This window comes from Phormidium sp. FACHB-592, from assembly GCF_014695795.1.
Classification (GTDB): Bacteria; Cyanobacteriota; Cyanobacteriia; order Leptolyngbyales; family Leptolyngbyaceae; genus Stenomitos.
Map to the genome: position 1 here is coordinate 115,344 of NZ_JACJOZ010000046.1, position 56,037 is coordinate 171,380.

The 56,037-nt window shown below is 50.9% G+C and carries 60 protein-coding genes (1 of these 60 cut by a window edge); 29 read left to right on the forward strand and 31 right to left on the reverse strand.

What is annotated here, in order from left to right:
* A protein-coding gene (locus H6F86_RS12750; protein WP_190448975.1) for a 6-carboxytetrahydropterin synthase crosses the window boundary here: on the forward strand, nt 1-719 show its 3' portion. 154 nt of this gene lie to the left of the window's left edge; the window shows 719 of its 873 coding nt (coding positions 155-873); its start codon lies beyond the left edge, outside the window; its stop codon occupies nt 717-719.
* Between the two features lie 117 nt (nt 720-836).
* Here the strand turns inward: H6F86_RS12750 and H6F86_RS12755 are convergent, their stop codons facing one another.
* Nucleotides 837-2,039, reverse strand: coding sequence for an FtsW/RodA/SpoVE family cell cycle protein (locus tag H6F86_RS12755; protein ID WP_190448976.1), 1,203 nt, complete (start codon nt 2,037-2,039; stop codon nt 837-839).
* Between the two features lie 263 nt (nt 2,040-2,302).
* On the opposite strand from H6F86_RS12755, the gene H6F86_RS12760 reads away from it, so the two are divergent.
* The 4 genes from H6F86_RS12760 to H6F86_RS12775 all read left to right on the forward strand — a co-directional run bounded on the left by H6F86_RS12760 (nt 2,303) and on the right by H6F86_RS12775 (nt 5,985).
* Nucleotides 2,303-3,037, forward strand: coding sequence for a cytochrome c biogenesis protein CcdA (locus H6F86_RS12760; protein WP_190448977.1), 735 nt, complete (start codon nt 2,303-2,305; stop codon nt 3,035-3,037).
* A gap of 47 nt (nt 3,038-3,084) precedes the next feature.
* Complete coding sequence (locus tag H6F86_RS12765; RefSeq protein ID WP_190448978.1) at nt 3,085-4,482, forward strand: cytochrome c biogenesis protein; 1,398 nt, start codon at nt 3,085-3,087, stop codon at nt 4,480-4,482.
* A gap of 54 nt (nt 4,483-4,536) precedes the next feature.
* Nucleotides 4,537-5,010: a hypothetical protein gene (locus tag H6F86_RS12770; protein ID WP_190448979.1), complete on the forward strand. Its 474-nt coding sequence runs from the start codon at nt 4,537-4,539 to the stop codon at nt 5,008-5,010.
* A gap of 69 nt (nt 5,011-5,079) precedes the next feature.
* Nucleotides 5,080-5,985, forward strand: a complete 906-nt coding sequence (locus tag H6F86_RS12775) for an LD-carboxypeptidase (RefSeq protein ID WP_190448980.1) — start codon at nt 5,080-5,082, stop codon at nt 5,983-5,985.
* Nucleotides 5,986-6,047: 62 nt separating this feature from the next.
* Here H6F86_RS12775 and H6F86_RS12780 read toward each other — a convergent pair whose 3' ends face one another.
* Nucleotides 6,048-6,404, reverse strand: a complete 357-nt coding sequence (locus H6F86_RS12780; protein WP_190448981.1) for a phage holin family protein — start codon at nt 6,402-6,404, stop codon at nt 6,048-6,050.
* 161 nt (nt 6,405-6,565) lie between these two features.
* On the reverse strand, nt 6,566-7,330 hold the full coding sequence (locus tag H6F86_RS12785; protein WP_190448982.1) for a glucose 1-dehydrogenase: 765 nt from the start codon (nt 7,328-7,330) through the stop codon (nt 6,566-6,568).
* A gap of 527 nt (nt 7,331-7,857) precedes the next feature.
* Here H6F86_RS12785 and H6F86_RS12790 point away from each other — a divergent pair.
* From H6F86_RS12790 to H6F86_RS12800, 3 genes are all read left to right on the forward strand, one after another.
* Nucleotides 7,858-8,637 (forward strand): creatininase, encoded by a 780-nt coding sequence (locus H6F86_RS12790; RefSeq protein WP_190448983.1) that lies wholly within the window; start codon nt 7,858-7,860, stop codon nt 8,635-8,637.
* Between the two features lie 237 nt (nt 8,638-8,874).
* The gene (locus H6F86_RS12795) at nt 8,875-9,927 is read left to right on the forward strand and encodes an ABC transporter substrate-binding protein (RefSeq protein WP_190448984.1); all 1,053 of its coding nucleotides are present in this window, start codon (nt 8,875-8,877) and stop codon (nt 9,925-9,927) included.
* A gap of 16 nt (nt 9,928-9,943) precedes the next feature.
* The gene (locus H6F86_RS12800; RefSeq protein WP_190448985.1) at nt 9,944-10,639 is read left to right on the forward strand and encodes an isochorismatase family cysteine hydrolase; all 696 of its coding nucleotides are present in this window, start codon (nt 9,944-9,946) and stop codon (nt 10,637-10,639) included.
* 32 nt (nt 10,640-10,671) lie between these two features.
* On the opposite strand, the gene H6F86_RS12805 is transcribed toward H6F86_RS12800, so the two are convergent.
* The 5 genes from H6F86_RS12805 to H6F86_RS12825 all read right to left on the reverse strand — a co-directional run bounded on the left by H6F86_RS12805 (nt 10,672) and on the right by H6F86_RS12825 (nt 15,159).
* Nucleotides 10,672-12,246: a B12-binding domain-containing radical SAM protein gene (locus tag H6F86_RS12805; RefSeq protein WP_190448986.1), complete on the reverse strand. Its 1,575-nt coding sequence runs from the start codon at nt 12,244-12,246 to the stop codon at nt 10,672-10,674.
* 165 nt (nt 12,247-12,411) lie between these two features.
* Complete coding sequence (locus H6F86_RS12810; RefSeq protein WP_190448987.1) at nt 12,412-12,654, reverse strand: type II toxin-antitoxin system HicB family antitoxin; 243 nt, start codon at nt 12,652-12,654, stop codon at nt 12,412-12,414.
* Nucleotides 12,655-12,675: 21 nt separating this feature from the next.
* A complete protein-coding gene (locus tag H6F86_RS12815) occupies nt 12,676-13,110 on the reverse strand; it encodes a GNAT family N-acetyltransferase (RefSeq protein WP_190448988.1) in 435 nt (144 codons plus the stop codon).
* A gap of 10 nt (nt 13,111-13,120) precedes the next feature.
* A complete protein-coding gene (locus H6F86_RS12820) occupies nt 13,121-14,509 on the reverse strand; it encodes a DUF3370 domain-containing protein (protein WP_190448989.1) in 1,389 nt (462 codons plus the stop codon).
* A gap of 140 nt (nt 14,510-14,649) precedes the next feature.
* Nucleotides 14,650-15,159 carry a peptidase C15 gene (locus H6F86_RS12825; protein ID WP_242033500.1) on the reverse strand — a complete coding sequence of 170 codons (510 nt, stop codon included), beginning with the start codon at nt 15,157-15,159 and terminating at the stop codon, nt 14,650-14,652.
* A 217-nt stretch (nt 15,160-15,376) separates the two neighbouring features.
* Here H6F86_RS12825 and H6F86_RS12830 point away from each other — a divergent pair, with 217 nt between their 5' ends.
* On the forward strand, nt 15,377-15,916 hold the full coding sequence (locus H6F86_RS12830; protein WP_190448991.1) for a GAF domain-containing protein: 540 nt from the start codon (nt 15,377-15,379) through the stop codon (nt 15,914-15,916).
* Between the two features lie 426 nt (nt 15,917-16,342).
* Here the strand turns inward: H6F86_RS12830 and H6F86_RS12835 are convergent, their stop codons facing one another.
* The 3 genes from H6F86_RS12835 to H6F86_RS12845 form a co-directional block, all read right to left on the reverse strand.
* The gene (locus tag H6F86_RS12835) at nt 16,343-17,032 is read right to left on the reverse strand and encodes a hypothetical protein (RefSeq protein WP_190448992.1); all 690 of its coding nucleotides are present in this window, start codon (nt 17,030-17,032) and stop codon (nt 16,343-16,345) included.
* Nucleotides 17,033-17,721: 689 nt separating this feature from the next.
* Complete coding sequence (gene folP, locus H6F86_RS12840; protein ID WP_190448993.1) at nt 17,722-18,600, reverse strand: dihydropteroate synthase; 879 nt, start codon at nt 18,598-18,600, stop codon at nt 17,722-17,724.
* Between the two features lie 51 nt (nt 18,601-18,651).
* On the reverse strand, nt 18,652-19,440 hold the full coding sequence (locus H6F86_RS12845; protein ID WP_190448994.1) for a WD40 repeat domain-containing protein: 789 nt from the start codon (nt 19,438-19,440) through the stop codon (nt 18,652-18,654).
* Nucleotides 19,441-19,606: 166 nt separating this feature from the next.
* On the opposite strand from H6F86_RS12845, the gene rppA reads away from it, so the two are divergent.
* Both rppA and H6F86_RS12855 read left to right on the forward strand, forming a co-directional pair.
* Nucleotides 19,607-20,308 carry a two-component system response regulator RppA gene (gene rppA / locus H6F86_RS12850; protein ID WP_190448995.1) on the forward strand — a complete coding sequence of 234 codons (702 nt, stop codon included), beginning with the start codon at nt 19,607-19,609 and terminating at the stop codon, nt 20,306-20,308.
* Between the two features lie 132 nt (nt 20,309-20,440).
* Nucleotides 20,441-21,721 carry an ATP-binding protein gene (locus tag H6F86_RS12855; RefSeq protein WP_190448996.1) on the forward strand — a complete coding sequence of 427 codons (1,281 nt, stop codon included), beginning with the start codon at nt 20,441-20,443 and terminating at the stop codon, nt 21,719-21,721.
* Between the two features lie 121 nt (nt 21,722-21,842).
* Here the strand turns inward: H6F86_RS12855 and H6F86_RS12860 are convergent, their stop codons facing one another.
* The 3 genes from H6F86_RS12860 to H6F86_RS12870 form a co-directional block, all read right to left on the reverse strand.
* Complete coding sequence (locus tag H6F86_RS12860) at nt 21,843-22,106, reverse strand: hypothetical protein (protein WP_190448997.1); 264 nt, start codon at nt 22,104-22,106, stop codon at nt 21,843-21,845.
* On the reverse strand, nt 22,103-22,333 hold the full coding sequence (locus H6F86_RS12865; protein WP_190448998.1) for a hypothetical protein: 231 nt from the start codon (nt 22,331-22,333) through the stop codon (nt 22,103-22,105). Before H6F86_RS12865 ends, H6F86_RS12860 begins: the two co-directional genes overlap by 4 nt.
* Before the next feature lie 186 nt (nt 22,334-22,519).
* Nucleotides 22,520-23,137 (reverse strand): alpha/beta fold hydrolase, encoded by a 618-nt coding sequence (locus H6F86_RS12870; protein WP_190448999.1) that lies wholly within the window; start codon nt 23,135-23,137, stop codon nt 22,520-22,522.
* A gap of 258 nt (nt 23,138-23,395) precedes the next feature.
* Here H6F86_RS12870 and H6F86_RS12875 point away from each other — a divergent pair, with 258 nt between their 5' ends.
* Nucleotides 23,396-23,869 carry a hypothetical protein gene (locus H6F86_RS12875; protein WP_190449000.1) on the forward strand — a complete coding sequence of 158 codons (474 nt, stop codon included), beginning with the start codon at nt 23,396-23,398 and terminating at the stop codon, nt 23,867-23,869.
* Between the two features lie 251 nt (nt 23,870-24,120).
* Here the strand turns inward: H6F86_RS12875 and H6F86_RS12880 are convergent, their stop codons facing one another.
* From H6F86_RS12880 to H6F86_RS12890, 3 genes are all read right to left on the reverse strand, one after another.
* Nucleotides 24,121-24,312: a YqaE/Pmp3 family membrane protein gene (locus H6F86_RS12880; RefSeq protein ID WP_190449001.1), complete on the reverse strand. Its 192-nt coding sequence runs from the start codon at nt 24,310-24,312 to the stop codon at nt 24,121-24,123.
* A gap of 133 nt (nt 24,313-24,445) precedes the next feature.
* Nucleotides 24,446-24,871, reverse strand: a complete 426-nt coding sequence (locus H6F86_RS12885) for a hypothetical protein (RefSeq protein ID WP_190449002.1) — start codon at nt 24,869-24,871, stop codon at nt 24,446-24,448.
* A 71-nt stretch (nt 24,872-24,942) separates the two neighbouring features.
* Nucleotides 24,943-25,344: an alr0857 family protein gene (locus tag H6F86_RS12890; RefSeq protein WP_190449003.1), complete on the reverse strand. Its 402-nt coding sequence runs from the start codon at nt 25,342-25,344 to the stop codon at nt 24,943-24,945.
* A gap of 163 nt (nt 25,345-25,507) precedes the next feature.
* Between H6F86_RS12890 and H6F86_RS12895 the strand changes: the two genes are divergently transcribed.
* Together H6F86_RS12895 and H6F86_RS12900 are read left to right on the forward strand one after the other, a co-directional pair.
* Nucleotides 25,508-25,672, forward strand: coding sequence for a hypothetical protein (locus H6F86_RS12895; RefSeq protein ID WP_190449004.1), 165 nt, complete (start codon nt 25,508-25,510; stop codon nt 25,670-25,672).
* A 40-nt stretch (nt 25,673-25,712) separates the two neighbouring features.
* Entirely contained in the window at nt 25,713-25,859 is a 147-nt protein-coding gene (locus H6F86_RS12900) for a hypothetical protein (protein WP_190449005.1), read from the forward strand.
* A gap of 123 nt (nt 25,860-25,982) precedes the next feature.
* Here H6F86_RS12900 and H6F86_RS12905 read toward each other — a convergent pair whose 3' ends face one another.
* Entirely contained in the window at nt 25,983-27,230 is a 1,248-nt protein-coding gene (locus H6F86_RS12905; RefSeq protein ID WP_347240267.1) for a precorrin-8X methylmutase, read from the reverse strand.
* Here H6F86_RS12905 and H6F86_RS12910 point away from each other — a divergent pair.
* Complete coding sequence (locus H6F86_RS12910; protein ID WP_190449006.1) at nt 27,229-29,136, forward strand: heavy metal translocating P-type ATPase; 1,908 nt, start codon at nt 27,229-27,231, stop codon at nt 29,134-29,136. The two genes, H6F86_RS12905 and H6F86_RS12910, sit on opposite strands and share 2 nt — an antisense overlap.
* Before the next feature lie 127 nt (nt 29,137-29,263).
* Here H6F86_RS12910 and H6F86_RS12915 read toward each other — a convergent pair whose 3' ends face one another.
* Complete coding sequence (locus H6F86_RS12915; RefSeq protein WP_190449007.1) at nt 29,264-30,844, reverse strand: FAD-dependent oxidoreductase; 1,581 nt, start codon at nt 30,842-30,844, stop codon at nt 29,264-29,266.
* A 48-nt stretch (nt 30,845-30,892) separates the two neighbouring features.
* Here H6F86_RS12915 and H6F86_RS12920 point away from each other — a divergent pair, with 48 nt between their 5' ends.
* Nucleotides 30,893-31,108: a hypothetical protein gene (locus H6F86_RS12920; protein WP_190449008.1), complete on the forward strand. Its 216-nt coding sequence runs from the start codon at nt 30,893-30,895 to the stop codon at nt 31,106-31,108.
* Between the two features lie 67 nt (nt 31,109-31,175).
* On the opposite strand, the gene H6F86_RS12925 is transcribed toward H6F86_RS12920, so the two are convergent.
* The gene (locus tag H6F86_RS12925; protein WP_190449009.1) at nt 31,176-31,553 is read right to left on the reverse strand and encodes a PH domain-containing protein; all 378 of its coding nucleotides are present in this window, start codon (nt 31,551-31,553) and stop codon (nt 31,176-31,178) included.
* A 431-nt stretch (nt 31,554-31,984) separates the two neighbouring features.
* Nucleotides 31,985-32,824, reverse strand: coding sequence for an AIM24 family protein (locus tag H6F86_RS12930; protein ID WP_190449010.1), 840 nt, complete (start codon nt 32,822-32,824; stop codon nt 31,985-31,987).
* 394 nt (nt 32,825-33,218) lie between these two features.
* Here H6F86_RS12930 and H6F86_RS12935 point away from each other — a divergent pair, with 394 nt between their 5' ends.
* The 4 genes from H6F86_RS12935 (at nt 33,219) to H6F86_RS32810 (ending at nt 36,453) form a co-directional block, all read left to right on the forward strand.
* Nucleotides 33,219-34,229 carry a chromate resistance protein ChrB domain-containing protein gene (locus tag H6F86_RS12935; protein WP_199305253.1) on the forward strand — a complete coding sequence of 337 codons (1,011 nt, stop codon included), beginning with the start codon at nt 33,219-33,221 and terminating at the stop codon, nt 34,227-34,229.
* Nucleotides 34,226-35,416: a chromate transporter gene (locus tag H6F86_RS12940; RefSeq protein WP_190449012.1), complete on the forward strand. Its 1,191-nt coding sequence runs from the start codon at nt 34,226-34,228 to the stop codon at nt 35,414-35,416. The genes H6F86_RS12935 and H6F86_RS12940 overlap by 4 nt, the downstream gene beginning before the upstream one ends.
* Nucleotides 35,417-35,899: 483 nt before the next feature.
* Nucleotides 35,900-36,259 (forward strand): hypothetical protein, encoded by a 360-nt coding sequence (locus H6F86_RS12945; protein ID WP_190449013.1) that lies wholly within the window; start codon nt 35,900-35,902, stop codon nt 36,257-36,259.
* A gap of 68 nt (nt 36,260-36,327) precedes the next feature.
* Nucleotides 36,328-36,453, forward strand: coding sequence for a hypothetical protein (locus H6F86_RS32810; RefSeq protein ID WP_277881263.1), 126 nt, complete (start codon nt 36,328-36,330; stop codon nt 36,451-36,453).
* Nucleotides 36,454-36,497: 44 nt separating this feature from the next.
* Here H6F86_RS32810 and H6F86_RS12950 read toward each other — a convergent pair whose 3' ends face one another.
* Together H6F86_RS12950 and H6F86_RS12955 are read right to left on the reverse strand one after the other, a co-directional pair.
* On the reverse strand, nt 36,498-37,523 hold the full coding sequence (locus H6F86_RS12950; RefSeq protein WP_199305254.1) for an alpha/beta fold hydrolase: 1,026 nt from the start codon (nt 37,521-37,523) through the stop codon (nt 36,498-36,500).
* Between the two features lie 271 nt (nt 37,524-37,794).
* Nucleotides 37,795-39,033: an aspartate aminotransferase family protein gene (locus H6F86_RS12955; RefSeq protein ID WP_347240286.1), complete on the reverse strand. Its 1,239-nt coding sequence runs from the start codon at nt 39,031-39,033 to the stop codon at nt 37,795-37,797.
* 249 nt (nt 39,034-39,282) lie between these two features.
* Between H6F86_RS12955 and H6F86_RS12960 the strand changes: the two genes are divergently transcribed.
* Nucleotides 39,283-40,872: a sodium:proton antiporter gene (locus H6F86_RS12960; protein WP_190449014.1), complete on the forward strand. Its 1,590-nt coding sequence runs from the start codon at nt 39,283-39,285 to the stop codon at nt 40,870-40,872.
* Between the two features lie 99 nt (nt 40,873-40,971).
* On the opposite strand, the gene H6F86_RS12965 is transcribed toward H6F86_RS12960, so the two are convergent.
* The 3 genes from H6F86_RS12965 to H6F86_RS12975 form a co-directional block, all read right to left on the reverse strand.
* The gene (locus H6F86_RS12965; RefSeq protein WP_242033501.1) at nt 40,972-42,198 is read right to left on the reverse strand and encodes an MltA domain-containing protein; all 1,227 of its coding nucleotides are present in this window, start codon (nt 42,196-42,198) and stop codon (nt 40,972-40,974) included.
* A gap of 8 nt (nt 42,199-42,206) precedes the next feature.
* Nucleotides 42,207-42,419, reverse strand: a complete 213-nt coding sequence (locus H6F86_RS12970) for a hypothetical protein (protein ID WP_347240288.1) — start codon at nt 42,417-42,419, stop codon at nt 42,207-42,209.
* Between the two features lie 397 nt (nt 42,420-42,816).
* Nucleotides 42,817-43,584 carry a hypothetical protein gene (locus tag H6F86_RS12975; protein ID WP_190449015.1) on the reverse strand — a complete coding sequence of 256 codons (768 nt, stop codon included), beginning with the start codon at nt 43,582-43,584 and terminating at the stop codon, nt 42,817-42,819.
* A 287-nt stretch (nt 43,585-43,871) separates the two neighbouring features.
* On the opposite strand from H6F86_RS12975, the gene H6F86_RS12980 reads away from it, so the two are divergent.
* Entirely contained in the window at nt 43,872-44,825 is a 954-nt protein-coding gene (locus tag H6F86_RS12980) for a PHB depolymerase family esterase (RefSeq protein WP_190449016.1), read from the forward strand.
* A gap of 108 nt (nt 44,826-44,933) precedes the next feature.
* Here the strand turns inward: H6F86_RS12980 and H6F86_RS12985 are convergent, their stop codons facing one another.
* Nucleotides 44,934-45,803 (reverse strand): prephenate/arogenate dehydrogenase, encoded by an 870-nt coding sequence (locus H6F86_RS12985; protein ID WP_190449017.1) that lies wholly within the window; start codon nt 45,801-45,803, stop codon nt 44,934-44,936.
* Nucleotides 45,804-45,951: 148 nt separating this feature from the next.
* Here H6F86_RS12985 and H6F86_RS12990 point away from each other — a divergent pair, with 148 nt between their 5' ends.
* Nucleotides 45,952-47,496, forward strand: coding sequence for a pentapeptide repeat-containing protein (locus H6F86_RS12990; RefSeq protein WP_190449018.1), 1,545 nt, complete (start codon nt 45,952-45,954; stop codon nt 47,494-47,496).
* A gap of 24 nt (nt 47,497-47,520) precedes the next feature.
* Here H6F86_RS12990 and cbiB read toward each other — a convergent pair whose 3' ends face one another.
* Entirely contained in the window at nt 47,521-48,519 is a 999-nt protein-coding gene (gene cbiB / locus H6F86_RS12995) for an adenosylcobinamide-phosphate synthase CbiB (RefSeq protein WP_190449063.1), read from the reverse strand.
* A gap of 354 nt (nt 48,520-48,873) precedes the next feature.
* Here cbiB and apcA point away from each other — a divergent pair, with 354 nt between their 5' ends.
* The 4 genes from apcA to H6F86_RS13015 all read left to right on the forward strand — a co-directional run bounded on the left by apcA (nt 48,874) and on the right by H6F86_RS13015 (nt 51,077).
* Entirely contained in the window at nt 48,874-49,359 is a 486-nt protein-coding gene (gene apcA, locus H6F86_RS13000) for an allophycocyanin subunit alpha (protein ID WP_190449019.1), read from the forward strand.
* Nucleotides 49,360-49,416: 57 nt separating this feature from the next.
* Nucleotides 49,417-49,905 (forward strand): allophycocyanin subunit beta, encoded by a 489-nt coding sequence (gene apcB, locus H6F86_RS13005; protein WP_190449020.1) that lies wholly within the window; start codon nt 49,417-49,419, stop codon nt 49,903-49,905.
* Between the two features lie 354 nt (nt 49,906-50,259).
* Nucleotides 50,260-50,463, forward strand: a complete 204-nt coding sequence (locus H6F86_RS13010; RefSeq protein ID WP_190449021.1) for a phycobilisome linker polypeptide — start codon at nt 50,260-50,262, stop codon at nt 50,461-50,463.
* Nucleotides 50,464-50,924: 461 nt separating this feature from the next.
* Entirely contained in the window at nt 50,925-51,077 is a 153-nt protein-coding gene (locus tag H6F86_RS13015; RefSeq protein ID WP_190449022.1) for a hypothetical protein, read from the forward strand.
* 7 nt (nt 51,078-51,084) lie between these two features.
* Here the strand turns inward: H6F86_RS13015 and H6F86_RS13020 are convergent, their stop codons facing one another.
* The 3 genes from H6F86_RS13020 to H6F86_RS13030 form a co-directional block, all read right to left on the reverse strand.
* Nucleotides 51,085-51,675 carry a gamma-glutamylcyclotransferase gene (locus tag H6F86_RS13020; protein ID WP_190449023.1) on the reverse strand — a complete coding sequence of 197 codons (591 nt, stop codon included), beginning with the start codon at nt 51,673-51,675 and terminating at the stop codon, nt 51,085-51,087.
* 354 nt (nt 51,676-52,029) lie between these two features.
* Nucleotides 52,030-52,509 carry a hypothetical protein gene (locus H6F86_RS13025; RefSeq protein ID WP_206756035.1) on the reverse strand — a complete coding sequence of 160 codons (480 nt, stop codon included), beginning with the start codon at nt 52,507-52,509 and terminating at the stop codon, nt 52,030-52,032.
* A gap of 69 nt (nt 52,510-52,578) precedes the next feature.
* Nucleotides 52,579-53,370 (reverse strand): PIN domain-containing protein, encoded by a 792-nt coding sequence (locus H6F86_RS13030; RefSeq protein ID WP_190449025.1) that lies wholly within the window; start codon nt 53,368-53,370, stop codon nt 52,579-52,581.
* Between the two features lie 173 nt (nt 53,371-53,543).
* On the opposite strand from H6F86_RS13030, the gene H6F86_RS13035 reads away from it, so the two are divergent.
* Together H6F86_RS13035 and H6F86_RS13040 are read left to right on the forward strand one after the other, a co-directional pair.
* Nucleotides 53,544-53,858, forward strand: coding sequence for a hypothetical protein (locus H6F86_RS13035; RefSeq protein WP_190449026.1), 315 nt, complete (start codon nt 53,544-53,546; stop codon nt 53,856-53,858).
* Between the two features lie 233 nt (nt 53,859-54,091).
* Nucleotides 54,092-55,819 (forward strand): succinate dehydrogenase/fumarate reductase flavoprotein subunit, encoded by a 1,728-nt coding sequence (locus tag H6F86_RS13040; RefSeq protein WP_190449027.1) that lies wholly within the window; start codon nt 54,092-54,094, stop codon nt 55,817-55,819.
* Nucleotides 55,820-56,037 lie beyond the last annotated feature (218 nt).

Below are 56,037 nucleotides of genomic sequence, written 5' to 3' on the forward strand. Positions count from 1 at the left end.
GCGAACTCGATGAATACGGCATGGTGTTGAACCTGTCTGACGTGAAGCAGGTCATCAAAAAAGAAGTAACCAGCCAGTTAGACTTTTCTTACCTCAATGAAGCCTGGGCGGAGTTTCAGGAAACTCTGCCAACGACCGAGGCGATCGCCCGTACCATTTGGCAACGGTTGTCTCCTCACTTGCCGATCGTCCATATTCAGCTTTTTGAACACCCCGAACTTTGGGCAGACTACTACGGAAACAACATGGAAGCTTATCTTACCCTCAGTACCCACTTCAGCGCCGCTCACCGACTGGCTCGCCCCGACCTTAGCTACGAAAAAAACTGTGAAATCTACGGCAAGTGCGCTCGTCCTAACGGGCATGGTCACAACTACCATCTAGAAGTCACTATCAAGGGCGACATTGATCCTCGCACAGGCATGATTGCTGACCTCGTTGCGTTCCAGAAAGCGGTGGATGATTACGTGGTGGAACCGTTTGATCACACCTTTTTGAACAAAGATATTCCTTATTTTGCTGAAGTCGTGCCGACCGCCGAGAACATCGCGGTGCATATCCGCGCGCTGCTAGAGCAACCGATCCGCGACATCGGCGCACAGTTGCATAAAATTAAACTGATCGAAAGCCCGAACAATTCCTGCGAAGTCTACAGTACTGCCTTAGAAACAGCGGTGACGCAAATGTCGGTGCGTGAGCCTGTGATGGCGGAGCGGTAAGGAATGAGGGAAGAGAAGTGAGGGAATGAGAGAAAGTTGTGCGCGCACCCGGAGGCTTTACTCTTACTTCCCTTGCCTCCCTTGCTTCCTCCTCCTCTCCAGTGCCCTTCCTACCAATCAAGTTGCTCTTGGTGACTCCGATCGCCCCTTCACTGCTTTCGGTTGGCGACGATCGTCGAGGCGCACCACTTTCGCTTCATTGCTTTCACGTGCGACCCGAATTAGCAAACCGGCTGACACCAGGCTAGAAATCATCGAGCTACCGCCATAGCTAAACAAGGGTAACGGCAAGCCTGTTGTGGGCAGTGCCCCTGTTGCCACACCAATATTTAGCAGCGATTGCCCAACCATCAACACCATGATGCCGATCGCAATCAGCCGATACACCTGGTTTTGTGTCTTCATAGCAACCCGTAGCGCCAGTGAGGCATAGGCAAGAAGCATCACCATTAGCAACAGGCAGCCAATAAAACCAAACTCCTCGGCAAATACCGAAAAGATAAAGTCAGTGTACTGAATCGGCAAATAAAATAGCTTTTGCTGCGACAGCCCAAAGCCTGTGCCCCAATGCCCACCAGAACCAACTGCCAGCAAACTTTGCACCAACTGATAGCCATCTCCAGTGGCATCAGCCCAGGGATTCAAGAAGGACAAAATGCGTCGACGCTGATAGCTTCTAAAGCTGACGCTGATGATAGCTAAACCAATGCCTGCCAACGCTGTGCCACCCATGTATGTATAGGGCAACCCTGCTGCTAAAGCGACAAACCATAGCAACATCCCGCATAGTGCTGTGGTACTAAGATTTGGCTGTAGAAGAATACCTACCAGCACTAGCCCAAAAATTCCCAGCCAAAGGACACGAGTGCCCCGCTTCAACCGATCCCATTGCCCAAAGATGCGTGCGCTTTGGAGGACAAGGAACGGTTTAATCAGTTCGGACGGTTGAATCTGAAAGGGTCCGAGAAAAAGCCAGCGGGTTGCACCATTGATAGACGTACCAAACCCAGGAATCGCCGTTATGAGAATCAGTCCCAAAATAATGACTAGGAACCAATCGGCAATACCAACGATGTAGCGTAACGGCGAATGTACAACCAGGTTAAACCCGACCAACCCCACCAAAATCCAAAGAATCTGCACTTTGAAGTAGTAAAGTCCATCGCCCCGATCGGCATCCGCAACCGCATACGACGCTGAAAACAACACCGCTAGACCAATAAGCAGCCACAAAAACGTTAGCCATCGCAGCCAGCGTGCTTCAGAAGCCCAACCTTGAGCCGACGTATCAAAAAAGGGAATAAAGAGGCGCAGATTCACAATAGTTTGGGAAAGGAAGAGGCGCAGGGGCAGAGAGGGAAGCCAGGGACGAACGGTTCTACATCAATCAGAACTTAGTGTAGGCTAATCAGTCTATGCGAGCTTGGTAAAACGGGCAAGATTTTTTGGAGTCCGTGAGTCGAAAGCAAATCTCCCTTCCTCCGCTTTCACCGCTTCCCCTGCCTCCCCAGCCCCCTCTGCCTCTCTATCTCCAGTAAGATAGATGTAGCGCTAATTCTTTAGAGCAAGACGTTAGATACAGCATGATTGAAACGCTGCAAACCCAGCTTTACTGGTTGGAACATTTTGCCAACACGTTAGTTTCTGAGCAATTGGCTCACCTTACGCCAGCCAGTGTTGGCATCATTTTTCTGGCAGGTCTGCTGACAAGCCTTACGCCCTGTATGCTGTCGATGCTGCCTATCACGATCGGCTACATTGGCGGGTACGAAACCCAGACGCGGTTACAAGCAGCAGCACAGTCTACCTGGTTTGCGCTAGGACTGGCGACAACGCTGGCAGGGCTAGGCATTGTGGCGGCAGTAGTGGGCAAAATCTATGGACAAATTGGACTGGGGTTGCCGATCGTCGTGAGTGCGATCGCCATCCTTATGGGGCTGAACCTGCTGGAAGCATTGCCCTTGCGACTACCATCCGTTGGTGGGCTGGAATGGATTTCTAAGGACTTGCCGCCTGGTGTGCGTGCGTATTTCATTGGGTTGACGTTTGGCTTGGTCGCGTCGCCATGCAGCACTCCCGTTTTGGCAAGCATTCTGGCATGGATTTCAGCGACGAAAGATCCGGTTGTGGGTAGTGCGTTATTGCTGTCTTATACCGTTGGCTATGCGGCTCCACTGGTGCTGGCAGGTACATTCACAGCCTCGATCAAAAAACTATTGGAACTCCGTCGCTGGTCGGGCTGGATTACGCCAGCCAGCGGCGCTTTGCTAGTGGGATTCGGCGTCTTCTCTTTGCTTTCCAGGGTTGTCAGTTTTTAGACTGCCTACAACTAACAACCAAAAACTAACAACCAAAAACTGACCCAATGTCTGCAAATCCTTCCTTCTTAACGCGCCTGTCCGGTTGGGGCACGGCTCCCAAAATCTTTTTCAGGCGAGAACTGTTGCCGGTGCTGGCTGATCTGCGGCTGGCGATCGTCCTGCTGTTGGCGATCGCGGTCTTTAGCATTTCTGGGACGGTCGTTGAGCAGGGGCAGGCTGCTGCGTTCTACCAAGCAAACTATCCAGAGCATCCGGCACTGTTTGGCTTTCTGTCCTGGAAAGTACTGCTGACTCTGGGGTTGGATCACGTCTACCGCACCTGGTGGTTTTTGGCGCTGTTAATTTTGTTTGGGTCGAGCCTGACTGCTTGTACCTTTATGCGGCAGCTACCGGCATTGCGTTGGTTTTCGCGCACGTCTCGCAAGTTTTACAGCCAGCCGCGTCAGTTTCAGAAATTTGCTCTCAGTGCCGAATTTGAACAAACGTCACTGGATGATGTGTTGCCACTGTTAGAGGAGCAGCGGTACAAGCTGTTTCGGCAGGACGACGCGCTTTACGCACGCAAAGGCATCATTGGGCGCATTGGTCCGATCGTCGTTCATGCCAGTATGCTGCTGATTTTAGTGGGCGCGATCGTGGGTGCGCTGACAGGGTTTGTGGGGCAAGAGATGGTGCCTAGCGGTCAAACGTTTCAGATTAAAAACATTCTGGATGCGGGACCGTTTGCAGAATCGCAGATTCCCAAAGATTGGTCAGTAAAGGTCAACCGCTTCTGGATTGACTACACGCCCGCAGGCGCGATCGATCAGTTTTACTCGGATATGTCGGTGCTAGACAGTGACGGGAAGGAAGTCAAGCGCAAAACCATTCATGTGAATGAGCCGTTGCGCTATCGCGGTGTGACTCTGTATCAGGCAGATTGGGGCATTTCTGCAATCCAGGTTCGCATTAACAACAGCCCTATTTTTCAGCTACCGATGGCGCAGTTAGATACAGGCGGTAAAGGTGGGCGCATCTGGGGTACGTGGATTCCCACAAAACCTGACTTGAGCGCTGGCGTCTCCCTGATTGCTAAAGATTTGCAGGGAATGCTGCTGATTTATGACACCTCTGGCAAGCTAATTTCCACTGTCCGCGCGGGGATGTCTACCCCGGTAAATGGCGTCACGCTAGCAGTGAAAGAAATTGTCGGGAGTACGGGACTGCAAATTAAAGCCGACCCCAGCATACCGATCGTCTACGCTGGTTTTGGGTTGCTCATGCTGGGCGTGATGATGAGCTACGTCTCTCACTCCCAAATCTGGGCACTTCAGAAGGATGGACAGCTCTACATTGGTGGTCTGACCAATCGTGCTCAGGTGGCTTTTGAACGCGAAATGTTGGAGATCCTGGAACGGTTGGATACACAGAAACAGGAAACGAAGGCTGCGGTGGTGGTGTAGTGCGCTCGCTGAACAAGCAACTTGAAAATAAGTTCGTTGGGCAACAAGGTTTTTATGACGCTCAGTTTGAGCAAAGAAGTGAAAGAACGCTTAGATTTGGTATCACCTGCCATCGTGTTTTTTGCTTTGCCTGCGAGCCAACAAATCGACGTATTACCGACGTTAGAGAAGAAACAAAAATATGATTTCTCACAAGGTGATTTGTTGACGGGCAACCCGCTTGAAGTGTTGCTAGCTGCTTACGAAGACTGTCTGAATGGTCTTCTCAATTGGCTTATGGTCATGACAGATGAATCAAGAAGCCAGGATGCCGAGATTGTGAACAGCCTCATAGAAGAACTCTTAAACACAGTCCATACAATTGTTGATAAGCATTCCGAAGAGGTTGTTCATGTAGATAATCTTCAATCTCCTGAATGGAGCAAACTTCGTCAACTTTCCCACGTAGTTCAACAGCACCTTCAGATTCAGTTGGAAGCCAACACCGCAGCTATTAGTCAGTTCATTGCGTATTGGCTCCATACTTGAACAAGCTTGAACAAATGGAGTATCCGATCGCTGTTTCAACCTTTTGTCTAGACTGCAATGCCATAACCTATGCGTCCCTGCCAACCGCCACTGCCATTACAACCGGGTGACTTACTGCGAGTGATTGCACCCAGCGGCACCTTGCGAGAGTTTGAAGCCTTTCAGCGTGGAGTCCAGATCTGGCGATCGCGCGGCTACCGTGTTGAACTCACTCCTGGCTATGACGATCGCTGGGGTTATCTGGCAGGTAAAGATGGCGATCGTCGCCAGCAGTTGCTCACGGCGCTGAAAGACCCAGACTGTCGCGGGATACTTTGTGCCAGAGGTGGCTATGGCGGTGCACGATTACTGGAAGATTGGTCTTGGGCAGGACATGAACCGAAATGGCTGATCGGCTTTTCGGACATCACTAGTTTGTTGATGAGCCTCAGTCAGCAAGGCATTTCGGGCGTTCATGCACCGCTCTTGACAACGCTGGCAGCAGAACCAGATTGGTCAGTGCAACGCCTGTTTGATTGGGTGGAGGGGCGATCGCTAGCACCGTTGCAAGGCACAGGTTGGAGCGGCGGGCAGGCTACTGGACTTTTGCTACCCATCAACCTTACAGTCGCAACGAATCTGCTAGGAACGCCTGCACAGCCCGATTTTGCCGACACAATTTTGGCGCTGGAAGATGTGGGGGAAGCGCCCTATCGCATCGATCGCATGTTAACCCAGTGGCGGCTCTGTGGTGCATTGCAGCAGGTAAAAGGCATCGCGGTCGGTCGCTTTAGCCAGTGCGATCCGCCTGCTAATATTCCCAGTTTCACAGTAGAGGAGGTGCTGCGCGATCGCTTGGGCGACCTTGGCATTCCCGTTGTGTCAAACTTGCCGTTTGGTCATGATGGCGTTAACGCTGCGCTGCCTGTGGGCATCAGTGTGCAGTTGGACGGCGATCGAGGACTTCTTAGCTTGAACGAGACAGTACCGAACTAGACAGTGGCGATCGCTCTTGAGCCACCCATCGCTGCTATAAAACTAAACGGCTTCAGGAACCTTCACGCGCTTGGGTCAATAATTCTCACCAGCCAGGATACAACCGTAGAGACGATCGTGAGGACGATCACCCCAATTAGCGCAGTGAATAGCCCCGCAATGTGAAAGCCTGGAGTGATCGTTGCCACAAGCCAGAAAGTGAAGGCATTCACCACAAACAAAAACAAGCCCAGCGTCATGATCGTCAACGGCAGCGTGAGCAGCGTCAGAATGGGTCGGACGATCGCATTGACCAAACCCAAAATGACTGCCCCAATCAGTGCGTCGGTGAAGGTATCAATCTGTAAGCCTTCTACAAAGTGGTCAGTGATCACCAGCGATAGGGCTGTTGCCAACCAGGTCAAAATAAAGTGCAGCATTCGTTTCAAGCCAAAAAACGGTTAGAGCAATGGTTGTGAGGACATCAGCACTACTGTGATCTCACTCAATAATTCATTGTTTCCAGGAAACGCTAGTGCCAAAATCACAATCTAGCATCAAGCTTTGCTAGAGCGATCGCCCCCTTGACGATCGCTCACCCTCAAAAAATCGTCTTACCGCCATCGACTACCAGTGCAGCACCATGCATTAAAGCGGGCGCATCACTGGCAAGAAAGAGCGCCACTTGAGCAATCTCAACCGGATCGCCTAAGCGTCCGATCGGCATGGTGGCAATGCCTTCTGCCTTTGCCTGTGCGGGATCATCTGCCTGGTCAAACTCACTTTGCAGCATGGGTGTGGCGATCGGTCCCGGACACAGTGCATTAATGCGGATATTGTCTTTGGCATATTCCAGCGCCAGCGCCCGGGTTAGCGACAGCACGGCTCCTTTGCTAGCACAGTAGGCGGTATAGAGGGGTTGCGCCACGATCGCCAGTTCCGATGCCGTATTGATCACCACACCGCTGCCCTGCCGCTGCATTTGAGGGATCGCCTGCTGGCACAGATAGAAGACCGATTTAAAGTTCACTGCCATAACTCGCTCTAGCATCGCTGCATCCGTGCTGCCAAACGGCTCGATCAGCGCAATGCCCGCGTTATTGTAAAGGACATCAATGCGTCCATAGACTGCACAGCACTGCTCCACCACTTGCACACACGCGGATTCGTTAGCTAAATCGGCAGCGAAAAAGTGGAACGATCGCCCGTCTGCTTGCAATGCCGCTGCGAGCGCTTGTCCTGTCGGCTCATCGCGATCAACCCCAAAGACTTGGGCGCCTTCTGCGGTAAACAACATTGCTGCTGCCCGCCCAATACCCGATGCAATACCTGTAATCAATGCCACCTTGCCATCTAATCGTCCCATTGAGCACTCCGTTAAGCTGTAGCACTGTCTGTTGCCTGAATTAAATGCTGTCCAAACCTGTGTTCTTGCTAAGCCTTTGTGCCATCCAATCGCTATAGCCAGCAGGCAATCGTCTCCTGCCCAGCGACCCTCGGAAACACGTGAGGCTAATCTCCTTTTTACATCTATCAGGCAAGATCTCTCTGTCTACAGCTTCCACTTTATAAAAGGGGTTGGGGGATCAATCAGAAAAATCTGTAGCCAGTCTTTTTTGCGCTGGATCGATCGCCTCGAAACTTAACGCCTGAAACACATCATCGGACACATAATCTTAGCGGCATCAGTGTGTATAGTGCGTTTTACTCTCAGCGGTGACAACCGTTCACATTCGTTTGTAGGGATGACACTGATGCATTTCTCTAAAACACCTCATTGGACACGCAGACACGCCCTCATGCAAGCATGAGCTACAAATAGGCAGTGAGCCAGCAGGAGCCGACCCAGCGCTGATGACTAATCGCTAATCGCTGAAAAGAGGAGCAGTAAGCATGAATCCAGTCTTGATGAGTTCGTTAAGTTGGGTTGCCTATCAAGAACGCTTGCAGGATGACGGCTTGGTGTTATTGCTTCCCTGTGGCGCACTAGAGCAACACGGTCCGCATTTGCCCTTGGGCACAGATGCGCTATTGAGTGCGGCGATCGCCCAGGCTGTTGCCACTAAGGTAGGAGGCTTAGTCGCGCCAACCCTCAGCTATGGCTATAAGTCGCAGCCAAAATCGGGTGGTGGACAGCATTTTCCTGGGACAACCAGCCTGGATGGACAAAGTTTGAGTCAGATGACGCGGGATGTCATTCGTGAATTTGCCCGCCACGGGGTCAAAAACCTTGTCGTCGTTGATGGACACTACGAAAATCAGTGGTTTCTCACCGAAGGCATTGACCTTGCCCTACGAGAGCTTGGCACTTCTTATCCACTCCGCATCATGCGCCTGGAGTATTGGGATTTTTGCACCGAAGAGACGTTAAACCACGTTTTCCCTAACGGTTTTCCGGGGTTTGCGCTTGAACATGCTGCCGTCATTGAAACGTCACTGATGCTGCATTTCTATCCCGAGCTAGTCAGCCTGGAGCAAATCCCAGACGATCGACCCGCAGACTTTCCACCTTACGATATGTACCCTACTCGTACCGAATGGGTGCCACCGTCCGGGGTGCTTTCATCGGCTAAGGGAGCCAGCGCTGAGAAGGGGCAAGGGATGGCAGAGCAGCTTACAGATAGCATTGCAGCAGCGATCGTGCGTGAATTTAGCCACAGTGAGGCAGAATGAACGGCGTATGGTATACGAATGTAAGAAGCCAGAGTCAGGCACAGACAGGTAGGAATAGGGAAGGCAAAGGAGGCAGGGGAAACAGGGGCATCGCTCAAAACTTTTAGCCTTTATCCTTCATCCCTAATCCCTCACTTCGCCCTCACAATCGCGTTCCGCTTGCTGTATTACTTGCTGCATTCTGGGCTTTATACAAATGTCACAATTCTTCGTTAGCTTACAAGGATGGCAGGATTGATGAATTTCTCTAAGTCGCCCCGTTGGACACGTCGCCAAGCTTTGTGGATGATGACAGGGGCGATCGCAGGAGCAGGTCTCCATGCCTGTGCCAAACCGCCCGAAGCACCAACCGCGCAGTCTTCTGCACCGACGACAGCCGGTGGAGTGGCACCAGCCTCGATCGGTATCACTACCTGGATTGGCAACACACCGCTGCATATTGCTCAAGAAAAAGGCTTTTTTAAGGACTTAGGGCTGGATCTCACCATTAAAGTCTTTGATACTGTGGCACAGGGATTTCCAGCCTTTATCTCAGGTCAAATTAATGCGCTGGCACCTGTAACGTCTGAAGCTGTCACGCTGGCATCTAAAGGCATGGACTTTAAAGTGGTGACGGTGGAAGATACGTCCCTCGGTGCCGATGTTGTGCTGGCGCGTAACAGCATCCAAAGTATCAAAGACTTTAAAGGCAAAAAGATCGCCGTTGAGCTAGGTGGCATTGGTCACTTCTTCTTGCTGCAAATTCTTGCTGAAGCTGGCTTAACGGGCAAAGATGTGACGCTTATAAACACGCCACCTGATGCGGCAGCAGCAGCATTCCAGGCGGGCAAAGTGGAAATAGCTTATTCGTATTCACCGTTTAGTGATCAGGCGATCGCGGCGCAGAAAGACGGACGAGTTATCTATAGCTCGAAGCAAATGCCCACGGCGATCGCTGACCTCTACATCTTCAGCTCAGCATTCGCGCAGGCAAATCCTAAGACTGTTGCGGCGTTTGTGGAAGGCAACCTCAAGGGCGTTGAGTTCTTGAAGAGCAATCGTGAAGAAGGTTTGAAAATTGGTGCAGCCAAGCTGAAGATTAAACCAGAAGAACTCGATCAACAGCTTAAAGGCATTCAGATACCTGATAGAGCAACGAACATAGCGATGTTAGGTGATCCCAAAAGCAACCAATACCTGCTGAAGCCGATGACCCAATTGGCAGCCTTTTTGAAAGACCAGGGACAAATTCAAACCGTACCGGATCTTGCAAAAGTGCTGGAACCGCAATACGTTACAGCGATGAAATAACAACGGTACAGCGCGAATGATTGGTCATGCTTCTCTCTCTGTGGCGGCGACACCACACCCGTTTTCGATCGCCCTGGGCACAACCGCACTGCTAGTCATCGATATGCAGCACGATTTCTGCCATCCAGACGGGTTCTGTGGTCATAATTTGGGTGTTGATTTGTCGGCTGTTACTGCGATCGTGCCTCGCATTCAAACAGTGGTTGAGTGGTGTCGCCACCACGACATTCTGGTTGTCTATACCCGCGAAAGCCATCGAGCCGATCTGTCCGATGTCTCCCCCAGCAAACAGCTCCGGTATACCAATGCTGGGTATCCAGTCGGCACACTGGGAAACATGGGAAGATTTCTTGTGCAGGGCGAAGCAGGAACGGCTCTGCTGGATGCGTTCCACCCCTTACCGACAGAACGTACGATCGACAAACCCGCTCAATCTGCCTTTGTTGCCACTGATCTGGAAGCACAGTTGCGCGATCGCGGCATCACCCATCTCCTGTTGACAGGCGTAACGACTGAATGCTGCGTGTTGGGCACCTACCGCCACGCCAGCGATCTTGGCTTCTACTGCCTGTTGCTAGAAGACTGCTGTGCTGCGTTTAGTGACACCGAACATCAAGCCGCGATCGCGGTCATTCTGGGCGAAAATGGCGCGATCGGCTGGGTCACTACGTCTGACACGCTTCTAGCTTTGAAAGAGGGACGCTCTTTGTAGGGACGTCACCTCTAACATCCCTACAAAGGCGTTTAGTTGACCGCGATCGCTTCCACTTTCGCCGTTGCCTCTTCCGGGGTATAGTCTGCCAACTTTGCATTGATTTCTGCGCGTACAATCTCGCGGTAATCAATGAAGTGCTCCAACAGCGCACAGTTGGTCAAGTAATGCTTGAACACACCAGGATTGCGTTGCAGGATCGAAAAGAGCTGCCGCCAAAATTGGACGCGGGTGCTGCGTTGCACACCCTGCCGCCAGCAAATAGTGAGCATTGCCCGGATGTCTACCAGCCCTGGCCGCTTGAATTTTGCTTTGTTGGGACTGGGCTGCATTGACAAAAAGTGACGGTAGACTCGCGCCAGATAGCGATCGGGTTCATACAGTTCCCAGAAGCAACGGACGTATTCCCGCGCGATTTCCTCAAGTGGACGAGTTGGCACAAAATTAGTGAGCGTCGTTTGGTGAATGTTGGCTTCGCCATCGTCTGCCCGCAGCCGTCCTTCTTTTTCGAGCCGATGCCACAGAGCTGTGTTGGGCAGCGCTTGCAGCATACTAAAAAGCGCCTGGGGGATGGCAGTTGCTTCCACAAAATCAATGATGCGATCGCCTGCGCCTGCTTTCTCGCCATCAAAACCGATGATGAACCCAGCCATCACCCGCAGACCGGTCCGGTTAATAGTATTGACTGCTTCTACCAGAGAATTACGGGTGTTCTGAAACTTTTGCGTCATGGAGAGGCTATCGGTGTCTGGCGTTTCAATGCCCAAAAAGACAGCCGTAAAGTTCGCGGCAATCATCAAGTCGAGCAATTCCTGGTCTTGTGCCAGATCCACTGATGCTTCAGTAGACAGAGTAAAGGGATAGCCGTGCGCTTTCATCCAGGGAGCAAGCTCCTTCAGCATCAGCTTGACGTTGCGCTTATTGCCAATGAAATTGTCATCGACCACGAAGATCGATCGTCGCCAGCCCAGGTCATACAACGCCTGTAGCTCTGCCAGCAATTGAGCAGGTGTTTTTGTACGTGGCTTGCGTCCATACAGCACGATGATGTCGCAAAACTCGCACTGAAAGGGGCACCCCCGCGAGAACTGCACCGACATATCGCCGTAAGCATTTAGGTCTAGTAAATCAAACCGGGGCACGGGCGTATCTGTTACGGCAGGCTTTTCGTCGCCCGCTCGAAAGACTCCTGAGGTTTCACCGCGTTCCAGGGCACTGACCAGCATGGGTAAGGTGATTTCGCCCTCATCCAGCACCAAAAAATCTGCTCCTGCTGCCTGCGCCACTTCGGGCACAGAGGTAACATAGGGACCACCTACGGCTACTAGCTTACCCTGCCGCTTTGCCGACTCGATGAGGTAGAGCATATCGGGCTTTTGCACAATCATTCCAGAGATGATTACCAGGTCTGCCCAGTACCAGTCGGCACTACTCTCGTACCGCACGTTGCGATCGACTAACCGAAATTCCCAGGTCTGTGGCAAAATTGCTGCCACTGTAGTCAAGCTCAAGGGGGGTAACGAAACCTTCCGTCCGACTAATTCGAGGGCTTTATCAAACGACCAGAACGACTTTGGAAACAGCGGATAGAGGAGTAAAACGCGCATACAAGATCCGAGCCTACAGCTACGATAATTGTTCAACTAAGCAAAAAAGTATTGCTAGGAACAGCTCGATTATCAACGCTTATTTATTCTTTTGAGAAAACTTGCGTACATCTTAAGCATTGGGGCGATCGCGATCGTCCGAAAAACGAAAACCTCACTCATCAGCTAGAAAGCATCAGACGGTAGCGGAATCTCGTCGCCGTTCTCGTATACCGTTTCAATCCAAAGTTGTCGTGCTTCCTCAATGTTTGCCATGATTTCATCCGGCGTTTCGCCCTGCGTAATGCACCCCGGCAGATCTTTGATCATCGCTACGTAACCACCTTCTGGCTCTGGATACACTGTGATCGGATAGCGGAGGTGGAGATAGTGTTCTAGAGATTCACGGCTCGCCCATTTGGTTTGCATACCGTTCTCAATCACGCTGATCTAAATTACTTTAAATTCGCTCCAGAGATTGCAGCGCTTCCAGAACAGACGATTCTCAGAGACGTAGCCACACTTCTCATAGAAGCCTGTAGCAGTTTCATGTGCCACAGTAACAACCGTAATATCATCTTTTCCACCAGCCGCCTCTTGAAGGCGAACCAGTAATTCACTTCCTATGCCTTGTTTTGCATAAGCCCTATCGACGCCGAGATCTGTGACAAAAAGGAAGTAGGTAAAATCTGTAGCACCGAAGGCTATCCCAATTAGTTTCTCTTCATCATTCCTGGCAGTGATGGCAACTGACCGCCTAGCCAAGAGCCTTCTGATTCTCTCCTCAAAACGCTCTTTAGGGTATTGCCCCCCAAGATCACTCCGTTTCAAAAAGTCATAATATTCTTCAAAGGACAGATTCTCGTTCTCCCGGTATTTAATCATTGCTACCTTCTTACTCCTCACCCTTTAACGTTCTTACCGTCAGGATTTGCGGCGGCGTGGAGTCGGGTGGATACAGGAGATCGACCTGTACCAAACGACGATCGCCCGCTGCCAGATTCATCACGATTAGCGGTTCGCCTTGTTGCCCTCGACGCTGCACGAGATGCACATAGCGTGTTTGGGGTAGCCCTTGATCATCGTTGTAACGCAGGCGCACCGTGCCACGAAAGAAGACCTGTTTGGCAGGTGGTTCCAGAAAACGGAGTCCTTCCTTGGGTTGCTCCTCTTTGATTGGCGTTTCGAGGGCGATCGCCACGGTTTGCGGCTGATTCGTTGTATTTTGCAAGGGCAGCGTCAGGTTGTACTCGATCGCATAGTTGCCATGCGCTTGATATGCCGTATCGGGATACCGTGCCACCATCGGCGCTGACTGCACTTGCCCAGTGCCTAACGTACCGCGCAGCAAAGTACTGAGTCCGTAAGAAAACGCCTGCCCTGTTTGGGGAATAGCAAGAGACCATTGCTGCAAGTTGGACTGACTGGTTTGCTCAGAGTCAACAATTTGGGCGATCCACCGTGAGCCTTGAGCAACGCCAGCAACGCGCCCATAAACCATTGCCCCTTTGGTTTGCTCAAGCGGCGTTGGAGTGCGATCGCGCGGTGTCGCTAGCTTGCCAGTCTCCAACAACGTCTGCCACTCCTCCAGGGTAGGAGCCGTTTCGCTGCCATCGGCATTCTGGGTGGCGAATTTAGCAAGACTGGCAGCATAGACCCGACCCGTACTGCGAAGCCGCATCACGGTCGATCGTCCATTTAACGGTGGCGTCAGCGTTTTGACTGGAATCGGCACGTTCAGCAGCAACCGACTTTCACCGGGGGGAATGGCAAGCTGCGCCGGAAAATCGCTTTGCCGTCGTCCGCGTAACACTGCATCTGTTGCACGGCTACCGGGTCCCGCAAAGACATCGCCAGTGGGATTCTCGACAGACGGTGGCAGGGTCGCAAAGGGGGCATCTGGCTGGCTGAGGTAGCTGGCAGCCTGCAACACATCAACTGTAATGGGCTGGCTACCCGGATTGTGCAGCACAATGCCTAGATAAAGCGTGCGTAAATCGTCTGCTTTAGCCTTAGCAATATGGTGAGCAAACACATCAAAGCGTCCTTGCAACGGCACGTCTAAATGTGCGTCAGGGGTCTGTTTTCCCTGTGGCGAAAACGTTGAGAGCAGAATTCCTTCTTCCTGCACCAATTCGGGACTATTGCTGTTGAAAACTAATACGTCATCAAGCTGTCCTGGCAGCGATCGCATTTGCTGTGGCACCACTACTTCTTGACTAGTCATCGTTGGTACGGCTGGAGTGGTTTGCGCCAGAATGAGGCTAGAAAACAACGAAAGCATGGATACTAAATTATCTCTGTAGATGAGTTTTAGAAGCGAAATGATCAGCTAATCCAAACGAGCATACACCACGATCGTTCTTAAAACAGTTGAGCTATTCTCTGAGTTTCGCCAACAAGCTCCAGGTGCTTTAAGTAAGACTAGGCAAGCATTTGTAGAAGCGTATGGAAGTCTTTCAGTATGGGGGAAAGATTCGTTTTAGTTAAAACGGGAACATGGACAAAGAGGCATTGGCAGCGTAGTTGATGGCTTTCAATATGCTTTAAAACTGAGTAATAAAGATGATTGCAAACAAACGCTCCAGCATCATGGCTGACTTTGGTAAACAGCATTTTTTCTACCAGGCGATCAATGTCGATCGTCGTCCAAAGAATGTCTAGTTGCGCGTCTAACTGATGCTTACCATTTGATTCCAGGGTTAAGAGTGTTCGGCTCTCAGCCATACCACAGCAGAGAATAAGATCTGGCTTTAAAGCATCACTTTCAGCGATGACTTGTTGAGGCGCAAGTGCAAAATCAACGGGCACTTTGCGTAATAGTTTGATCTTTGCCTCAATGCAAGCTAACAGCCGTTGCTGCTCCATTGCTGCCAGCAGGTCATCAGACGCATTAGAAACGTGATGAGGTTCCCAGATATCAAATGAAGTCAATAGAAGCTGCTTGGGCATACCGTGGTGAAACGCGAGTAACCAGAAGTCAGGAAAACATTATGCACTCACGTTGATGCTGTTGCAGTTGTATAAAACGCCTGCTACAGCAACGATCGCAGGGGCAGCGCTAAAAAAATGCAGATTCAAGACCCTGCTGCTTCAATTTGCAGCTACGATCATAATTCATGTCTTTGAGTGAGCGGAACATTCTAAAGCTGTGAGTACTGATCCTAACAAAGCCTTTAATACCGTTCTGGGAAACCAGACCGAGCGTCGGCTAAAAAATGTTTTTGAGCGTCTTTCTGGCACGTTGCAGCGCGATGCACTCATCCAGGAAACAACGAGCCAGTTGCGAGAATTGCTGCAAGTCGATCGCCTAGTGCTGTACTACTTTTATCGTCAATGGCAGGGACGAGTCACGTTTGAATCCCTCAGCGATGCACAATACACCATCTTTGGCTCAACTGGACCCGATGAGTGTTTCAACGGTGATTATGCTGCCATGTATGAGGCAGGACGGGTGCGAGCGATCGCTGATATCGAAGTGGAACCAATTCAGGCGTGCCATCGCGACTTTCTACGCAGCATGAACGTGCGGGCAAATCTCGTTGTGCCTGTTCTTACGCCAAAAGGACTGTGGGGCTTGCTAGTGGCGCATCACTGCCAAAGTTCTCGCGTCTGGACAGCTAACGATGTGGAAGCGATGCAACGGGGTGCGGCAACGCTGGCAACCGCGCCTGAGATTAGAGGCAGCTAATCTTGTTAGGAATCCTTAATAAAGCAGCACAAGAGGCTTTTGCCCGTTGTATATATCTAGTCAAGCGCTGTTTTGAAGCTGTCGTCAGTCTTCTGGTAGAGATGAATGGATGCCTAAAGATTGAGGAAGGCGCTAGCTCACGTTGCTAATATCCATACGTTCGCGTTTAACTAGTCACACCTCACACAGATCCCAGGCGCTTTGCTTGGGAACTTTTTTAGCTATGGATTCGCTAAAGGCATTTGCATCTGAAGTTTATTTATCTGAGCTGAAATATACAGAATATAAGTTGGACCAGCCATCTCAAAAGCTTTTAATATTCTCAGTTCTTTAGATCAGATTACCTATTAATGTAATCTAAAGAACTGAGAAAAGAATCACTTGTCGAAACTACTGATTGCTAGTTCTATAACTTACAAAGCTGTCTTAGCTACTTAACCGCCATAGCTCGTCACGAATGGAGCGGCCCGCTGTAACAAGAGGCTTGAAAACTATCGCTCGATCATACCAGTTTCTGTTTGCCAGACTACTTGGTGAGCCTTTTTGACTGGATAGATTAGGGTTACTTACCAGGCAAACGACATCTGGATGAAGACAGCGAAAAAGATTAAATGCACCATCAATGTAGAGGCGACCACCCCTAGGATGACCTGGAGGATTCAGCAGCGTTTCTTCAAAATAGTGCACGAGTTGAGGCAGTACGCGGGCATGAACACAATAGCAATGTGCCCAGAGGAATTCTTCCTTAAACGGTACAAGACCGGTTGGATAAGAGCGTAAAGCACTCTGCTCGATCGCGTGACCAAGGTAACATAAGCCCCAGTCATCTTTGTCTAATCGATTGATCAGCTTTTCCTGCTCATTCTCTTGCCGAAGCTGTCGCCGAAAAATGGCATCATCCTCAAGTATCCAAACTCTTTCTATACCGTCTTTCAAACACTCTTTAAGAATACCAAGGTGTCTAATAAAGTTACTGTAAACGCCGATAGAAGGAAAGCCGTTCGGCTCCGATGGGCGGGGGGGCGGTGGTAGGTGAACTTTCGGTCCTTTAATATCAACCCCAATAGCTGCCAGTTCACGGCTTAATGCTTGATAGCGATCGGTCCGCTCGGGCAAGTGAATTATGTATACACGTTCAAAATAATCTATTAGTTTCATTGTTCTTCGCACATGGAGTTAAATGCTTTATAGCGACACTCATCCAGACGCTAACTTCTAGAGAAGCGAGAAGCCTCTATTTGTCGATTTTCTAGGATTTAGACTGTCTGTAGTCCTACTCCTGAAGGATGACGAGCATCCATAGCGGCTCTATTGCTATTGCGATAAATTTAGTTGGCTTCTGCGTGTATTACCAGTATTTTGACTGGTCTTCACATATTCTTTGCATAAAAAGTATCTAAACTTTACTGGTCAGCACTGCTGCCTAAGCTTTTATACGTAGAAGCAAGGATCACAGCCCTTACCATCGTTTGATGCTTCATCAAGCTTTTTTCTACCAGGATGAGGGTAATGCTAGGTGCAGGAACTTGTCCCAATGCTGTCTGGATGATGGACCTTTGCATGTTTAAATAAAAAGTGTCTGGCGGTTAAAACCGCAACTATGAGAACAAAGTCCGCCGACGCGGACTAACCGAGCGAAAGGGTTTTGCAACCTGGGGCAGCAGCTTTTTTTCATGTAGCTACAACTTCAGTCGCCAAAGCTACAAGCAAGTGAACTTTTGAGGCATCTTCTTAAAAGGTTTGGCAATTTGCTGATCTCTAGAGGTGTCAGTAGAAGGGGATTTCAGAATTTGGCTAAAGTCGAGCTAAAGTTTGGTGTGCAGAACGTAGGATCTGAACAAAGCATCCGCGACACGACAAACATCTTTCATTTCTTTAACATCGTGGACTCGAAGCAGATCTGCTTTGCCTGCGATCGCCGCACAGCAAGCTGCCGCTGTGCCCCAAACTCGCTGCTGAGGGTCTGGCTGGTTCAGAATGTGACCAATAAAGCTTTTGCGGGATGCGCCAACAAGAAGCGGGTAGCCAAGGGCATGAAACTCAGGTAGACGACGCAAAATTTCCAGATTTTGAGCATAGGTTTTGGCAAACCCAATGCCGGGGTCGATCGCAATACGAGAGCGGTCAATGCCACAGGCGATCGCGGCATCAATACGTGCCTTTAGAAACGTCAGAATATCACTAATTAAGTCCTCGTAATCCGTTAGCTGCTGCATGGTTTGAGGCATACCACGGATGTGCATTAGCACGATCGGCACCCCCAGCTTTGCCACCACTGGCAGCATTTCCGCATCATAGGTTGCCCCAGAAATATCATTGACCAGATCGGCTCCAGCAGCGATCGCGGCTTGGGCGACACTGGCTCGCGTTGTGTCAATAGAAAGCGGCACATCAGACTCTTGCCGCACTGCCTGAATAATCGGCAGCACACGCTCTAGCTCTTCATCCAGCGAGATTTCGATCGCATTGGGACGAGTAGACTGTCCACCGACATCGAGGATATCTACACCAGCCGCAATGAGCGTACGTGCCTGCACGATCGCTGCCTCTGGTGCATGGAACAAACCACCATCGCTAAAGCTATCCGGCGTGACGTTCAGCACTCCCATCAAATACGTGCGATCGCCCCAGTCAAACGTTTGGTTTCTCACTTGCCATACCGATGGCAACTCGTTTTTAGGCATACGACTCCAGCTTGATGAAACGTTTCCTGACCCATCTTGATGCAGCGTACACTACGCCACTCCCCATACTCGCACCGTCCGATCTTCACTGCCACTAATAATCATTTGCTTATCAGCGCTTACGGCTACGGCTGTCACTAAACTGCTGTGCCCCTGCAAGGTACAGAGTTCGCGTCCTGTTTTAAGGTTCCAGATTTTGATGGCGTTTTGGCTACTGCTAATCAGGTGGCGATCGTCCGTCAGGGTGACAGAGGCGATCGTTCTCAGCGCGCCTTTTTCCGGGCGGATCTGCTGGCCTGTTCGCAGGCTCCATGCTTTGATGACGTGATTACGACCGCGAATTGCAAACGTTTCGCCATCCTCACTAATGGTAATGGCATAGACAAACGAGTGCGCCTTAAGCGTAAAAATCTCTTCTTGCGCCCACCAGTCCCATACTTTAATGACTTCATCACGACTACCGCTAATAAGCGATCGTCCATCAGGGCTGATTGCCACCGCCGTCACACCGCTTAAGTGCCCCTTGAGTGTCGCCAAACTCTCAAATAATGCATAAGGGTCATACGCTTGCAGTGCCCGTTTCGCCTTGGATTCCTGGCGCGTTTGCAACCTCAAGTAAGCAACTTTCTGCACCTGAGTGGATTCGTCTTGCAACGCTTGAATCAGCAAATCTAGCTCGATTTGACCATATTTATGTGCTTCCAGCAGTGCGGCAATCCGCTGGGCAACGATCGCGCTACCAAAGCGCTGCTTGACACCTTCCAGCCCACCCAGCACCATTGCGCCCATAGGCGAAGGGCTAGAACCACCAAGCACTGCATCGTATTCTCCAGGCTGCATGAGAAGGTAAAAGGCAAAGGGGAAGGGCAGAAGATAGAAGGCAGAAGGCAGAGGGCTGAAGGGAAAAGGCAGAGGGCTGAAGGCTAAATTAACTCAAACCCCCTCACTCCTCACTCCTCACTCCTCACTCGCTACGATAGAGCAGAAAGAACCGTCACCGCGATCGATGTTGATTCTACTGGTGGAAGACGACTTAGCACAACTGGAACCCTTGCAGGCAGCACTCTTGCAAGCGGGTCATATTGTGGATGCGATCGCGGATAGTGAAACGGCACAGTGGCTCATGTCGCAAAAAGACTATGACTTGCTGATTCTTGACTGGATGTTGCCCCGCACGAGCGGCGTCGCCCTGTGCCAGCAGTATCGCCAGTCTGGTAAAACTGCGCCTGTCTTGATGCTAACGGCAAAAGATACGATCGCTGATAAGGTGACTGGGCTAGATGCTGGAGCTGACGACTACTTGGTCAAACCCGTTGATGTTGTAGAGCTACTGGCACGAGTGCGCGCCTTGCGACGGCGATCGCCTCTCTGGCAAGGCGATTTGCTATCTCTAGACGCCCTGCGCCTACATCTAAGCACTTTAACGCTTGAGTGCCATCAGATGACGACCCAGCTCTCCAGCCGAGAATTTCAGTTGATGGAATACCTTATGCGTCACCCCCGCCAGGTGCTCTCTCACGATCAAATCGAGCAAGCGCTCTGGGGCTGGGGCACCGAACCAGAAAGCAACGCTGTCACAACGCTCGTTCGTCGGCTGCGGCAGCGTTTGCAAGCCGTGAACGCTAAAGACTGGCTAGAAACGATCTACGGCATGGGTTATCGGTTACAGCCGCCGGAGAGAGGTAAGGAAATGGGAAGTGGGGAGTAGGAAATGGGAAAGAGAAGGCAGAGGGCGCAGAGGCAGCAGGGGAGGCAGAGAGAGAAAGCTTGAGTATTTTGTTTTAGCCTTTAGCCCTTAGCCTTTTCTAGCAACTAACAACTAACAACTTCTTGCCCTTCCATGTTTACCCGCAGTCGTCGCAATTTAGCTTACTGGTTTGCTCTCTCAATGGGGGGCATTCTTGTCCTGTTTGCAGGCGTGAGCTATTACTTAAGCGTCGAGGGTCAGCTACAAGCGTTTGACCAGGCGCTCTACAAGAAAAGTAAGGCGATCGCGTCTGGTGCAACAATTCGGCTGCACAGGGGGCAGTGGCAGATTGAGCCAGAAGAGGCACCGTGGCTGGGGAGCGATCGACTCTCACGCAGCAGTGATTTAGTTTACGTCCGTTGGTATAACGCGAAAGGCTATCTAGTCCGGTTTATTGGCTTACCTGCGCCCATACGCCTGACCGCAGTACCAGAGTTCCAAACGATCGCGATCGCTGGCTCGCAGGGAGGTGAGCCGTCGAGCCAGTGGCTACGTCAAATCACCCTCCCACTGCTTCAGAATCAGCAATTGGTAGGCTATCTCCAGGTAGCGGAACCACTGACACCGCTTCGAGAAAGCCTCGATCGTGTGCGGCTCTATCTGGCATTGGGGGTGCCTGTCACACTAGGTATCATCGGCATTACAGGCTGGTTTCTAGGTGGCATAGCCATGCAACCCACGCGGCGGGCATACGATCAGCTTCAACGGTTCACAGCGGATGCATCCCATGAGTTGCGGGCACCACTGGCAGCAGTGTTAAGTAATGCCCAGGTGGGGCTGATGTCCCCTGAGGACAGCGCACAACAGCACTTGCGGCTCGAAAAGATTGTCGAAACAGCGAAGTCGATGAGTGCGCTCATTAGTAATCTGCTGTTTCTCTCTCGCCGCGAAGGAGCGCTCGCTTTAGAGAGCTTAAAGCCTGTGGATTTAGTAGCATTACTGCGATCGCTCATCCATGACCAAACGGCTCAGGCAACCACACAAGGGCTAACCTTTACTAGCCAGCTACCGGAGCAAGCAGTCACGCTGAACGCTGACCCAGATCTGCTCAAGCAAGCTGTGACTAACCTTCTTAGCAATGCCTTCAAATACACACCGTCAGGCGGCAATGTACAGTTGCGCCTTTCAACCACGTCACGCCATGCCATCATTCAGGTCGAAGATAACGGTATCGGCATCCCTGCGGCAGATTTGCCCCATATTTTTGAGCGCTTCTATCGCGTAGATACAGCACGATCGCGGCAAACAGGTGGCTTTGGTTTAGGGCTGGCGATCGCGCAACAAATCATTACCGCGCACAGAGGACGCATTACCGCTACCAGTACTGTAGAAAAAGGATCAACTTTTCAAATCGAGCTACCGCTTAAAGGATAGGTTTCATCGTTTAACACGCTTAACATGATCACTGCTAAAGCTGCTGTTGAGACAATAAACGAGGACGAATGAACCTCAAACCATGCTCAACGTTGGATAACTCATTTGTTCTACTGACAAATCACGAGTAAAAGCGCTCATAGTCATCATGATTGCCGATCCAAAACCACGTCACTGTGTCACCTTCTAAGACACCAAGGGCGCGATGGCTTCGCGATACTCGTACCGACCAAATTCCTTCCTCGCTATTAATGCACTTAAAATGCAGCGATGGATGAAACGGGTTCTCTTCCCAAAGTCGATACGCCTTTTGTGCTGCCTTCTGAACAGAACCATCCAGTTGTCGATAGTTAGTCCAAAAAGACGGCAACGTTGCAGACTTCATAGCTGCTCATAATTCATTGGCACTGCCCGACCTTCCGCGATTTCTTGCTTGGCGCGTCGGGCGGCAGCAATCAGGTTGCTCTGCGTTCTTTGAAAAGAAGACTCCCATTGCACATCCTCTTTCAAATCGGCAATATAAGCACGTAGATGTTCTGTAACTTGCTCTTGCAACTCATCTGGCAACGACTCGACCATTTTGATAATCGTAGTAATGGCGGCAGAAGACATAATGTTTTTTGGAATGATGTGGATAAAAAGCTTTGTCCCACAGGTTAACATCGGTTGAGATTAACTGGCTTCTATCACTATTATTGTTCCTAGTTGAACATCTACTTGAGCTGCAATTGCTTCAACAATGGAAGCAGTAATACAAAGGAAATACGTCACATTTACTGCTCTTTGCATTCAGTATTTTTAGCGCGAACTCTTAACTTTCACGGGTTCAGCTAATGCAGTGGCGACGGCTTTAAGGCTTTGGGGGTGAGACACCATATCGCGGTGGAGGGGCACCCAGACCTTCACATCTTGACCAACCGGCACTTGTGAGCTGCTGGCGGGCACAATCATGGCATCAAGTGGCGTCCAGATGGAGGTGAAGTTGAGTCGGTCGAGCGTTTTAATGTCTCGATTCAAGTCGTGCAAAAAGGGATGGTTAGGACGCATTTGCATACAGCCCTGTCGTAGAGAACCATAGGCAACCCAGGTGCCGTTGTGAGGCGACGAGAGGGTAAGAAAGCGCTGCACACGATCGAGTCCACCCAAGCGCTGAAGATAATAGCGACCAATAATGCCACCCATGCTAAACCCAAGCAAATCAAAGGGGGTGCCGAGGGCAAAGGTGCGATCGGCATAATCTGCAACCTGCTGGGCTAGAGAAGTCAGACAGGCATCACCATTGTTGGGCGTGAAGTTGAGGTCGTGCGTTTCCCAACCTAAACTGTTGAGGTAGCGAGTCATCGGGCGAAAAATTGTGCCTGTATCCCAGATACCATGAAGGAGAAGAACGGGATGCTTGGGTGTTGAAGGGTTCATTGTGGGTGCTGCATGCTCATGTCTTGAGTCTAGATCGAGGGAGAGGGCAGGCGCGATCGTGATAGGACAGACAGGCAAATGGTCTAAAGCGGTAGACGTAATTAATAAAAGCCAGCAAAAACAATTAATAAATCGCAACACTAGCCCTTATGTACGCCTAAAACCGCGATAATTTGAGTCTGGTAGTGAGGCTTAATAGAAAAACCTTTTACCAACCGTTGCGCGAGTACGTCGGTACGCATTTCAGGAGCAGTTGCAATGAGCAGTTTTGTCAATCTTCTCAAAAATATAGTGTCTGGTCTTTTTTCCTTTCTCAGTGGACTGGTTGGCTCCAAAAAATCTCAGGAGGCGATCGCAGAAGCTGCGCCTAAGCCACGCAAAGCCCGGAACTCTGGCTATTTCCTAGAGCTTGACGATGCAAAAGGTGTTGGTAGTGCTGCCACTCCTGCACAAGCGTCGAAGCAGCAACCTGCTAAAGCAGAACCCATTAAAGCGGAACCTGCTAAAGCAGCGGTGCAGTCAAATCAGGTTAAACCCCCTGTTGTAGCTGAACCCAAACCGGCACCTAAACCTGTAGCGGCAAACGCAGCCTTAAACCTGCCGCAGCCGACAGTGACTACCTTTGCGCCTAAGTATTTGGCTTCTAACGGTAGCTCGAATGGTCGTCGTCGTCCTGGTGCAAATATGTCGTCCTTCTTAGATATGGCGCGGCAAATCAAGACTGCAGATTGAAGCTTTTAGCTTGCAGCCGTAAGTGCGATCGCTGATTCTGAAATAAACCGACAAAAGCGCTGGAGAATTCGCTTAAGACTCTCCAGCGCTTTTGATTTCTATATTTGCTTTGATAGCTAGCAAATTGCTAGTAGCTACCTTTGCTGCTCGATCGTAGCCCCATCATTTGCTAGAAAGAGATGCAGGAGCTTTGTCTTCAACAGAAGCGCTCACAGTTTAACTAAGCCTTTACGCGAAGCTCTCTCTGTGCTTTAGTAAGCACCGCGATCAACAGCCGCGTGTTCATACGACTTCAGCACAACCCACAGCGCATGAATGATGCCAGGAACATAACCCAACACTGTAAGACCGACATTAATTAGAAGAGCGAGACTCAAACCGGATGTCAGAAAGACACCGAGGGGCGGTAGGAGGATAGCTGCAATGATTCGTAGTATTTTCATAAGCTTCAGTAACCTGCTATTTAAAAACAGCCTTGATTACTTGATTGTCGCGGCAAGCAACGCTTATCAACCTCCCTCTCAAGAGCTAAAAGCAGGGGTTAACTGTAGCGACGCATCTTTTGGGGTGGGCACTTTACGGCAACGGGTGTAAATCTGGCTCAACCCAGTTCGTGCGGGCTTCCCAAGATAGGAGACGATCGCGGCTGTAATAGTGGAACGGCAGTGTTGGGTCATTACAGCGCTCAAGAAATTGATTGATCGCATCCAGCGCTAAACGAGAGATTCGACGATCGGCTAGATACCATTGCCCAACCCAAAGCCAAAACAGCGTAATCGTTTCGTGATAGCCACTGTTTTTGGTTTGCTGAATGCCTTGTGCAGCGTTGTACTGCTGAATGCCGTCACGCATTCGATCGATTGCCTCAGACGGAGCATAGTGAGCCAGGTACCACAAAGCAAGGGTGAGATGGGCTGTATGCGTCCACTGTGATCGCGGCAAGGTGTGTTGCTCAAACGCTTGCACTAAGGCTTTGATTTGGTTACACGTCTGGTATGTCATAGATACAGATTGAATCGACCAGCAAAGGGAGAAGCGTTGAAGGAAGCGATCGCTTCTTTCAACGCTCTGTTTTAGCGTCCATCGCCAATTGCCATGGACGAAGCGTGCAGTTGTGTTAGTTGCCAGAGCTTGTAGATAAAGAACTCCGCACGATCGGAGCAAGCTGTGAGAAACATCCCTTCGTGCGCGTCATGATGTTCCGCAATCCAGCTTCCTTGTAGGCTGATTTCTACAAACGCATGATCAACAGTTGTCACCGTGATGGTTTGGCTACGATCGAGCTTCAGCGTTAGTTCTAGATGCGACAGGCTAGGCGCATCCGCAGGCAGCAAAAAAGCAGCTTGGCTGGGTTCGATGTAGAGTTTTTGTCCGGCACGCACTGCCAACAGCACTCGTTGTGCAATCAGCACATCTAAAGAAGCGGTCATCCGCTCCAGGTGTAACCCGTCCTCGATATAGGTCAGCTTTAACATCCTGCTTGCCTCCTAAAAAACAACCCCCGCCTCTGGTTATCCAAAAGCGGGGGTCAATAGCGTCAGTCTGTACTGGTTGCCTTATGTTGGTGCAGGATTATGCCTACACCGCCCGCTTTGTATTGATCGATCCAAAAGAAGCCCAGAAAGAAACCACTTCGCAATGGTGATTATCGTGTCTGTAATCGCTGGAGCCTTGCCCATTGGCAGCACAGACTCGCCCTTAAACTTAAGCCGCACGACGATCGCTGCCGAACCGCTGTTGGGTCGCTGCTGCATCGCGCTATATAAGTTCAATAAGGGTGTGCTGATCATGGAATGGCTCTGACAAAAACTTACTTTGTACATACTACACGTGTAGTATTGCGATGTCTACTCTCTGGGACAAAAATTTTGAGACAAAATTAGCCGAAGCTAGCTACACCATGAGACTTTGCCATTCCGGAGATAACGGCATGAAATTTGAGGTAATAGCAGTCAGCGGTCAGACGGCAGACATTCAAGTGGGCTGTTAATTCAAATTGCAACCGATGCTGTAGGGGCAAACGGTGGTTCGCTCTGCCCAAATTCACACCTCTAAGCAACATCTAAAAAAGCTGATAGCTGATAGCCGACAGCTGATAGCTAATTGCCATCCCTCAAGCTTTGCTCAAATAACAGTGGCAATCAGGCTTTTCAAGAAGAGAAGCGGCGATCGCGTTTAAGGCTACGGTTGCTAGCAGTCCACCGCTGATCGTGCCTTCCAGTGTGATAAAGGGCACACCACCTTGCATACCGACTTGCATCAACTGTCGCTTGGCAGCAGGCGCGTGGCTAAAGCCGATCGGCATACCGATGACGAGAGCGGGACGGAGCTGTTGGGTGGCAATCGCCTCACATACTGCAAACAGCACTGACGGCGCGTACCCAACCACCATGATGCAGCCATCCGGCAGGTCGCATAGTCGCGCCTTCCACTCTGAATGCTGCCAAAATGCTTGTTCTGCCTCGGCGGCACTGGTGACATGGCAGTCATCTACCAAGGTTTCGGTAGTACAACCGAGATGGGCGAGACGAGTGTGATCGAGCGCTGCGTGAACAATAGGAACGTCTGCCACAATGCGGCAGGCTGCTTTGAGAGCATTCCGGCTAGCAGCGATCGCCCCTTTGCCTACTTTCACAAACGGCACTAGGCTCACATCCCCGCACGCCAGCACCAGCTTTGAAAGTAAATCAACTTCAATCTCGGAGCGATCGGATAGATCGGGTAACAGCCGCTCCAGCGATTCTTGAAACGCTTCGGGATGGGCATGAACAGCCGCATCTAACCCACCCCAGAGTTGTTCTAGCCCGCCTAGCCGCGTCTGGGTTTCGACTTCTAGAAGCTTGAGTTGAGCGATCGCCTCTGCCTGTACGTGCTGGCACTGCTGATCACGCCCCAACAAGCCTTCGAGCGCCGATGCTGTTTGCCGTAGGTGGGCAATCTGCTGAATGATCGATCGATACTGCTGTTGAAGCTGCACCATCAAGGCTCCAGCCGTGTCAGTTTCTGGCTCACTTTCTAGCAACTTGTGGATGTGAGAGAGCTGAAAGCCTTGCTGCTTGAGCGCCACAATGCGTTGAAGCCGCTGCACATCCCGTTGGCTATACAGGCGATAGTTACCGGACGATCGGGCTGGCTGTGGCAGCAACCCCAACTGATGGTAATGCCGCACCATGCGAGGCGAGATACCACACCCAACGGCATCCGTTAGTTCTTTAATCGTTAACGATCGGTCAACCATCGCGTCATCCTCTGTCCTCTGCCTTCCACCCTCTACCTTCTGCCTTTTGCCCCTGCCTTTTTTCTTGACATTAACATCAATGTCAAGGTTTAGCGTGTAGGAGTCTTCCCGTTTGATTGCCATGCTGTACCCCTCGCGCTTAACCCAACTCGCTAAAAACCACGCTGATGTGGTTGCTGCTGCCCTCTGCGGTGTACTGCTGCTGTTTGGCTGGTTCACCTTGCAGATTGGATGGGTGGGGCTGGCGCTCTTGCTGCTGCCTGCTGCGTATGTTGTTGGTGGCTACGAGAGTGCTCGTGAAGGGCTAACCACTCTCTTCCAAGAAAAGGAACTGGATGTGGATTTGCTGATGATTGTGGCAGCGCTGGGGGCAGCAGGTTTGGGCTTGTGGCAACGCGAATACTCGTTCATTGTGGATGGAGCAACGCTGATCCTCATTTTTGCCATTAGTGGCGCGCTGGAAGGGTATGCGATGCGGCGCACTGAGCGGAGTATTCGCAGTTTGATGAGCCTCACGGCTGATACGGCGAGAGAGCTGCGGGACGGACAGGAAGCGTTGATGCCCGTCAATACATTGCAGGTAGGCGATCGCGTGCTCGTCCGACCTGGAGAGTTGATTCCCACCGATGGCGTGATCCAGGAAGGGTATAGCACGCTCAATGAGGCAGCCATTACAGGCGAATCGATGCCTGTTGAGAAGGCGATCGGGGATACAGTCTTTGCTGGCACCCTTAACGGACATGGCGCACTCAAGCTCACAGTGCATCAACCACCCGAAAGCAGCTTGATTCAGCGCGTCATTCGTCTGGTCGAACAAGCCCAAACTGAAACGCCGCCTTCACAGCAGTTCATCGAGCGGTTTGAACGCGGCTATGCCAAGGTGATTGTGCTCGCAGGCATTCTCTTAGTGCTGCTGCCACCCTTTCTGCTGGGCTGGAGTTGGGAAACGACCATTTATCGAGCGCTGATTTTTTTGGTGGTGGCGTCGCCCTGTGCACTGGTGGCGGCAACAATGCCAACGCTGCTGTCGGGCATTGCGAATGGAGCTAGACAGGGCATTCTGTTCAAAAATGGCGCACAGTTAGAACTAATCGGGCAGGTACGGGCGATCGCCTTCGACAAAACGGGCACGCTCACCCTCGGACAGCCCGAAGTCTATAAGGTAATTGCTGCCGATAGCTATGCTGAACCGGACGTGCTAGAGGTGGCTGCTGCACTGGAATCCAGTTCGGAGCATCCGCTCGGAGACGCGATCGTGCAAGCGGCACAAGGCTTGCAATGGACTGCTGCAACGGATGTGCAGGCATTTCCTGGTAAAGGTATTGTTGGCACCTATCACCAGCAAACGGTAACGGTTGGCAACGCAAATTTTGTTAGCCAGACGACCCAGCTTTCTCAAACGCTCATCGAAACAGCGCAGGTTCTAGAGCAGGATGGCAAAACGGTCGTTTGGGTCGCTCAAGGGCAGCAGGTGATGGGTTTAATTGCGGTTGCCGATCGCATGCGTCCTCAGGTTGCTGAAACGATCGCCCGCTTACGAGCGCTGGGCATCGAACAAATCGTGATGCTGACAGGCGACAACGAGCGCACCGCGCAAAGTATGGCGCAGTCACTGGGACTGGATCAGGTCTACGCTAACCTGCTGCCAGAAGACAAGCTACACGTCATTAAACGCTTACAGCAGCAGTATCAACACGTTGCCATGATTGGCGATGGCATTAACGATGCACCTGCTTTGGCTCAAGCATCCGTCGGCATCGCGATGGGTATTGCCGGGAGTGATGTAGCGCTCGAAACTGCTGACATTGTGCTGATGAGCGATCGCCTGGAAAAGCTGGAGCAAGCCATTACTTTGAGCCGACGATCGCAGCGGGTAGTGAAGCAAAATATTGTGTTTGCGCTCGGCTTCATCCTACTGCTGTTGCTTGCCAATTTCGGTGGCAACATCACCCTACCGCTAGGCGTAATCGGACACGAAGGCTCAACCGTTCTCGTTACCCTCAGCGGTCTGCGGTTGCTTAAGGGTTGAAGGCAGAAGGCAGAGGGCAAAAGGCTGAAAGCTGAAGGCTAAAAGTTTTAAGTTGTGAATCACTCTGTTTCCCTATCCCTTTGCTTCCCCAGCCCCCTTGCTTCCTAGATCTCGCCTTTGGCTTCCATCACGCAATCATCATAAGTGACTCAAAATCTTGCAACCGAGTCGCCTCCAGCGCGTAGCTTTGACCGTAAATGCGTGGCAGTTTTCCCGTTGTTGCTAGCACTTGTCTAACTTCGCCATTGGTGATGGATGCTAGCGTGCGATTACTGGTCAGCGCGATCGCAGCCGCAATGCCAAGACCATGACCCACAGCCGTATTGAACTCCACAATTCTGCCTGCAGAACAGGCATAGCCATCAAAGCCGGATGCTGGGCTAACGACTGCCAGGTTGGGTACCGCCCGAAGCAGCGCATGGCGAATGCCAATGTTAAACAGTGGCGGATGATGAAACGAAATGCTGCTCATACCTTTTGCCGTTGCTTTGTTGCCCAAGCCTGTAATGCCACCCCGCACATCCAGGTAATAGCCAAACGTGCCGATCGCACTGGCAGAAGGTACACCTCCAAACAGCATCTGAGCGCCACTCAGAGGCTCTACAGCGCCTTGAATATTACCCGCGTGGCGAATGTAAAGCTCTGATGCAGGCTTTACTACCGTTGCACCAAAACTTTTTAGCCATTTAGTCACAAAGCTCATTTCCTCCAGCATGGCAGGCGTAGGCTTGGCGGCTCCCCGTGCCAGTGCCTCTGACTGGGCACCGCTGACATAAAACATGAGCGCATTCCACGAAAGACGACCACCAGGCAAAATGGCAATGTTTGCGTGATCCAGCAGCACGCCACTTTCAGGCAAAAACATTTTTTTGCCGCGAAAAGCGTGATAGGTCACAGAGAGGGCTTGACTGCGGACATCTGCGTGGTCTTGCCCCACGTACATGGTCCGGAGCCTACCCTGTTCATCAGCAAGGCTTCTACGGATTTGATTAATCAGAGCCGGGTCAGCACCAGCGGCGATCGCAATGTAGCGTTGTGCCTCCGTATCGTAAGGATTGGTGAAGCGTTTGAGATAGTTTAGCTCCACCTCTTTTAGCCGTTGAAGGCTCAAGCCCTGGCTTTCAAATGCCAGCGTCACGGGTAACTCTGAATCGGGCAACCCAAAGGTGCCAAAGCCCTGAAACTTCGGCACGCCTGCCGCTTGGGCCAGTTCCGCATTAACGCTAGAGTCGATAAACTGCTTGCCCAAAAAGATATTGCCGTTAGCAAGGTGAATACCCGTCAACGTTGCACCATCCTTCAGCACAGACTGAATTTGCACGCGACTGATGATATCAGCGCCAACCTCGCTCAACATGGCACGCAGCGCAGCATCCGCTTTACGTGGATCAAGCCCGATCTGTGTCACGCCCGATCGCTGCAAAAACTCCTGATAGATGGCAGCTGGCTCACCAAAGGTTGGCAACTGATACGCCTGACGGATATCAGCCGGAATGGTAGAGCGATCGAGATATGCCAAGCCTCCCCGTACCAAATGCCCGCCAACGCCCTCCTGGGAATTACCCTTGAACATCAGCAGCGTTCGCAGTGCTTTACCCGTGCGGCGACGATACTCCCTGGCAGCACTGACCAGCGCTAGCACACCAGGCACTTCATCACCAAAGCCAATCACATCGTAGGAGCGGGGCGGTTGTGTAGCAGCAGTCATAGTTGCACGGCAAGAAGAAATGACACGTTAGGAAACACAGAATAACCGATGTCTTTCGGAAAGCACCAAATTCTCTTTATTTTCTTCCGCTGCTTTGTAGCAGCGATCGTTACCCATTCGTCTAGCCAAAGTAAGGTTCTCACGCTGGTTGCTGGACTCTACGAAGCAGAAGAATACAGGGGGGAAGCGATCGTCCAATCCCAATTGGAAGCGCTAATGCTAACGGCTAAACAGGTGTTGCGATCGCAAAGATACGCTCGTTAAAAAAGCGACTCAACGTAATGAATCAAGCAACTGTAGGTCTTTCTCCTTCCGCACCGTGTCAACTCACTTATGCCAAGACATACTTACTAATCACTTTGTTGAACGCAATCACATCAAAGTTGCCTCGTATTTCAAAACGAATCTTGCCAATAGAGCTGATATAGATCTCTATTTCACAATCTCGCTCAAGTGTGCCTGAACTTTCCACCGAGAATGTTTGTATTTTGCTGTAGGGGATCGATGTGTAATCAACCTTTTTGCCAGTTAACCCTTGTACATTTGCAGCAATAATTCGCTTGCTGGTAAAGACAAGTTGATCACGCACAGTCTTGAATACTGCCAGCACTGTTTCGTCTTCAAGAAGGAAGTTGCTGATCGGTTTAAGCATTTGATCGACCGCGATCGGTTCGAGCTTGAACAAGACGCTTTCCTGAAAATCGATCACAGCAATCTCCCATCACAGATGAACTACGTAGAGCTTATATATTTTAGTCGATCGTCCTTGGCAGCTTTTAACTAAAGCCTAAAGGTGTAGAATTTTACGCCCAAATCGAACCTACAAGCTCGGCGATTAAGAATTAGCGATCGCTACGCTAACTATATGTGAACGATTCCATCGTACGAAGGTATAGGGCAGGCATTTTCACCCTACTTGCTTACTGGCGCTTGATTGATGATCTTAACGTTGCTCATCACCCGCCGCAGATAACCTTTGAATGTCAACAGATAACTTCTAGGCGGTCGGCGTGCATGGTCGTTGTTAGACTGCGGTCACTGGCTTCAAGCATGAGCATGGTGCGTTCCCAGAAATCTACCAATGGATTAGCAAGAGTTACATTAAGGAACGCACCCTACAAGTTACGATCGCACTTATGTTTATTGAGTGGGTAGAAAGCTCATGCGATCGTACACTGGCTGAGTGGGAGCAACCCACACTTTGCCAGTTCCTTGAAATGTTTGCAGCACCCCTTCCCCGCTGGTAATGGCTCCTAAAAACGAATTAGAAGCTCGCTCGACACTGAATCGTACGCCTTCAGTACGCAGCAAGGCAAATGAACCGTCTACCTGAAGCGTTTCGTTATTGAGCGACAGGGAAAGAATTTCAGATTGAGGAACGGGAATGCGAAAGACGACAATGCCTGCACCGCTGACTTTGGTTTGATAGCGACCTTCTCCGCCTGCCACTCGTGCCGAGAAGCTCTCGACTTTGTGTGCCTCGACTTTTATTGCATCTTCGCAGCAGCAAAACAAACCTTGATCGGCGTACAGCGTTTGGTTGTTAAGCTGCATCAGCCAGTAGTGCCCAAAGGTTGGCTCCAGATAAATTTCGCCTGTGCCTCGGTAAAGCGGCTTGAAGATGGTTTCTCCTGTACGGGCAGCGGCGATCGCGCCTTTCATGAAGCTACCAACGCCACTGCCTGCGCCCGTCGAACTTTCCATGCTGATCCGACCTTTGAGGAATTGCAGCGCTCCAGGCTCAGTGCGAACGGCATCGTTGTCGAGGCGGATACGCAACTGTCGAAGATGTACCCCCGCCCGATTGAGCGTGTAAAGCCGCTCAGCAATGGCAAAGTTTTCGCTGCCTGCCAGTGGCTTGTATTCTAAAAGCTCGATAGTCGTGCCACCGCGCGAAACAGTTTGCGTGACCTGGAAAGGAAGATTCGATTCAGGATTGCTCATTGGGTACTTTAGCAATTCGGCAGGTTTGTTGCTCACATATTCAGAATAGGGTTGTTATTTTTGTTTGTCAGTTATTTTGGTTGTGGCTACACTTCATAATCAAAGGTGCGTCATGACGCACCGTACAAAGTTGCAATCGCACTATAAAGATCGACGATCGCACTTACCACACAGGCTATTTTTCAATAGCCAAATCTTGAATGCTCCTCAAGAATTCTGCAACGGCTACCAAAACCCGAAACGCAAACAGGCTAACGACCCCAATCACCCGCCGTAGACAAACCTTGGTGCTCAAAAGATAACCTCTTGGCAGCCGGTGTGCATTGGGTTTGTTAGCCATTGGTTGATATAGCTGACCATGTATTTAAGCAACAGATGTTGCAATTTGCAGTTACATCCGTTACTCTTCTTTCGGGATGGAGCTACTGCTTTGAGTTGGTTAGTTTTTACCTATTCTTTACCATCCAAATCGTCTTCCAGTCCACGGGTCACTTTGTGGCGACGGTTACGGCGAATTGGAGCGATCGCCCTAAGTGGCGTACAGGTTTTGCCTGAGCAAGAGGATTGTCTGGAATCGTTTCAATGGTTGGCTCAAGAGGTGCAACAGGCAAAGGGAGAAGCACTGATCATGCGGGTAGAGTGGTTTGAAGGCGTGAGCGATCAAGATATCATCAATCGATTTCGTCAGGCTCGTCAGGAGGACTATGCAGGACTAGAGACGAAGCTGGTGGAGTTAGAGAGTGCCTTGACAGACATGGATGAAACTGGCGATGGCCCGGAAGGGGGAACTGCTTCGCAACGCACTTCAATTCGCGATGCCCTAGAAAAGCTCTACAAGCACCATGCCGAAATTCGCCAAATCGATTTCTTTGACTGTCCTGAACAGGAGAGGATCATGGCGCGCCTCAAGCAGCTGACTCAATCACTCCTCCCACAACGTCCTGCTGTAAACATTATCCCCCAAGCGATCGAACAGTATCGTCATGTCCAGTGGGTGACAAGACCTCAACCTCATGTCGATCGTCTGGCTTGTATCTGGCTGATTCGACGCTTTATTCATCCTGAAGCTGTGATTCGCTATGCCAAAACTGCCAAAGATCGCGAAATTTCCTTTGATATGAATCAAGGTGAGTTTCGCCATCAGGGCAACTTGTGTACGTTCGAGGTCATGGTGAAATCCTTTGGTTTGGAGGATTCAGGCTTGCAAACGATCGCAGAAATTGTCCATGAAATTGACCTGCGGGATGGGCTGTACTTGCACCCTCAAATTGCAGGTGTTGATGCTTTATTACGCGGTTGGTTGCTGGCTGGTTTTAGCAACGCGGCCTTGGAAGCTCATGGAATTGCGCTATTTGAGGGGCTATATGCCGACTGTTTGCAGAAAGCTTCTAAAGCAGACACTCAATCAGATCTTCAAACTCGCTCTACTCAAAAACCATGACCGCTCCTAACCCTTTAACCACTCATCAACCAGCCTATTCTCTCAAACAACTGACTCAGTATTTCCTGAAACTAGGCACGCTAGGCTTTGGTGGACCGATCGCACTGGTTGGCTATATGCATCGGGACCTGGTAGAAGAGCGACAGTGGGTATCTGAAGCGGAATATCAAGAAGGCTTAACCCTGGCTCAAGTCGCTCCCGGTCCCTTGGCGGCACAGTTGTCGTTTTACCTGGGCTACGTTCACTATGGCCTTTTAGGTTCTGCACTGGTCGGCATTGCCTTTGTCCTGCCATCATTTTTGATGGTCGTGGCGCTGGGATGGGCGTATACCCTTTATGGTGGTTTGAGTTGGATGCAGGCAGTATTCTATGGTGTGGGAGCGGCGGTGATTGGCATCATTGCCATTAGTGCGTATAAGTTGACGCGCAAAACTGTGGGTAGGGACTGGTTGCTGTGGGGCATTTTTCTGGTCAATGCCGTTGCAACGATTGTGACAGAGTCAGAACGAGTGGAGCTCATTTTAGCTTCAGGATTCCTCGTTTGGCTGATTAAATTCCCGCCTCAAAATTGGTTCAAGCAAAATCGGCTGAACAGTTTCATTGGAGTGTCGCTCGTACCGTTTCTGGCAACAGTGCCGCCTGCTCCACCTGAGCTGCTTGGGCAGATTGCCCTATTTTTTGCAAAAGCAGGCGCCTTTGTGTTTGGCAGTGGTTTAGCTATCGTCCCTTTTTTATATGGCGGAGTGGTAAAAGACTTCAATTGGCTCAATACTCAACAGTTTCTTGATGCTGTCGCCGTTGCCATGATTACACCGGGACCCGTCGTGATTACAACAGGATTTATTGGCTTTCTAGTGGCAGGTTTTCCCGGAGCTTGTGTGGCTGCGATCGCCATGTTCATTCCCTGCTACCTGCTCACTATCATCCCGGCTCCTTATTTCAAGAAGCACGGCAAAAACCCTGGGATTTCTACATTCGTCAATGGCGTAACCGTTGCTGCAACTGGGGCGATCGCGGGAGCCGTTGTTATTTTGGGACGGCAATCCCTGCAGGACATTCCAACGCTCTTGATTGGGCTTGTTACGCTAATCGCGTTGTGGAAGCTCGGCAAAAAGCTACCAGAGCCTCTAATCATTATAGTTGCCGCGATCGCTGGGCTAGTTTTGTACCCACTCATACATCCGTAGACATGATGAAAAGGATGACTGCCACTTTTTAGATAGATGGCTAACGGTTCTGTTAAGCGGATGTGAATAACCTTTGCATCTACACCAGTGCCTTTGGCAGTCTGCTTCAACAGAATTGTTAGACACTCAGCTCAATATCTTAAAATATTTCCTCTGTTAAGTGAAACGTTCGCAAGTATATATACGTATCCTGAAGCCATGCTTATCAGCAACTCACTCTTTATGCCTTGCAAAGATTGGGTAGTATCTAACAGGTTCGTGGAGGGTGTCTAACGGCACAGTTCAACGACTGCAAGTAACCTTTGCCACGCCACCAACACTTATAAATAGCCCGTTGCAGCGATGTGCTAGCTTGCGCTCTTTAGCGATCGCCCGTTGAAGCAGCATCTGTCACAACACAGATATAGTTTTCTGCAATAACTATAATATTTTCTACATCCATAAATTTAGCGAATGGGTTCTGCCTTCGCTCTTTAACCAACCATGTCTCACGATTCTTCATCGGCGCGATCGCCCCTGGTTAAAACCATTCTGGTTCTCTGCCTCAGCCTACTGAGCCTGTTTGTAATGCTTCTAACCGCTGGCATGATGGCTATTTGCAGTTTCTTTATTACCAATCCTGACCTCTATCCCGGTGACATCAGCGAGCGTGCGGCAATCTATCTTGGTTTCATGGCTGTCGGAGGCTGTTTATTGGAGTGGGTCTTTGTTTGGCTGTTGGTTCGCTATCGCTGGATGGCTCGTTCAACTGGGAAGTGGTTAGTGTACTGTAGCTGGGCAATCGCCGCTTTGAATGGTGTGCTGTTGCTCATTCCTTTAGTCGCCTGGAAGAGTACGCTCTAGCCGATGCAAAGTGGATATTTATGGCACTGGAGCGATCTCTGAGACGCTAACGCTGTGGGACTTGAGACTTGGGCGATCGCCTCGATGAGCGCAACCTCTTGCTGTGGGGGCGATCGCCCCTCACTGATACCGTTGAAGTACCGGGGTCTTCAGCTTCCCAACCCCTCGATAACCCTATTGCGAAAGCTGGCTAACGACCAAGCTCACCGGACGTAGACAACCTTTGCAACTCAACCACTTAACTTGACACGTTCCGGTGCAGCGACTGGTTAGACTCACGGCGTATTCTACTGCTGTGAATAAATTGACTTATACCCTCAACTAGCTCAGGCACAACTGGCAGCGTTGGATCAGAATAGGAAGCATTTTGCTGTTCAGGGTCTAATGCAACAGCTTTTAAGACGTGATTCATCCCCTCAATGATTCTAAGCTCCGCATCCGGCTTAGCCCTCTTCAGGTCTTGCGCCTCCCTTACAGACACTTGGATATCCGTTGTTCCTTGAACAATGAGAACAGGGACAGTGAGACGCCTCATCGCTTGGGCAGGGGTATAGCGAAACCAGGAAATGAGGTAGGGTTGGATGCTCGATCGGTAGAGCGCGTTGAGTTCTGGTGGAACAGAGGTCACTCTCTTCCCTTGCTCTAGAGCAGCAAGAATCTGCTCATTCTGTTGCCATAATGCATCTGGCAATCTCGGTCGCAGTTGATCTTGTAAAACTTGTGATGCAGTTTGGGCAATGCCGGCAATTGATACAAAAGCATCTGCTCCGGTTTTTTGGGTTGCCAGCATTCCAATCAGAGAGCCTTCGCTGTGACCAATGACGGTGATGCTTGAGAAACGAGCATCTGCCTGCAATTGCTGAATCCAAAGTGCAGCATCTTCAACATAGGTATCGAAACGCAAATCTGCTTCTTCAGGTCCTGCGGCTGCGCTTTCTCCAATCCCGCGCTTGTCATAGCGGATTGAGGCAATGCCATGAGCCGCTAAGCCTTCAGCGAGGAGTTTGAGGCTATTATTCTGCCCAGCTAGAGGATTGTTTCCATTGCGATCGGTCGGACCTGAACCCGCAATGATCAGCACCGCTGGCTCTAGCATATTAGACGCTGGAGTAATCTGTGTGCCATGGAGCGTGCCTGTTAACGTTGTAATGTGAACCTCGACAGGTATTGAGGCTTGTGTCGTGTAACCCATAGATAGCAGTGATAAAGGTAGAGCGATTAGACAGGCAACCAGACTGACAGAACGGCGAGAATTGGAAGACATGGCATGGGGTGATCGATGTCGAATCCGTCAGATATTCTAATTTGATGAGACAAGAGAGTCTAACAACTTATTAGACTGAAACTTTCCGTATAACACTCCAAAACAGGTGAATGGACAGATAGTTTCCGTATAACACCCTAAATCAGATAGGCAGAATCTTTCCGCACATGTTTAGGTTTGGTGCAGTGATTGAGACACGACTTAAATCGTGTTTCTCAAAAAAGTAGGGACGTTACATGTAACGTCCCTACAGAAGGAATGCTTGTTAAAGCTAGAGAGAGGCAAAGGCTTGTTCTACCGCGCTTAACGCCTGGTTGATCTCAGCCTCAGTCACAATCAGCGGTGGCACAAAACGAACCACCTTTGGACCCGCAGGTACTAGCAGCAGCCCGTTAGCCATTGTTACTTTGACGATCTCTGGTGCGGTTAGTGGAGAATCGGCTTTGATTTCAAGACCGTCAATGAGTCCCCAACCGCGCACTTCAGCGATGTAAGCGGGGAACTTCTGCGCGATCGCCCTCAGTCCCTCTCTCAATTGCTCACCGCGATCGTGTACATTTGCCAGCAGGTTTTCCCGCTCGATCGTTTGGCAAACGGCTAGTGCCACACCGCAAGCGAAAGGATTGCCGCCAAAGGTGCTGGCGTGATCGCCGGGTTGAAAGACATTGCAGAAGGATTTGCAGAGCATGGCACCGATCGGAATGCCGCCGCCCAAGCCTTTTGCCGAAGTAAAGATGTCCGGCTCAATGTCCAGATTTTCGTAGCCCCAGAGTTTACCAGAGCGACCCATGCCAACTTGCACTTCATCCAGAATCAGCAGGATGCCGCGATCGTCACAGAGTTCTCGGACACGCTGAAAGTAAGCACGATCGCCGGGTCGTACGCCACCTTCACCTTGCAAGGCTTCGAGCAGAATGGCAGCCACTCGCGGTTCACCACTGTCCAACTCATCCAGTGCTGTTTCTAGAGCCACAATGTCGTTATAGGTGACGTAATGAAAACCGGGCACCAGCGGGCTAAAGCCTTTCTGATATTTTGGTTGTCCGGTCGCGGTTACAGTTGCCAGTGTGCGTCCGTGAAAGCTTGCCTGTGCCGTGATGATGACTGGATCAGCAATGTGTCGAACTTCATGAGCGTACTTCCGTGCCAGCTTAATCGCACCTTCGTTCGCTTCGGCTCCAGAGTTGCAGAAGAACGCGCGATCGGCACAGGAATGCTCAACCAACCACTTTGCCAATGCGCCTTGCTGGGGCACGTAATACAGGTTAGAAACGTGGTGCAGCGTTTGAATTTGCTCTGTCACCGCTTGCACCATCGCTGGATGTGCATGACCAAGTGTGCAGGTAGCAATGCCAGCGACAAAATCCAGATACTCGCGTCCGTCCGTATCCCACACGCGACAGCCTGTGCCTCGCTCAAGCGCGACCGCATAGCGTGCATAGGTCGTCATCACATACTCGTCAAAGTCCGCTGCGTCGAAGGGACTGTTGGCATGAAGCGGTGGTGCGATCGTGGGTAGGGTTTGGACTAGCGCTTCTGGGCTCACCGAAATAGCTCCTCAAACTGACACGACAAAGAGAGAGTACATTCTAGACTTTGGACTGTTGGAGGTTAAACTCTAGACTGCGCACAGGTTTTCATAACACAACATTTCGTTTAGTCTAACCTCAGGTATTTAGCGCTCAAGTTTCATGCACTGAACCTGACTATAGCTTATCCATTTGCCGGTCCCATAGGCTGGCTCACAGGTTACGTTCTCATGACATTCTTCCTTGCAGCTATCAGCGGCGAACAATCAAACGCCTCTCAGTTGGTCACGGTGCTGATTATTCTGCTTTTAGTGGCAACTGCTGTAGCGCTGGTTTCGCGTCGGCTTCGCATTCCTTACGTGACAGGGCTAGTTGTCGCCGGTCTGTTAATGGCAGAGTTACTGCCGCGCCGAATTGGACTCGATTCAGCGCTAATTCTTAATCTTTTCTTACCCATTCTGCTCTTTGAAGCCGCCATCAATACGGACATCAGCCGCCTCCGCAGCACACTAAAACCAGTCGCTTTGCTGTCGGGTCCAGGGGTCATCATTGCCTCTGGTGTAACTTCAGTGATTCTCAAGTTTGGCTTGGGCTTGCCCTGGGTGTCGGCGCTACTGGTAGGCGTAATTTTGGCAATTACCGACACCGTTTCTGTCATTGCTGTTTTTAAGGAGGTGACAGTACCATCGCGACTGATCACCATTGTGGAAGGTGAAAGCCTGTTTAACGATGGGATTGCACTGGTGCTGTTTAGCCTGATTTTGAAGGTAAATACAACGGGATCACTCACCGTCGCAGACAGCATTCGAGAACTGCTGGTGGTGATTCTAGGTGGTGGTTTGGTCGGTCTGGCGCTGGGCTATCTGGGGGTAGGGCTTTACACCCGATCGGACGATTCACTCAGCAATATCTTGTTAACTGTAGCGATCGCCCTTGGCTCGTTTCAACTCAGCCAGTTCTTTGGAATGTCAGGCGTAGTGGCAGTGGTAGTGGCAGGTCTGGTAGTGGGCAATCTGGAGCGATCGCAGACGGTTTCTGCCTCCAGCCGCATTACTGTTCTGAGCTTCTGGGAATATGCAGGCTTTGGGGTTAATACCTTCATCTTTCTGTTGATTGGCATTGAGATCAATCTAGAAACCCTGCTAAGAACGTTGCCTGCGGTGCTGTTGGCAGTATTTGCGTATCAAGCTGGACGCTTTCTGTCGGTGTATCCACTGCTGGCGATCGTCAAACGGGTCGATCGCAACCTACCGTTGCGCTGGCAGCACGTACTTTTTTTTGGCAATATCAAAGGCTCTTTGTCGATGGCACTGGCACTTAGCCTGCCGCCCACGTTACCGAACCGGGAAGCGTTAATTGCCTTAGTCTTTGGTTCGGTTTTGCTGTCGTTGGTTGGGCAAGGCGTGAGTCTCCCCTGGCTAGTGCGCCGCCTTAACCTTGACCACACCTCCGAATCGCAGCAGTGGATCGAGGCGCTTCAGTCTCAGCTCATTACTGCCAAAGCCGCGCAAGATGAACTGGAGACGCTACTGAAAACGGGCGTATTGCCCAAATCTGTTTACGAAGAAATGCGTGCCAGTTACCAGGTACGGCTCGTTGCTGCCGAACGGTCTTTGCGTGATTTTTACAACCGCCGACCGGATAAGCTGACTGCTGCCAGCGGTAGAATGACTCGCCTGGATGCTATTCGCCGTCGTCTGCTATTAGCAGAGAAAGATGCCCTTAACGATTCACTCCGTAAGCGAATTTTGTCAGACGATGTCGTCCGATCGCGCATCCAAACGCTCGATCAACAACTGCTGGATCTGGATGATGATTAGCAGTCAGCTATCAGCTTTTAACCATCAGCCGGAGTTTTGGGAAGAAACTACGGCTTTAAAGGTCTTCATGCTGACTGCTGACCGCTGACTGCTAACCACTCACTTCAGCAGCAAGTAATAGAGTTGCCCCGTCGCGTTGATGAGTCCAGCCCGATCGCCTGCTAGTTTACCCGTGCCCATAAATAGATCGACTCGTCCCGCACCTTTGATCGCGCCGCCTGTATCTTGATCCAGCACATAGCGCCTGACTACACGATTTTCTAATTGCCCTGCTGCATTGACGTAGGGGATCTGGGTCTGGATGAGGGCGATCGCGCCGGGTGGAAACTTGGTTTTGTCCGTGGCGATCGATCGTTCTGCCGTCACAGGTACGCCAATACTGCCTGTGGCAGCAGCACCGCCTGTTGGTCGAAAAAAGACAAAGCGGTTGTTACGGGGCAGATACACATCGCGATCGGCAGGATTGTCTGCCAGGTATTGCAACAGCCGGGGCAACGTCAGATCTTCGAGCTTGAATTTGCCTGCCTTCACCAGTTCGCGCCCGATTCCCGTATAGGGATAGTCGGTTGTGCCAGCGTGCCCCACCGTCATGACGCTGCCATCGGTCAGTTGCAGTCGTGCCGAGCCTTGCACCTGAATCAAAAAGGCTTCTAGGCGATCGCGCAACCACACAAGTTCCAGCCCCTTCAGTCGGCTGTGGCGCTGCAAACCATCGGCTCCCTCTAGCTGGAGGCGAGTCGGATGCGGCTTTGACCAGCTTGCTAGATTTGGCGGCACCCGAAACAATGGGTAGCGAAACTCTACAGTCGGCAGGCGACTAGCGGTATAGACAGGCTCAAAATAGCCTGTAAAAGCTACAGTGCCCTGACCATCATTGCCCGCCGCTTGATAAACCACAAATTCTCGTTCGATTGCCGCCTGTAACGCTGCTGCCGATGGTTGAGTCAGCAACAACTGCCGAAAGCGTTTGAGGCTTTGATAGACCCGCTCGCGGGAAATACCAGAGACACGAGACTGGCGATAGCCTGCGATCGCCCGTTCTGTTTGCAGATAGCGCAAGCTGTGGTCAACTGCCGTTAGCAGCGTTCGACGATCGTCCCGTGTGCTGAAGTCACCCAGAAGTTGTGATTTCTTTGGGAATGGCGCACTCGGTAGTAGCGGTTTCGCGGTGTTAGTCGGCTTAGGCAGGACAGGCGACGGGCGATCGGGCGGCGCTTCTGACGGCGCTGGTGCTGGTTGCGATAGTGCTAACGGCAGTCCGCCCAGCAGCAAACATCCTGCACAGGCGATCGTCCACTGACTAGCCGTTAGCATTGCCCTCGTCATGCCGTTGCTCAAAACCGCTCGACGCTAGAGCTAAAGACTGGCTCCACCCGCACGCCCAGAACACGTGAGGGACGCAGCACCATGTACTCTCCCTGCACATTCTTAATCGGCACTGTGATGAAGTCGTTGGAGCTCGCTTTGGGCACTAGTTCGCCGCTGTACCATTTCTGAAATTCTTGAATCGTGGCAAACCGCACTTCTTCGCGATGCCCACCATCAATTAAGAGGTGAACCGCATATTCAGTAGGCGTGCGGGCATATTTACTCCGTCGATCGCCCGGAGCAGCTCCCTGGTTAGGCACACCTGAAGCACCTGCTACAGCATCGCCTGGTCGTGGTTGATTGATGTTACCTGTCATAGTCCGTTCCCTTAAATGCGTGAGAACCTTCCCAATTATCGGTGTAGTTGGGTTGATTGCATGAGTTGATTACATTAAACATTGCCCAGAATCAGCAATCAGCTATCAGCGGTCAGCTATTAGTGTTCAAAGGTCAGCATCTTAGAAGTGGGGACTAGGGGTGAAGAAGTGGAAGAGTGAAGGAGTAGAAGAGTGAAGAAGAGAAAGGGGGAGCCAGCAGCTTTTGCCTTTTGCCTTTTGCCTTCTGCCCTCTGCCGCATCACGGCAACAAATTAAACCGCTGAAGCTGTGTCTGCACTAGAGTGGGCAAGCTTTTATGGAGTTGGGCTTTGTCTTTAAAGACAAGGCGATGTTGACTGGGGAGATCGAACGGGAACTGTCCAGGCAGGTCGGAGCGCTCCATCTGAGTGAGGATAATTTGCTCGGCGCGTTTACATTGCAAGGCATAGCCCACTTCTACGCAGACTTTGGGGCTGGGGATGATCTGGGGCGGCGTGCTGTCAATAGAGGCGATCGACGTACCATCGGCAATAAACAGCAAGCTTTGGCGAATTGATCGCATGAGCTTGCTGCTTAAGCGCGTGGGTCCATCCGTCAGACGATGAGACTCGACCAGGGTTAAGGGCAGGCGCGATCGTGGGTTGAGCTTTTCCAGAAGGGACTGCAACGCTTCGCGCAGCAAATCGCTGGACTCTGCATATTCGGTCTGATAGCAGAGAAAAATTGTTGGCTCCAGATGCGTCAGGGCATCTTGCTTAGAGAAGTAGATCTCGTGGCTTTGGAGGTCAATATTGGCGATCGCATAGCCACCGCTGCCCTCAATGTAAAACTCGACAGCTTCGCCTTCCAGATAACGCTGAAACCAAACAGCTTGCTTAACATCCGCACTGTCTTCTAAAAAGTCAGCCCGTAATCCCGACTTTAGCAAGCTATTTTTGCTTAGACGCAGATCATGGGGACGCTTTTCTAATTCTTTGATCGGCTCATATTCCTGGAGATACCAGGCTTTCAGGGCAATAATAGCCATTCTGCGCTCTGCCTCATGGGGTTTAAAACAGCGTCACTAAAGCCGCTACGTTCTGACTGACCGCCCTTTGTTGGCACATTGTAGCCAGAGATGAACGGCTTGCATACCCTTTTTAAGCTAGCTACGCCCTTTACGTGTTGGCGAAACAATCAATCTAGAGACAGGCCTCTGTTTTGTAAATTGTTGTTACGCTGACTCGATAAAACTTTGACGTTATGAAGTAGTCTAAGCACTGCATTGATGCCGCTTTAGTACAGTTGAATCCTTAACGCTCAACGGAGCTAGTAATGAATTTATTTGGTTGTAAGCGGCACTTTGTGCGATCGATGCCGTTACCGCTCGCGATCCTGAGCGCTTTCTGCTTAGCTGCTTGCCAGCCGCGAGTGAGCGATCGTGCTAATCAGCCACAGTCAGATGCTGCGTCTGCGGCTCAACCGCTTACAGTCGGAGACTCTACAGGCGAGCTGACCTACGAAGGGCAACAGCGAACGTATCGCCTCTATACACCAAAAGCGTACCGACCCGATCACCCTCTGCCGCTCGTGTTGGCGTTCCACGGCTATGGGTCACAGGGCAAAGATTTGGCGAACGGTTCTGGCTTGAACGAAGTGGCAGAACAGAAGGGTTTTGTCGTGGTTTACCCCGATGGCATCAAGCGCCGCTGGAACCCACTCAACAAGATGCTGACCGGCGTTGATGATGTTGGTTTTGTTCCTGCTTTGATCACACATATCAAGCGCAATCGTGCGATCAACTCGCGCCGAGTTTATGCCACTGGTGTGTCGAATGGTGGCTTTCTGGTACAGCGTCTTGCCTGCGAAACGTCGTCTCCGATCGCTGCTTTTGCGTCGGTAGTTGCTACCCTTCCTAGCCAGCTAAAAGGCTCATGCGACCCCCAAACGCCTGTGCCCATGCTGATGATTAATGGTACTGATGATCAGAAGGTGCCCTGGCAAGGCGGCAACCTGGGGTATGGCTCGATTCTGTCTGTACCAGGCACGATCGACTTCTGGCAGCGTTACAACAACTGCCCAGCTTCCGCAGCCGTCAAGCGCTTCGTCGGGAATCGGGTTGAGATTGCCCGCTATCCCAACTGTCAGGGTGGCTCAGAAGTCGCGCTAGTGACACTAAAAGGGGTTGGGCACGTCTGGCCCAGAGGTGGTTCTGGGTCAGCAGCTTTGCTCAATGGCAGTGAAGAAATTTGGAACTTTTTCCAGAGGCATCAGTTGAAGCAAGGCTAAAGGGAGCGCTTTCGGTGATCAGTCAGCCGTTACGAGCCACCATTGCCAACGCACCTCTTTAGCTTTCAGCTTTCAGACCCCTCCCTACTCCCCTACTCCCCTACTTCTTCACCCCTTCACTTCTTCACTCCCTCCCCCCTCTCGTAAAAAACCTGAGCGTGCTTGTCGCGTCTGTTCTAGCAATACTGTTAGCGATCGCCAGTCAGCGTGCTCAATATGGGTAATGACCTCGTTAAGCTGATTCCGGTAGGCATGGAGCGATCGGGTTAAGGCGGCTTGATTATATTGCGCCATCATGACACCGAGTTCGGGGTTACCACCGCCCACACGGCTAGTATCTCGAAAGCCAGAACTGGCAAGCATTTGTGCCAATCCCAAAACGGCTGGATCGGTTTCTTCACGGCAAGCGGCAATGAGGCTAGCGCTAGTCATAACAGGCAGGTGAGAAATCCAGGCAACAGCGCGATCGTGGTCATCTGGAGTGCAATGATACAGTCGTGTTTGCAACGGACGCACCAAGTCTTCAACACGCTGTACTGCTGCTGTTGGAGTTGCTTCAGTAGGAGTTAGCACATAGGCTGCGTTAACAAACAAATCTGGCTGCGCTGCTTCAATACCGCTATCGGCAGTACCCGCCATTGGGTGTCCTCCTACAAAGTTAGACCAGAGCGGCGTGATCGTCTTCACGACCCAGCCCTTTACCGACCCAACATCCGTCAGCACCGTCTCAGGTGCCAGATGAGGCTTGAGCGCGACAACCGTTGCTTGCATTGCTGCCAACGGCGTGCACAGAAAGACAACATCAACCGTTGCCATCAGCGCAAGGCTAAGGCTGGCATCATCTACGGCTCCACGGGCGATCGCACGCTGACACGTTTGCGCCTGACGACTCACACCAAAAACCGTATGACCGTGCGATCGCAACGCTAAACCCAACGAACCGCCAATCAATCCCAACCCAACGATGCCAATCTTCATACTGCTATGCCAATCTGACTTGAAATGCGGGCATTCTAGCGTTGGTTGCCCCTCACGCTTGAATCATTTATAGATACACTAAGAGACTTCTATACGTGCATGGGATAGCTTCGGAGCAACGTGCGATCGTCACAACGGTAACTCTTCAATGCAAGCTGAGGATGTCCTAAAAAAATATGCAGCAGGTGAACGCACCTTCGCTGGCGTCAACTTAAACGAAGCCAACCTGAGCGGTGCTGATCTCAGTGGGGCTGATTTGAGTGGTGCGAACTTGAGCGTGGCAAATCTGAGCGGAGCCAACTTAAGCGGCACCAACTTAAGCAAAGCGAAACTGAACGTGGCAAAACTTAGTGGCGCAAACCTAACCAACGCGAACCTGCACGAAGCCATTCTGAATGTTGCCAATCTCACACTTGCTGACTTAACGGGCGCTACCTTGAGCCAAGCATCCCTTGTACGAGCGGAACTGACTAGAGCAGACTTAAGTAGTGCGAACCTGAGCAACGCCAATTTAAGTGGAGCCGACCTCAAAGATGCCAAACTCAGAAATGCCGACCTGAGCAGCGCCAACCTTAGCCGCGCTGACCTTAAATGGACTGTTTTTACGGGCGCAAATCTTGCTGAAGCGAACCTCCACGGTAGTGACCTCAGCAGCGCCGATTGTAGTGGTGCCGACCTCAGCAGCACCGAATTACGACAGTCGAACCTTAGTCGTACTAATCTGCGAGGGGTTAACTTGAGTGGTGCAAACCTGCGTTGGGCTGACCTGAGCGGTGCTGACCTAAGTGGGGCTGATCTCAGTGGTGCCAAACTGAGCGGCGCAAACTTGACGGGCGCAAACTTGAGCAACACGAACCTGATTGGCACTACGTTAGTACACGTCGATCTCACACGGGCAAACCTGATTGGCGCAGACTGGGTAGGGGCTGATCTCAGTGGTGCCACCCTCACAGGGGCAAAGCTCTACGATGTACCGCGCTTTGGTGTAAAAACTGATGGCATGATCTGTGAGTGGGTTGACCTCAGCCCGATCGGGGATCAGAGCAGTATTTACCGCTTTTCTGGTGAGGAAACCACATTTTTTCATGCTGCGCCGCCCACGGTGCGCCTGATCATCGACGAAGTTTTTAACCAGGATGCCCATTATGCGCTGGCAGTCACGTATCGGCAGGTGGCACAGCACTACAACCTGATAGCCAACCCGCCTCATATTCAGGTTGGTCGTCGCCGTACAACGCTAACGTTTGAGCTACACCGCGATGATCAGCTTTTTTTGATGTGCTGCTTTGCCCTGTTGCCCTTTAAGGATGCACTAGAAGTCCAAAGCCGGACGATCGCCCTTCTGAAGCTGCTGCTGTCGGTGGAAATAGAGGAGCGATTTGCTGTGCTGGAGTGGTTCCAACCATTCAAAACAACGCTGACGCAAACGCTGACACAGGTCAGTGATTTTAAGCTCTCAGAGGGTTCCCTGAAAGCACTTGGCAAGATTCCCTTCTTTCAAGCTCCAACAAAAACAACGCTGGTTAATTCCACCAATCAAAGCTTGCCTTTGTATAGCCATCCACTCTTTGGCAAACGGATGATAGCCATTGATCCCGCTGGAGGGACGATCGCCCCTCACTCCACGGCTGCACCCATTCTTCCCTCGTTGACTGGGTTAGTCAATTTTATTCAGGGCTTTCATGGGCGGTGAGGGGAGAGGAGGCTGAAGGCTAAATTAACCCAAAACTCTCCACAGTTGAAAGGCGATCGCGAAGACGGTAAGCCAGAGTAAGACGCTCCAGCGAGTGAGTTGGAGGGCGCGATCGAGGGTGTCTGCGGTAATGGGCTGCACGGCATTACCTAGTAACGGCTTGAGTTTAGCAACGCCCTGATACCAGTTGATTCCACCCACCTGAACGTCTAAAGCGGCGGCATAGGCACATTCACTCCAGCCAGAATTGGGGCTGGGGTCTTGGGGTGCATCGCGCTGACAAAGCCGCCAGACGTGGAGCGGTCTTCGGGAGAGCAGAGCGATCGTCAGCACCGTCAGTCGACAGGGAACCCAGGTCAAGGCATCCTCTGTTTTGGCACTGAACCAGCCTAAGTCGGTGTAAGGCGCATCACGATAACCAACCATTGAATCCAGCGTACTAGAGGCTTTGTATGCCAGCGCTAGCGGTACACTACCAATACCCGGCAGCATGGCCCCTACCAGAGCGTAGAACAACGGCGCAAGCACTCCATCTGTTGCGTTCTCTGTCACGGTCTCAAACATGGCTCGTAAGATGTCTGGAATGATCAAGCGATCGGTGTCACGACCCACGTATTGGCTCAAGCGCAAACGGGCATTGACTAGATCCCCTACTGCCAACGGTTCTAACACGTCGCTTACTGCGTCTCTTAGGCTTCTGGCGGCAAAGCAGCTTGCTAGTAGGATAGTTGCAACAACGGTGCCCAATAGCGGCTCAAGGTGATTGGCAATCGCCACCACTAACCAACCCACCAACCCACTGCCCACGATGCAACTGCCACCCAGAACGACTCCAGCGCAACGCAACGCAGCTGGGGTGTGCAAAGCAGAAAACGCTAATCGGGTAAAGTGAGCAATCATCCAGCCGATCCCCTGTACTGGATGCCACCAGCCTTTAGGATCGCCAATCAGATAATCCAGCGCTGCTGCAAAAACTAAAATCGCGATCGAAGAAACGCGCGTAGAGGCATAAAACGTGCTAATGGACAGACGAGCGTGCTCCCGCTAAACATGAGGATAATATTACAATCTATTACGTCCCCCCAGGGACAGGGAGCGCTATGCCGCAAAATTAACTACGAGTGGTAATTGAGTCTGACATCGGTGCGTGACTCACGTGTTCAGGTTCTCTAAGCGTTCAGGTATGCTTAATGCTTGTCTGGATGCAGATGTTTCTGAGTGCTGCAAGCGTATCGATCGAAACCATTGTGGTCATCCGCGACGGGAGTCCCGGCGAGGCTGCCCTGGTTTCAGGATAGATTCAGCCTGAGTGGAAGTTTTTCCCTCTAACCACGGCCAGTAACACCAACGGTTACATTCTTCTGGAGGAATCCATCAATGAGTATTGTCACGAAATCGATCGTGAATGCAGATGCTGAAGCTCGCTACCTCGGCCCTGGCGAACTCGATCGCATCAAGAACTTCGTCACCACCGGCGAACGGAGATTGCGGATTGCCCAAACATTGACCGAATCCCGCGAGCGTATCATCAAGCAAGCTGGCGATCAAATGTTCCAAAAGCGTCCCGACATTGTTTCGCCCGGCGGCAACGCTTACGGTGAAGAAATGACCGCTACCTGCCTGCGTGACCTCGACTATTACCTGCGTCTGGTGACCTACGGTGTGGTTGCTGGTGATGTAACTCCGATTGAAGAAATCGGTATTGTCGGCGTACGTGAGATGTACAACTCTCTAGGCACCCCCATCCCTGCTGTTGCAGAAGGCATTCGTGCAATGAAGAGTGTTGCATCTGGTCTGCTGTCCGGTGAAGATGCGGCTGAAGCTGGTGCTTATTTCGATTACGTCATTGGCGCTATGCAGTAATGATTTCTGCATACTGCTAAGTATTTGAAGATTACGAAATTCTAAGGACTCAAAATCATGGCACAAGACGCAATCACTTCTGTAATCAATTCCGCTGACGTTCAAGGCAAATACCTGGACAGCAGCGCACTAGAAAAGTTGAAGGCATACTTCAACACTGGTGAACTTCGGGTTCGGGCAGCAGGCACCGTTAGCGCGAATGCGGCTGCGATCGTCAAAGAAGCAGTGGCAAAATCCTTGCTGTACTCTGACATCACTCGTCCCGGTGGCAACATGTACACCACCCGTCGCTATGCTGCGTGCATCCGCGACCTCGACTACTACCTCCGCTACGCAACCTATGCCATGCTGGCTGGCGATCCTTCCATCCTGGATGAGCGCGTGCTCAACGGTTTGAAAGAAACCTACAACTCCTTGGGCGTTCCCATTGCTGCGACCATTCAAGCAATCCAAGCCATCAAAGAAGTTGCGGCTGGTTTGGTTGGTTCTGACGCTGGTAAAGAGTTGGGTGTTTACCTCGACTACATCTCCTCTGGCTTGAGCTAGTCCTGAAAAGCGATGCATAGCAAGTGGTGAGTTATAGGTTGCTTTAACTTAAAACTCAAAACTTAGCCTTCAACGCTTTTAGAAGGTTTGGAAGTCTAGGGTGAGTGCTAGCTTGTCAAAGGCTAATTGCTGTAAGCGCTTGGTTTTAACGATCTAACATTGACTTTCGACTTCCAAACTTCTCCTCCAACCGCCTCTAAAGCTGATTGAAAACCGTTCATTTGACCGTTAGGTGAAACTGCTAGTTGCAAGAAAGCAACTGTTTCCTGGTAATGACGGCTACTTTTGTTCAGATGCAAAATTTCTTCCCTTACGCCCTTACTGTTACGCCCTTACTTAGGAGAAATCATTCCTATGCGCTTCTTTAAAATTACTGCTTGTGTTCCTAGTCAGACTCGCATTCGCACGCAGCGAGAACTGCAAAACACTTACTTTACAAAGTTAGTGCCCTACGATAACTGGTTTCGTGAGCAGCAACGCATTCAAAAACAGGGCGGCAAAATTATTAAGGTTGAACTAGCAACAGGTAAGCCTGGAGCGAACACAGGGCTTGCGTAACCCGTAACTAATGCAGAATGAAAAGGTGTGAATTCGTTCGGCAGACGCGGCTGAGGCAGCAAGTAACATCTGTTTCAGCATGACGATAAAGAGCCGAACAATCTCGATCCCCAACTGCAATTGATCGCCGTTTTCTTTAGTCAGCCATCAGACATTAGCTGCATTAAACGTAGAAGCAGCGATCGAGAAAACCCATTAATGCCACTAACAACTTCCTTGCCCCATTGCTAGATCTAGCGGTGGGGCAATTGCTTTAGTGCAGACAGGAGACGTCAGCCGATAGCGCTCAGGCTTTGTAAACAGAAAGGTTGCCGTCGCCCCAATAGCCTCAGTTTACTTACGTCTGCTACTAACTCTGATCGAAGATCACATTCAGTCAAGAACGGCTCTAGTCCCACAGGTAGATGGTTTCCACCAGGCACTTGTGTCACTTTGGATTCAAGTGTTTCTCAGCAACGGTTATGGACGACTTCAAGCTATCACTCGTCATCTTTTTGATCAAGGGTGGCTTTACGCTAGGGCAAGACTTTTCAATGGATGCTAATGGCGATCTAATTATTGGCACCCTGGAAACTTTTTCTGCCTTATCAGAGTTTATGGATTCCCTTCACTAGAGCAGAGTTACGCAGACCGCAGTGTTTGGGTCTGCCAATGACGCTGCTGAAGCTGGTGCATATGGTTAAACAGTTGCCAGCAGTATTGCTCTGGTAAGCCACATGTAACGGCACCCCGCAGTACGACGTTAAAGTACCAGTCGTTGGGTGCCATTTCCTCGTCAAGTTTATCAACCACTACATACGTCCGTACATTGGCATAGGGTTGGTTCTGGAAGTGTATTTCGACTGTTTCGTGCCGATAGCCGCCGCTAGGAACCTCTTCACGTTCATCCAGGCGATCGCTCAAGCGCCAAGGCAATTGGTACAAAACCCCTTCTACCGATGCGGTTGGGTCCTTCACTACATCCAGTACACCACAGTTGCGATGAAGCGATCGACGGTAAAAGCCAAGCCTATAACCCTTCAGTGTGGCGGGTCCCAGCACAAACGGATGCGTTAGTTCACCTAGCGTGCGCTTTAAATCAACAGGGCACATGCAAGAACCATAGGCAAAGTAGTAAAACGTTGGCTCAATAGGGTGAACCTGCGTTTGCTGAACGGTCTCTTGGGCAATCAACGGAGCCTGTGCTTTGCTGCGATCGAAGGATTTGACCATTACGTTTAGGGGGAGTGGGACGAAAAAGCTTCGAGCGATCTTACAACCTAGAGTACCCTATTCCGATAAGAAAACTGTAGATTCATCTGACCGGAGGAGGCAAACCTCAATAGAAGCAGTGATTGAGACAAAAATGCTGCTTTTGCTGAAGTTTAATTCAACTTCTTGTAGAACGCCTGATCATGGCAAGCAATTTATCGACTCTTCAGCAAGTGCGCTATCCTTACGTAGCTCTTAGCGCAAGCTTCATGGTTATTTGAGTAGATTTCACTAGAGGTGTTAGCACTGTTAGTCTCTAGAGGGTCTTGATTTTGGAGTGTTTTCGCTGTTGCCAAAGACATCTCAGGGTGACTATTAGCGTTCCAGACGCAGGACTCGCCCCTGGTGGTCAGTGCGATAGATCCAGCGTTGGTTGGCATTCGCGAAAACCACTCGCCATCCTTTAACCAGTGCTTGAGTGCAGATTTCCTCTGGTGCTGCCATGTCCAAGCAACCGTCATTCCAGGTCTTTGGTTCGGCTTCAATAAGCTTTAGCTTTGCCAGCGGCAATTGGGTGCGTTGGCTCAAGTCTTGACGCAGACGAGCCACTACGATCGCGGGCATTTCGCTTGTAACACTTGCGATCGACTGACCTGCAAAATTCTGGCTACCCAGCGTCGTGCCAACTGTAACGAACGTGATCGGTTGAGCCAGCGCACGGGATGGCAGTAGCAACCCCATTAACAGCAGCCCCAAGAACACGATCGACAGACTAACTCGCCTCAATCGCTGTAGGGCTGATAGAAACCGCGATTCTAACGGAGCGGAAAAGGGCTGCAACAGTAGGTGCCTCATATAAACGAAGCGCTTATTTCCTAACACCGAATCGCTTGACGTTAAGTCAACAGGACTTGAACGATCGTCTTAAAAGCTTCGTCCTACGACTGGGATCTGCTGCCATAGCTTATTAAAGGTAGTGGGGTGCAAGACTCGCCACGCGGCTAAGACAGCAACCGCCACGAGCGCTACTGTCAGTAGATTATAAAAGATTTGTCCAGGACGAAACGATCGCCGAGTCACTGGTTGCCGAGCCACTGGTTGTCGAACCACTGATTGAGAGTAGCTCTGTACAGGCTGGCTCGGCTTTTGTCGTGTTACAACCGCCGCCGATGTTGCTCTACTAGCGGTCGCTGGTACGACTGCTCCAACCGTTAAACGCATTAGATGGAGTTGGTTTGCCACAACGGGCGGCTTACGTGCCGAGCGGCTCCATTGCACCAGCACAGTTAGCGGTAGTCCACACAGGTTAGGCGTGTTCAACATCCGCAAGCGTTGAATCAACCCCTGATCGTTGGCGGCTACAACCACTAAACCTTCTGGACGGTTACGCGCCAGCCCATATGCTGCTTGAGCTGTTGTTAACGACAGCCGACTCTTCTTACTTAACGTGTGTCCTTCAGCAGGCTTGAGGGCGGAATGTTGGGCGATCGACGTCGTAGCTTTCCAACCACTCTGGGGGAAAAAGCGGATAAATTCCTTTGCGGTGCGCGACTGAGCAGGCTCGATCGCGTGGTCGCATAGCATTTGAATTTCTTCTAGCACCGCTTTAGGAATAAAGCATTCTCCAAGGCGCGAAAATTCTTGCCAGTGTTTTGCACCACTCGCCATAAGCGCACTGATGTCAAGCAAAATTAGAAAGGGAGGGAGGGCAGCCATAGCAGCATTATAAAAAAGAGGGTGAGAATCAGGCTTAAATTGAGAGGATTTGCAAGGATAAATGATCTAAATATGAAGCTGCGTAACATTCGTTGCTGAAAGATTGAGAAATGATCCAGGAGTAAGCAGAAAGCCTTACCGTATAGGTTTACATTCCGTCCTAGAGGTAGGCTATGAGCAACATTTCAAGATATCGTTTAGTATGCACCCTATCATTCGGCGACATTTACGGTCAGATCATTGTCTGGTTGATCGTTATCTTTTTGAGCTTGGCATCAGCACTAGCATTGATGGGAGCCAGTAAGCCAATTTATGCAATTTCTGTCGTTGGCTTAATTCTAGTACTAACTCTACCGTTCTTGCTCTTTGCCTTCGTGACGACCTTACTGAATCACATTGAACTGAACGCCGTTGACCCAGCAGCAAGTCGGAGCAAGACCCCGACCTCAACGAACCCTAATCAGCGTCCAGTCCAAGCAGCAGGATGAACAACTTGGGGAGTGGGCAGTAGGAGTAGGGAGAACGTTTTGAGTTCGCTCTGGCGCTTCAATTGAGCCTCAAAGTTTGGGTTTCTCCCTGGGCAGCCCTCACTCCTCCCGCCTTCCTCTGACTTTCACTCCGTATCCATTGCTCCCACGTTTCAAAAAAGTTCCTTGTCTTTTGGCAGGGAACTTTCTATTTTGGCAGGATAGATAAAGCTATTTTTTCTGGCGATCGCACTATGTTTGAGCACGACGTAATCATTGTGGGTGGTGGCTTGGCGGGAGCGCGAGCAGCCCTGGAAATTATTCGCACTGATCCAACGTTGAATGTGGCAATGGTGGCAAAGACGCACCCCATTCGATCGCACTCCGTTGCGGCTCAGGGTGGTATGGCTGCCTCACTCAAGAATGTAGACACTGCCGACAGTTGGGAAGCACACGCCTTCGATACGGTTAAAGGTGCTGATTATCTGGCTGATCAGGATGCAGTTGAGCTACTGACTCGTGAAGCCCCCGATGTGGTGATCGATCTCGAACACATGGGTGTGCTGTTCTCCCGCTTGCAAGATGGACGGATTGCACAGCGAGCCTTTGGCGGACACACCCACAACCGCACCTGCTATGCTGCCGACAAAACGGGACACGCCATTTTGCATGAGTTGGTCTGCAATCTGCTGAGTCGCGGTGTCACTATCTATGACGAATGGTATGTGCTGCGGCTGATTTTAGAGGACGGACAGGCGAAGGGTGTGGTGATGTACCACATTGAAGATGGTCAGGTAGAGATCGTCCGTGCCAAGGCAGTTATGTTCGCGACAGGCGGCTACGGGCGGGTCTACAACACTACGTCTAATGACTATGCCTCAACGGGTGATGGGCTTTCCATGACGGCACTGGTCGGTTTGCCCCTGGAGGATATGGAGTTTGTGCAGTTCCATCCCACTGGGCTGTATCCCGTTGGTGTACTGATTTCTGAAGCCGTGCGGGGAGAAGGTGCCTACCTGATTAACAGTGATGGGCGACGGTTTATGGAAGACTATGCGCCTAGCCGGATGGAGCTTGCCCCCCGTGACATTACCTCTAGAGCCATCACCCGTGAAATTCGTGCTGGGAGGGGTGTGCATCCTGATGGCAGAGCAGGAGGACCATGTGTTTATCTGGATCTGCGCCACATGGGTCGGGAAAAAATCATGAGCCGCGTGCCCTTTTGCTGGGAAGAAGCGCATCGTTTGGTCAATGTGGATGCTGTAACGCAGCCAATGCCAATTCGCCCCACCGTGCACTATTCAATGGGCGGGATTCCAGTCAATACAGATGGGCAGGTCAGACGTAGCGCGGATGAGCTAGTAGATGGCTTCTTTGCAGCAGGTGAGGCTGCGTGTGTGTCGGTGCATGGAGCCAATCGGCTGGGTAGTAACTCTTTGCTAGAGTGCGTCGTGTATGGACGGCGGACGGGTGCCGCGATCGCCCATTACATTCAAGACCGCAAACTGCCTGATGTAGACGAAGCGCGTTATCTCAACGAAGCACAGAAACAGATTCAGACACTACTAGACCAACCGGGACAGTATCGCATTGCCGAATTACGTCAGGCGTATCAAGACTGCATGACCGAGCATTGCGGCGTGTTTCGTACCGATGCCGTGATGCGCGAGGGTTTGACACAGCTTAAAGCCCTTCAGCAGCGCTACAGCCAGGTGCGTCTGGACGATAAGGGTAAGCTATGGAACACAGAAATTACGGAAGCACTGGAGCTACGTAACTTGATGCTGGTAGGCGAGATGATTCTCACTGCTGCGTTAAACCGTCAGGAAAGCAGAGGCTCTCATTCTCGCGAAGATTACCCCGATCGCGATGATGCAAACTTCCTGAAGCACACGCTGACATATTACTCTCCGGCAGGCATTGATATCAGCTATAAACCTGTAGTTATTACGATGTTTCAACCGCAGGAGCGCAAGTATTAAGCTAAAACACCCAAATCTCTCTTAGGTCGAATGCCAAAGGTGATAAGCCGACTCTAGGGTAGAGGATGCATTCGTCTTACTCAAAGCTTTCTCTTTGCTTCTAGATCGATTTTCAACAGCGTTAATTTTACCTTTTGCAAGATGTATTGAAGCATTTTTTAAGGGGTAGCGCTGAAAGAAAATTGCCCTAAGTTAGCCAACAGTTAGTATGAGACATC

Coding starts and splice junctions, on each gene's coding strand:
- H6F86_RS12965 (WP_242033501.1), bottom strand. CDS start 42,198: ATGACGAGGGCAATGCTAACGGCTAGTCAGTGGACGATCGCCTGTGCA.
- H6F86_RS12940 (WP_190449012.1), top strand. CDS start 34,226: ATGACCGCTCCTAACCCTTTAACCACTCATCAACCAGCCTATTCTCTC.
- H6F86_RS12860 (WP_190448997.1), bottom strand. CDS start 22,106: ATGAAGTCTGCAACGTTGCCGTCTTTTTGGACTAACTATCGACAACTG.
- H6F86_RS12820 (WP_190448989.1), bottom strand. CDS start 14,509: ATGCTTTCGTTGTTTTCTAGCCTCATTCTGGCGCAAACCACTCCAGCC.
- H6F86_RS12770 (WP_190448979.1), top strand. CDS start 4,537: ATGACGCTCAGTTTGAGCAAAGAAGTGAAAGAACGCTTAGATTTGGTA.
- H6F86_RS12775 (WP_190448980.1), top strand. CDS start 5,080: ATGCGTCCCTGCCAACCGCCACTGCCATTACAACCGGGTGACTTACTG.
- H6F86_RS12765 (WP_190448978.1), top strand. CDS start 3,085: ATGTCTGCAAATCCTTCCTTCTTAACGCGCCTGTCCGGTTGGGGCACG.
- H6F86_RS12905 (WP_347240267.1), bottom strand. CDS start 27,230: ATGGCAATCAAACGGGAAGACTCCTACACGCTAAACCTTGACATTGAT.
- apcB (WP_190449020.1), top strand. CDS start 49,417: ATGGCACAAGACGCAATCACTTCTGTAATCAATTCCGCTGACGTTCAA.
- H6F86_RS12900 (WP_190449005.1), top strand. CDS start 25,713: ATGTCTACTCTCTGGGACAAAAATTTTGAGACAAAATTAGCCGAAGCT.
- H6F86_RS12805 (WP_190448986.1), bottom strand. CDS start 12,246: ATGCGCGTTTTACTCCTCTATCCGCTGTTTCCAAAGTCGTTCTGGTCG.
- H6F86_RS12785 (WP_190448982.1), bottom strand. CDS start 7,330: ATGGGACGATTAGATGGCAAGGTGGCATTGATTACAGGTATTGCATCG.
- folP (WP_190448993.1), bottom strand. CDS start 18,600: ATGCCTAAAAACGAGTTGCCATCGGTATGGCAAGTGAGAAACCAAACG.
- H6F86_RS12780 (WP_190448981.1), bottom strand. CDS start 6,404: ATGCTGCACTTTATTTTGACCTGGTTGGCAACAGCCCTATCGCTGGTG.
- H6F86_RS12875 (WP_190449000.1), top strand. CDS start 23,396: ATGAGCAGTTTTGTCAATCTTCTCAAAAATATAGTGTCTGGTCTTTTT.
- H6F86_RS12890 (WP_190449003.1), bottom strand. CDS start 25,344: ATGTTAAAGCTGACCTATATCGAGGACGGGTTACACCTGGAGCGGATG.
- H6F86_RS12960 (WP_190449014.1), top strand. CDS start 39,283: ATGACATTCTTCCTTGCAGCTATCAGCGGCGAACAATCAAACGCCTCT.
- H6F86_RS12950 (WP_199305254.1), bottom strand. CDS start 37,523: ATGTCTTCCAATTCTCGCCGTTCTGTCAGTCTGGTTGCCTGTCTAATC.
- H6F86_RS13010 (WP_190449021.1), top strand. CDS start 50,260: ATGCGCTTCTTTAAAATTACTGCTTGTGTTCCTAGTCAGACTCGCATT.
- H6F86_RS12810 (WP_190448987.1), bottom strand. CDS start 12,654: ATGCAAACCAAATGGGCGAGCCGTGAATCTCTAGAACACTATCTCCAC.
- H6F86_RS12975 (WP_190449015.1), bottom strand. CDS start 43,584: ATGGCTATTATTGCCCTGAAAGCCTGGTATCTCCAGGAATATGAGCCG.
- H6F86_RS12990 (WP_190449018.1), top strand. CDS start 45,952: ATGCAAGCTGAGGATGTCCTAAAAAAATATGCAGCAGGTGAACGCACC.
- rppA (WP_190448995.1), top strand. CDS start 19,607: ATGTTGATTCTACTGGTGGAAGACGACTTAGCACAACTGGAACCCTTG.
- H6F86_RS12915 (WP_190449007.1), bottom strand. CDS start 30,844: ATGACTGCTGCTACACAACCGCCCCGCTCCTACGATGTGATTGGCTTT.
- H6F86_RS12945 (WP_190449013.1), top strand. CDS start 35,900: ATGTCTCACGATTCTTCATCGGCGCGATCGCCCCTGGTTAAAACCATT.
- H6F86_RS12885 (WP_190449002.1), bottom strand. CDS start 24,871: ATGACATACCAGACGTGTAACCAAATCAAAGCCTTAGTGCAAGCGTTT.
- H6F86_RS12895 (WP_190449004.1), top strand. CDS start 25,508: ATGGTGATTATCGTGTCTGTAATCGCTGGAGCCTTGCCCATTGGCAGC.
- H6F86_RS12845 (WP_190448994.1), bottom strand. CDS start 19,440: ATGCAGCCTGGAGAATACGATGCAGTGCTTGGTGGTTCTAGCCCTTCG.
- H6F86_RS12790 (WP_190448983.1), top strand. CDS start 7,858: ATGAATCCAGTCTTGATGAGTTCGTTAAGTTGGGTTGCCTATCAAGAA.
- H6F86_RS12880 (WP_190449001.1), bottom strand. CDS start 24,312: ATGAAAATACTACGAATCATTGCAGCTATCCTCCTACCGCCCCTCGGT.
- H6F86_RS12910 (WP_190449006.1), top strand. CDS start 27,229: ATGCTGTACCCCTCGCGCTTAACCCAACTCGCTAAAAACCACGCTGAT.
- H6F86_RS13025 (WP_206756035.1), bottom strand. CDS start 52,509: ATGAGGCACCTACTGTTGCAGCCCTTTTCCGCTCCGTTAGAATCGCGG.
- H6F86_RS12760 (WP_190448977.1), top strand. CDS start 2,303: ATGATTGAAACGCTGCAAACCCAGCTTTACTGGTTGGAACATTTTGCC.
- H6F86_RS12800 (WP_190448985.1), top strand. CDS start 9,944: ATGATTGGTCATGCTTCTCTCTCTGTGGCGGCGACACCACACCCGTTT.
- H6F86_RS12870 (WP_190448999.1), bottom strand. CDS start 23,137: ATGAACCCTTCAACACCCAAGCATCCCGTTCTTCTCCTTCATGGTATC.
- H6F86_RS12980 (WP_190449016.1), top strand. CDS start 43,872: ATGAATTTATTTGGTTGTAAGCGGCACTTTGTGCGATCGATGCCGTTA.
- H6F86_RS12920 (WP_190449008.1), top strand. CDS start 30,893: ATGTCTTTCGGAAAGCACCAAATTCTCTTTATTTTCTTCCGCTGCTTT.
- H6F86_RS13015 (WP_190449022.1), top strand. CDS start 50,925: ATGGACGACTTCAAGCTATCACTCGTCATCTTTTTGATCAAGGGTGGC.
- H6F86_RS12855 (WP_190448996.1), top strand. CDS start 20,441: ATGTTTACCCGCAGTCGTCGCAATTTAGCTTACTGGTTTGCTCTCTCA.
- H6F86_RS12815 (WP_190448988.1), bottom strand. CDS start 13,110: ATGATTAAATACCGGGAGAACGAGAATCTGTCCTTTGAAGAATATTAT.
- H6F86_RS13020 (WP_190449023.1), bottom strand. CDS start 51,675: ATGGTCAAATCCTTCGATCGCAGCAAAGCACAGGCTCCGTTGATTGCC.
- H6F86_RS12865 (WP_190448998.1), bottom strand. CDS start 22,333: ATGTCTTCTGCCGCCATTACTACGATTATCAAAATGGTCGAGTCGTTG.
- H6F86_RS13030 (WP_190449025.1), bottom strand. CDS start 53,370: ATGGCTGCCCTCCCTCCCTTTCTAATTTTGCTTGACATCAGTGCGCTT.
- H6F86_RS12985 (WP_190449017.1), bottom strand. CDS start 45,803: ATGAAGATTGGCATCGTTGGGTTGGGATTGATTGGCGGTTCGTTGGGT.
- H6F86_RS12795 (WP_190448984.1), top strand. CDS start 8,875: ATGAATTTCTCTAAGTCGCCCCGTTGGACACGTCGCCAAGCTTTGTGG.
- apcA (WP_190449019.1), top strand. CDS start 48,874: ATGAGTATTGTCACGAAATCGATCGTGAATGCAGATGCTGAAGCTCGC.
- H6F86_RS13040 (WP_190449027.1), top strand. CDS start 54,092: ATGTTTGAGCACGACGTAATCATTGTGGGTGGTGGCTTGGCGGGAGCG.
- H6F86_RS13035 (WP_190449026.1), top strand. CDS start 53,544: ATGAGCAACATTTCAAGATATCGTTTAGTATGCACCCTATCATTCGGC.